Below are 55,967 nucleotides of genomic sequence, written 5' to 3' on the forward strand. Positions count from 1 at the left end.
TTTTGCCAGGTTTGCACTTGCCTCCTGAACATTGGCGCCGGTTTGGGCGAGCTGATATTTAGCTGCTGAATAATCTTCTTTAGATCTTCCCAGGTTTGTTTTGGCTGTCAGATAAGCGGCTTTAGCGGCGTCAAACTCTGATGCCGAAATCACTTTCTTGTTAAACAGCTCTACATTACGTTTATAAGTAGCCTCTGCGTTTACAAAGTTACCCTGGTTCTGCTGCAGCATCTGCTGAGCAGCTGCCACACTTGCTCTTTGCGAACTGTTAGTGGCGATAGCCCTGTCATAACCCGATTTCAGAACGTCCGGCCTTACTTTGATCAGAAGCTGTCCCTTCTTTACAACATCACCTTCTTTTACCAAAAGCTCAGTCACCTCGCCGGATACTTCAGAACTTAGCTTCACTTCTGTTTCGGGCTGAACTTTTCCGCTGGCGGTAACTGTTTCAATCACGTTTTTCTGGCTCGCCTTTTCTACCGTGACCTTTTCCGCTTTATCCCCGCCAATTAAACCGGTAAACTTTGCGACCGCAAGCAATACGATCAGGACGCCTACTATTATTAATATGGTTTTTAGTTTCATCTAATGTTTATTTTTTATATTGTGTATGTTGCCGTGTAGCTATAATGGTCTTTTAAAATTCAATCTGCCTGCCCAGGTAATAGTCGATTACTTTTGCTTTAAACAGCAGGTCATATTTGGCCCTGATCATATCTATCTCTGCCCTGTTTTTATTGGTTTGTGAAGTGCTGTAATCTAAAGAATTCACCAGTCCTACGTTATAACGCTGTTCAATTACAGAAAAAGATTCTTTGCGGGCAGCAAAAGTTTTTGAAGTCGATTCGAAAGTGCTTTGTGCAGCCTTTAGATCGGCAACAGCCTGGTAGATTACTTTGTTCAGGTTGTTTTTGGCCAGCTGTTCATCGGTCTGATTTTGCATGTAGGTTATTTTCGCCTTCCTTACCGCTGTCCTTGCCTGGAAACCATTAAATATCGGAATCTGCAGGCTAACACCTACATATTGACCAAAGTTGTCCTTGATCTGGTCTTTAAACTTGTAAGTTTCAGTAAGGGTTCGGAAATTAGCTGCCATTACTCTTTCTTTTGTAAATTCAGTTTCACCGATCGGACTTAAACCAGTTGGAATAATAACAGGAAGACCCAACTCGTTTAAAACCGCTATATCTCTTCCACTTGAATAATTGGTGTTCAGTCCAGCCCCAAATGATAAACTTGGATAATAATTGCCCTTCGCAATATCAACAGCCTTTTTGGAAGCCTCTGTACGCAACGCTGCAAGTTTGATATCAGGAAAAAGGCTCAGGGCACTGGAATAAACGTCTTCCGGATTATAGACACCCGCTGCATTGCTGAAACTGGATACATCAGGAGCCTGGACCACATACCTTGTGGAAGAAGGAATGTCCATCAGCTGTGCCAGTGTCAGATAGGAAATGGTTAATGCATTTTCAGCAGTGGTTACATCAAGTTCGGCAGTTGCCACCTGCGATTTAGACTCTGCCAGATCGGCCAGCGTTTTATTGCCCACATCCAGCAATTCCTGTTGCTGTTTTAACTGTTGCTGTGCAACAGCAAGCTGTTGTCTGGCAGCAACCAAAAAGTCTTTGTTATACAAAATCTGCATGTAAGAGGTGATGACCTGCAGGACAAGGTCATTCTTTACTTTTTCTGTATTCGTTTTACCGGCATCCAGGAGCAGCTTGTTCTGCCTGATCTGGTTCAGTTTCTGAAAACCCTGAAACACATCTATACTGGTTGAAACACCACCGTTAAATGAAGAAAATTGCTGGCTGCTGAACGATTGTGTTGACGGATCCAGACTCCGCCCAAAGTTGATGTTATAACTCCCATTACCATTTAGAGTGGGCAATAACGCAGCTCTGGCCTGTTTCAGGTCTTCGTCTGATAAGTTCTCACTGAGCTTGGACTGTTTAACCTGAAGGTTATTATTAAGGGTTTCTTCTATGGCCTGACGTATGGTGATCACCTCCTGGGCAGAAACGCTTTGCATAAGACCTGACACAAACAAAAAGGTAAATATTAAGGTAAGCCTGGATAATGTATTGTTAAGGGCAATTCTTTTCATAATTTAAATTTCACAATATTAACATAAACAACTTATTCATTTTGTAAATTTTCGGGTACAACAACCGTATTTTTTTATCTAAGTTTGAACATGTACCTGATAAAATCCCCGCTTCTGTTAAAATGGTATTATCCATCGCTTACCTGGCATAAAAACAGGAGTGATAAAGTCATCTATTTAACCTTTGACGATGGACCCATACCCGATGTTACAGACTTCGCATTAAAAACTTTAAAAGCCTTCGACGCAAAAGCTACCTTTTTCTGTATTGGAGATAACATTTATAAACATCCCGAAATTTTTGAAAATATAAAGAACGAAGGCCACAGCATCGGCAACCATACCTTCAATCATTTGAAAGGCTGGGCAACACCGGATGAAATATACCTAAAAAACTTTCAAAAGTGTCAGGAATTAACAAAAACGCATTTATTCCGCCCGCCTTACGGCAGGATTAAAAAGTCTCAGATCGCGAAACTCCGCAGCGCACATCCCGACACGCAGATTATTATGTGGGATGTTTTAAGCGGAGATTTTGACATCAGCCTTGATCCGCAAAAATGCTTTAAAAATGTGATAAAACATACCGGAAATGGCTCTATTGTCGTTTTTCACGACAGCATAAAGGCCTATGACCGTCTTAAATATGCATTACCCAAAGTATTACAGCATTTTACACAACAGGGTTATCATTTTGACTCTCTTTAAGTAGCTCTTTATCTAACCTCAGGCCAAAAACCTAAAACCACAAAACAAACTCTATTTCAAGCTGTTACAGCCGACAAGCTAAAACCAGGTGTTCATTTTCGTACAGCTGCGTCCAGTTATGAACGCCATTTCAAAATAACCAGCCGGATCAGACCGGCTTATCTGGTTAATTTAGAACCGGTATAAATAATATAATGATCTTCAGATGATGGCCCAGGCCTGTTTTTTTTTGTAAATTCGCTACAAATTATAAAATACTTACCCCTTTAACCTTTTTATCAATGGCTTTTGATATAGAAATGATCAAAAAGGTGTATGCAAACTTCGGCCCCCGAGTAGAGGCGGCACGTAAATTAGTAGGCAGACCCTTAACACTTTCAGAAAAAATACTTTACGCTCATCTTTGGGATGGCCAAGCAAGCACCGCTTATGTAAGAGGTACTGATTACGTAGATTTTGCTCCTGACCGTGTGGCCATGCAAGATGCCACTGCACAAATGGCCTTGTTACAATTCATGCAGGCCGGAAGGCCTAAGGTTGCCGTACCTTCCACAGTTCACTGTGATCACCTGATCACTGCAAAGAACGGCGCTGAAATAGATCTGCCGGCGGCAAATACAGAAAGCAAGGAAGTTTTCGATTTTTTAGCTTCAGTTTCAAATAAATATGGCATCGGTTTTTGGAAGCCGGGTGCGGGCATCATTCACCAGGTAGTGCTTGAAAATTATGCTTTTCCGGGCGGAATGATGATAGGTACTGATTCACACACTGTAAATGCGGGTGGTTTGGGTATGGTTGCTATCGGTGTTGGCGGTGCTGATGCCTGTGATGTAATGGCCGGATTGCCATGGGAGCTTAAATTTCCTAAGCTGATCGGGATCAAACTAACGGGAAAACTAAGCGGCTGGACTTCTCCTAAAGATGTGATCCTTAAAGTGGCTGGTATCTTAACCGTAAAGGGCGGTACTGGTGCCATTGTTGAATATTTTGGCGAGGGTGCACAGAACCTGAGTTGTACCGGCAAAGGAACCATTTGTAACATGGGTGCCGAAATCGGCGCTACTACTTCTACTTTTGGCTATGATGAGAGCATGGAGCGTTATTTACGTGCTACCAACAGGGCCGAAATAGCGGATGCTGCCAATGCAGTAAAAGAACACTTAACAGGTGATGCAGAAGTTTATGCTGAGCCGGAGAAATATTTTGACCAGCTGATCGAAATCGACCTTTCAGAACTGGAGCCTTACCTGAACGGTCCTTTCACACCGGATCTGGCTACACCTATTTCTAAAATGAAAGAAGTAGCTGCTGCTAATGGGTGGCCGTTGAAAGTAGAATGGGGTTTAATTGGCTCTTGCACCAACTCATCCTACGAGGATTTGTCAAGAGCGGCATCTATTGCTAAACAAGCTATTGACAAAGGCTTGACCACAAAGGCTGATTTCGGAATCAACCCGGGATCGGAACAAGTGCGCTACACTGCAAACCGTGATGGTTTACTGGGAACTTTTGAAGCGCTGAACGCCACCATCTTTACCAATGCCTGCGGGCCATGTATTGGCATGTGGGACAGGGTTGGCGCAGAAAAACAGGAAAAAAACACCATTGTACACTCGTTTAACAGGAATTTCGCTAAACGTGCCGACGGCAATCCAAATACGTTCGCCTTTGTAACTTCTCCTGAAATCGTAGCGGCAATTGCTATCGCGGGTGATTTGAGTTTTAATCCTTTAACTGATACCTTAACCAACAATAAAGGTGAACAAGTGAAGTTGGATCCGCCAAAAGGCGATGAGCTGCCGGCAAACGGTTATGCTGTAGAAGATGCCGGGTACCAGCAGCCGGCGGCTGATGGAAGTGGTGTAAACGTACTGGTTTCCCCTACTTCGCACAGGCTGCAATTGCTTGATCCGTTCACACCTTGGGAAGGCACTGACCTTAAAGGCCTGAAACTCCTGATCAAAGCAAAAGGTAAATGTACTACTGACCATATTTCTATGGCCGGACCATGGCTGAAATTCCGCGGACATCTGGACAACATTTCCAACAACATGCTGATTGGTGCTGTTAACTACTTCAACGAGAAAACTGATGACGTAAAAAACACGCTTACCGGCGAATATGGTCCTGTACCAGCTACTCAGCGTGCCTATAAAGCAGCAGGTTTGGGTTCGATAGTAGTAGGAGACGAAAACTACGGAGAAGGTTCAAGCCGTGAGCATGCCGCCATGGAGCCCCGTCACCTTGGAGTACGTGCCGTACTGGTTAAATCTTTTGCCCGTATTCACGAGACCAACCTGAAAAAACAAGGTATGCTTGGCCTTACCTTTGCCGATAAAGATGATTATGAGAAGATCCTGGAAGACGATGTTGTTGACATCCTGGGTTTAACTACATTCACGCCGAATGTTCCCTTAACACTGGTACTAAACCATGCTGATGGCACTAAGGAAGAGATCTCGGTAAACCACAGTTATAACGAGCAGCAGATCGAATGGTTCAAAGCGGGCGGTGCATTAAATATCATCCGCCGGGAGGCAGCAGCTAAGAACGCCTGACAGGTCTTTATACTGATATAAATTTTAAACTCCCGCAACACCTGCGGGAGTTTTTTTATGACTTCAGGAATTGCTGAAACCAATATCCTGAATCCTTTATGGTCCGCTGCTGCGTTTTAAAATCATTATAGACGAGGCCGAATCTGGCATTAAAACCTTCTGCCCATTCAAAATTATCCATAAGTGTCCAGGCCATATATCCACTGATGCTAAGTCCTTCCTGTTTTGCTTTTAACAGCGCAGCAAGGTAAAGCTGGAAATATTCAATGCGTTCGGTGTCCTGTACGCGGCCCCCGGTAAGTTTGTCATGATAGGCTGCTCCATTTTCTGTAATCATGAGATTTTTGATGTTTGGATAGGAAGAGAACTGTTTGATAATGTTATAAAAGCTATCGGCACTGATCTCCCAGCCCATGGCTGTATGTGGTTTCTTCCTGCTTTTTGCTTTTACCTCCCATGCCTGCAGAATGGGCACAAATGGATTGTATTTAACCGTTATGGGAAAATAATTCTGAAGGCCGATAAAATCAAAATCAAAGCTAAGCCGCCCGGTGTGCCGCCAGGTGGAGTGCTGAATGGTAAACTTTTCCATCACATCCCAGTTGGTCTCAGGATAGCCCATACCGAGGGCAGGCTCAATAAATAGCCGGTTCATCAAACAGTCAAATCTTTTGGCAGCCATCACATCTGCTTCGCTTTGTGTGTATGGAATTACTTCGGAGCAGGAGAAGCTGGTTCCGATATTGGCTCCCGAAACTTCTGACCTCAGAATCCTTCCTCCGTCTGCCTGGGCAATAGCGGCGTGATGAACTGCAGAAAAGAAATTGGTAAGCCCGGTTTGTCCGGGGGCATGTATACCCAGCATATAACCGAGTGAGGTAAAGCCAAAGGGCTCATTCAGCACGATCCAGTTTTTAACCTTATCGCCGTATGTTCTGGCACAAAGCGTTGTGAATTCATTGAAGGCATGATTGATGCTGTATGCGGTCCAGCCACCCTCCCGCTCCAGCGCTTCCGGCAGATCCCAATGGTATAAAGTAACGTAAGGAATAAGACCATTGGTCAGACATTCATCAATCACATCATGGTAAAACCGGATCCCTTCTTTATTTACAATGCCTTTCCCGGAAGGCAATACCCTGGACCAGGATATAGAAAACCGAAATACCTTAAAGCCAAGTGTTTTAACCAGCCTGATGTCTGATTGGTATTGGTGATAAAAATCGCATGCCGTCGCGGGATGATGTCCTTTTTTTATTTTTCCGGAACGTTTGGAGAAAGTGTCCCAGATGGAGGCTCCTCTGCCATACAAATCAGCTGCGCCCTCAATCTGGGTCGCAGCCACTGCTATTCCCCATAAAAAATCAGGACCAAAATCTGAAGCTTTAATCATATCCATTTATATTCACAGGCAATATGGCATTCCCGTATTAACTTAATGTTAAGCCGATCTGTTTGAGCAGCAGGGCCGCATTGAATGTTTTGCATGGCCCCTGTTTCAGCTTATAATCAAAGTTCATCTCTCCTTCGGAGATCTGTATGTCGAAATGATAATTCCTTATTTTCTGAGGGTAATCTGCTTCCATTTCGGAAAGCTGAAGGTCATGAGTGGCAAACAGGACCGGTGTTTTTTGTGCGATCAGCTTCTCGATAAACACCTTTGAACCGAGGTATTTATCCCTGCTGTTTGTCCCGCGCAGCATCTCGTCAATAAGCACGAAACAAGCAGGATTGCTAGCTGTCGCATCCAAAATCATCTTTAGACGATTCAATTCCGCTTTAAAGGTAGAAGTCTGGTCATTCAATGAATCCTTAATCCTCATGTAAGATATCAGGTTAAAAATAGATAGTGAAAGCCGCTTCGCGCAAACTGGCCCGCCAGAAAAAGCAAGAACCATATTCACACCCACGGTCCTCAGAAAGGTACTCTTTCCCGCCATATTGGATCCAGTTACAATGTCGGCGCTCGGTGCGGCTGCAACTGAAAAATCATTCAGCACGCGTACATGCCCGGGGATTAACGGATGGCCCATGGCTTCGGTGTTCAAATGGAACTCTTTCTTAATCTCAGCAAAAGTCCAGTCCGGCTGGTTATGGGCAAGGGTAGCAAATGAGATAATTTCCTCGAAATGACTGATCGTTTCCAACACCCTCAGCAAGCTGCCGGCAGACCGCTTATGCCAGCGATCCAATTGCATGGCGCAGCGGAAATCCCAGAGCAAAAACCCACGCAATATTGGCGCTAGAATCAAGTTCAACCCGGCGTCCAGCGCATCCACGATTTTAGAAAGCTGTTTGATTTCCGCACTCAGGGAGAGATCTCCCACTTCCGCACCAAATAAATTATTGATATAAGGGCTTTTCCATTTCACAGTTCTGGTCCACTTTACGGTGCCCGACAGGGCATTGAACATGTTCGCGCTTTTGCCAAAACCCTGATAAATACCCACAACTCCCTTTCGGTAAAAAAATACCATCGAAAGATTCAGCAGGAAATCTAAAGTAAACACTTGCCACCATACCCCGCCATTGACGATGGCAACCACCAATAAACCAATGGCAATCACAGGCGCGATTTGGGTATAAAGACGAAGTAGTTTACTTTGGATAAATGCCAGTTGTCCCGGCATTTGGTGTTCTACCTTATACTTCAGCATTTCCAATTGTTCCGGTTTATGATTTTGTAAGCCTGCCCTGAAGTGAAAGGTATCCTCAATGTGATCTCTAAATTCGGCAATAGCCGCCTGACGCTCCAGCAATTCTCCGGCCTGGCAGGGGCTGCTCAACCGCTCCGCTAAAAGTTTCATTCCGGTGATTGTATTAGACCGGTTAATCAAAGCGTACAGCGAGCCCGGACCATAGATGTCCAGATCTGAAGCATAGGGATGCGATTCTGAGGCGAAAGCGATACCGTTGTTATATTGCTGCTGACCAGTCAGCATGAGCTTCGCTTCATTTTTAAAAACAAACAGCAGCTTTTCTGCATAATTGAGTGCTTCCTGAACTATGCTTTGCCGCTTAACCAATCCCAGGAAAAAAAGGACAGGTCCCAACAGGAGCACGCCCATTACCCAGTGGTAACCCTCACTGATAATCAGCGCAACGATCAATATTTCCGCAATGAAAGCGCCCAGCCTTGACAGGGAAATGCGATTCAATTTGCTTTTAAGTTCTATTATAAGTGTTTCCTGAATCTGTATGTGATTTTGATAAGCCGCTAAAATACTTTCTCTTGTTTTAACCATTATATTTGATGCGATTGTTAAATTTAACTGCTCAGCCCGGAGCAATTCCTGTCAAAGGGAGCAGCGTGCGTAAAGATAGCAATCTAATGGCGGGTAAAAACTGTAATTGATGAAGATAACATTACTTGTAGTAGGCAAGACTGAAGACCGGTACTTGATTGAAGGGATAGATAAATATTTGGGCAGGCTCAAGCATTATATCGGATTCCAGATCACCGTTATTCCTGAGATCAAAAACACCAAAAACTTAAGCATGGCACAGCAGAAAAGCCGCGAAGGAGAATTGATCCTGAAGCATGTTGGCAACACCGACACGGTGATCCTGCTGGATGAGAAAGGCAAAAAATATACTTCGGTGCTGTTTGCCAATTTCCTGAACAAACAAATGATCGGAAGTGTTCAGCAGATGATATTTGTGATAGGCGGACCGTACGGATTTGACGAACCTATCTATAAAAGGGCAAATGGCAGTATATCTCTTTCAGACATGACCTTTTCCCACCAGATGGTACGGTTGTTTTTTGTAGAGCAGCTTTACAGGGCTTTTAGTATCTTAAAGGGGGAACCCTATCATCATGAGTGAATTTATGGAATTCTGTTCCAGCCATCATCATTATATAAAAAGGAGGCATTATGCAACTACCAAGTGATTTTAAAAGAAACTATAAGTTTAAAAGTGACAAGAAGAAAGACCGTTTGAGTTATATTATAGCTATTGTTATTTCTGCCATTGCCTTTATATTGTTGTGGTATTTTCTTTAAAAACTGTTATATTTCTGCATTAATAGTTTACATAAAGAAAAGCCATATTATGTCCATTTCATTGCCAGGCCGCAGGCAGGCACTAAAAACAATCGGCTTAACTGCCGGAGCTTCCCTATTGAAGGTCCCTGTTTCTAATGCTGCTGCTGAGAAGACCCCCGCGGCAAGCTTTAAATTCTCCTTAAACATGAGTACCATAAGGGGTCAAAAACTTGGCTTTATCAGAGAATTGCAAACGGCAGCAAAGGCAGGCTTCAGTTCAGTCGAGATCTGGATAGACACTTTTCAGACCTACCTGCAAAATGGCGGCTCAACGGCAGAGGCCAAAAAGATCATTGATGACCTTGGGATTACGGTTGAGAATGCCATTGGATTTGCCAAATGGATAGCCGATGATGAGCTCATCAGGAAAACCGCCCTCAAACAATTGCAGGGAGAAATGGAATTGCTGGCAAAGATCGGCTGCAAACGTATAGCTGCACCTCCGATGGGCGCTACTGCGCTGCCGCTGATTGATCTGAATGCCGTTACAGAACGCTACATTACCGTTCTGCAAATGGGCAGGCAGACCGGTGTTAAGCCGCTGGCGGAAATGTGGGGCGGTTCGGAAAACCTGAAAAAAATTAGCCATGTACTGTATATAACTACAGAAAGCGGGCACAAAGACGCGAGCGTGCTTTTAGATGCTTTTCACATTTTCAAAGGTGGTTCGGACCCGGAGAGCTTGTCTTTTGTGGGCAGGCACGCGATAGAAGTCTTTCATATTAACGATTATCCGTCGGATATAGCTCCCGCTAAAATATCAGAACCTGACAGGATCTATCCGGGAGATGGCATTGCCCCGCTCAAACAAATGTTGAAAATCCTGAAAAATCCGGATAAACCGGTAATATTGTCTCTCGAAGTATTTAACGAAAGCTATTATGCTCAGGACGCCCTGCTGGTTGCCAAAACCGGCCTGGCCAAAATGAAGGCTGTTGCTGCCGGGATATAAACGTATATAAAACAATAAATGCCATGACCAGAATGATATCCTTAAAATACCTCCTGGTATTTTTTTTAGTCTCCGCCTCGGCCCGCAGCTTTGCACAGTCTGCAGCGGCTGAAACGAAAATACAGGAAGCCATTAAAAAGTACGATGCTGTTGGCCTTTCGGTAGCGGTGGTGAAGAAAGGCAAGATTATTTATACGCATTCTTTTGGGCTGAAGGACATAGAAGGCAATACCCCGCTAAACGAAAACAGCTTGTTTAGAATAGCTTCCATTTCAAAATCATTTTCGGCCACGTCTGTAATGCAGCTTGTGGAAAAGGGGAAGCTCTCATTAGCTGATGACTTCAGCAAGCTTGTGGGCTTTAAAGTACGTAATCCTAAGTATCCCGAAACTGTGATCACCCTTAAAATGGTGATGTCGCACACATCAGGCATAAATGACAGCCAGGGATATTTTAACCTGGATGTGATCAACCCTGCTAAAAATCCGGATTGGACAAAATGCTATAACAGCTATGAGCCCGGCAAAGGTTATCAGTATTGCAACCTGAATTATAACATGATAGGTACGGTCATAGAAAACCTGGGAGGTGAACGGTTTGACCAGTATGTAAAACACCACATTCTTGACCCTCTGAAATTATATGGCGGATATTGTGTGGATTCCCTGGATAACAGCTTATTTACGACACTTTATGAATATGATACTGTTTCCAAAAAATTCACTGCTGCTCCAATGGCTTATGCGCCAAGAAGGGAAGAACTTAAAAATTATGTAATGGGTTACAGTACCCCGATACTATCGCCTACCGGGGGAATGAAGATTTCTGCCTCCGACCTGGCAAGGTACATGACCATGCACATGTATAAAGGGGAATACAATGGAGTAAGGGTCCTTTCAAAAAAGAGTGCTGTGACCATGCAAACCAAAATATCAGATGAGGAAGGGTATGGACTGGCCATACGCACTGTGGACAGCTTAATACCTGGTAAAATAATGAAAGGGCATACGGGCTCTGCTTATGGACTATTCAGTACCATGTTCTTTCAGCCGGATGAAAAATTCGGATTTGTGGTAATCACCAACGGATGCAGGGATACTTATACCAATGGCTTTAATGACTTGCTGGCCACTACAGTCAATATTCTTTATGACAACTTTATTAAATAAAAAAAGGGGTCTTAAACCCCTTTTTTACTTGTCATACTTGCCTTTTTAGCGGGCTGTGCCGTTTTAGCCGGAGCCTTTGCATTGGCAGGTTTTGGTGTAGCTTTCAGCTTTTTCTCCGGTTTCTCTTCTGTTTTTATTCCTTCTTGCTCTGATCCTGCCACAGCGGTTTCAGTAAACAACGGAAGATCTTTTAGCAGGTGGTACCAGCTTACGATCTTCTTCATGTCTGAAGTATATACTTTTTCACGGTCATGATCAGGGGCTACCTCTTCAAAGAACTTCTTTAAATCAGCTCCGTCTGATTTTGCATCAGGTACATCTCCCTTTACTGCGGCGATGTTTGTGAGTACATCCACCAGCTTAAGATCGTCTTCCTGACTGTAAACCGTAATGTCTTCTAAAGAAGCAAGTTTTGTGGTAGTAATGTTGGCCACAATTTTAACTTTTTGAGCATCAAGGCTCTCAAGTACGTATCCGCCTTTATTTTGACCTACCAACTTAAATAGGCCTGGTCTGCCAGATACCGCTACTATTCCTCTTAAATTCATATTAATCTTCTATTACTTCTATTCCTAAAACCCTGTCTCCTTGTCTGATATCGTCTACAATATCTACATTTTCTACGACTTTACCGAAACAGGTGTGATTTCTGTCCAGATGAGCAGTATTATCCCTGCTGTGGCAGATGAAAAATTGTGAGCCGCCTGTGTTTCTTCCGGCATGTGCCATAGAAAGCACACCGCGGTCATGATACTGGTTTTCCCCAGTCAGCTCACAATCAATTTTATAACCCGGACCGCCGGTACCTGCCAAATGTGCTTTTGCAGGATCCTTAGAATTCGGACATCCTCCCTGGATCATAAAATTAGGGATCACCCTGTGAAATGTAATGCCGTCATAAAATCCTTCAGCTGCCAGTTTTTTAAAATTAGCTACTGCTATTGGTGCATCCTGCTCGTAAAACTCGACAGTCATGTCACCTTTCTCTGTTTTAATTATTGCTTTGCTCATGGTATTTTTTTGTAAAAGGCCAAACTTAGTAAAACTGCGCTAGCATTCGTCAATATTTTTGAAAAAAAAACGTTTACTTAGTTATATTTACCACATAACGACACGACCTTGAAGAAAGTATTGCTCATCTGTTTATTGTTCACCATCACACTGACTGTCAAAGCTTCATCGATCCTGATCTATATGGACGAAGATCAGAAGAACCATTTGAAAGCTTATGGGATTGCTTACTGGAGTATCAATCAAACTGCTGATGTAAGCTGGTTGCTCAATTACAGAGGCGGGAGCTTTTTGATCGGCTACAATAAGACCATAGAAGATGAATGCAAAACCAGGGGTGTTTCTTACCAGGTGCTTGCGGACGGAAAAGTAACGGGTATCTTGAACGAGATCAGTGACCCGCAGGTGAATATGGAAATGGTAAAACTGGAAAAGGCACCGAAGATTGCGGTGTACTCCCCAAAAAGCAAACTTCCATGGGACGATGCGGTAACAATGGTACTCACTTATGCTGAAATCCCATATGATGTGATCTATGACGATGAGGTTTTGAAAGATAAACTGACGGGTTATGACTGGCTGCACCTTCATCATGAGGATTTTACAGGTCAGTACGGGCGGTTCTGGAGTTCATTCAGAAATGCGGCCTGGTACCGGGACGATGTAAAAAATCAGGAAGCGACCGCCAAAAAAAATGGATTTAAGAAAGTTTCGGAAATGAAACTTCAGGTGGCTAAAAGGATAAAGGAATTTTGCGTGGGTGGCGGCTTTCTCTTTGCCATGTGTTCGGGTACAGACAGCTTTGACATTGCCCTGAGTGCCGAAGGCGTAGACATCTGTGAAAGTATGTTTGATGGTGACGCCGCAGATCCCATGGCCCAGTCTAAAATTGACTTCAGCAAAACGCTTGCATTCAAAGATTTTAAACTGGACATCAATCCGGGCAACTATGAATTTTCGAATATTGATGTAACCCAGAACAGAACCCTGATCCAGTCCAGTGATTTTTTTACATTATTTGATTTTTCTGCCAAATGGGACCTCGTGCCTACAATGCTGACCCAAAACCACGATAAAGTGATAAAGGGGTTTATGGGTCAGACTACGGCTTTTAAAAAGAGCCTGGTAAAACCTAGTGTGACCGTACTGGGAGAAAATAAGGGCGCAGAAGAAGTGCGTTATCTGAATGGAGAAATCGGCAAAGGTCAGTTTACATTTTACGGAGGCCACGATCCTGAAGATTACCAGCACCAGGTTGGGGATCCGCCGACGGACCTGAACCTGCATCCAAATTCACCCGGTTACAGGCTGATATTAAATAATGTATTATTTGTGGCCGCCAAAAAGAAGCCTCAGAAGACCTAGATCTTTAATCGTAAAAATTCCAGCTGACTCCGAATTTCAGCAGCTGCCGGTCTTGCATTGGGTACCTGTCAACAGTATAATATCCTTTTGAGAAAAGGCCCTGGTTTACGTAGTCACATTTGACGAATATATTTGCCCTTCTTAAGCTGGCTTTGACCCAAACGTCGACAACGGGCTCGGTATTAAATGAATGGGTATTCTCTGCTAAAGGGATATAAAACTGCCCGGCTGCCGGAGAGTAAGCATATGCCTGGTAGGAAGTATTGTAGCGAAGATCGAATCCAATATTGGTCTTTAACACCTTAAAGAAGGTCTGATCAAGGTAAAAACTGTTGAAGGTATAAATCTCGGGCGTGCGGAGCTTACCCGGATTATCTGTTTTTTGATAGACTATGTAGCTGTCCAGATTGAACTTGCGATAGGTAAATTTCTTGCCCAGGGAAATTTTGAGCAGGTTGACGCTGCCGTCCAGTTGTGCTGGCAATATACCTTTGGCAATCTCGCCGTTCTCTGTAAAATACAGATAGTTGGTGATCAGGTAATATTCTGCCTTCGCATCGAGTTTTAGCGGTTCATTAAGATAGTTGAAAGAAAGGTTAATGGTCTTCGTTCGATCGAAACTATTCCCTTTTCCATCGCCGATCCAATTGTAATGGTTACCAAAATAACGGTTATAGATCTCTTCAGGGGATTTGTTTTGAAAGTATGAACCTAAAACAATACGCCCTACTGATTTGCTGAGCAGCACATTACTTTTGGCCTCGTAAAGAAAATCACCTGTATTCCTGCCCTGAAAGATCTGCTGAAGGTCCACATTCAGATCTATGCGGTTGCTAAACCTGTATCCGGCAGAACCGAGAAGAGTAACGTTCTGAAAGGTCGCGTTGTAATTGTAATATCTGCCCGTATCCCGGTAAAGCACGGACTGATTATATTTATAAAATTCATGCCTGATACCTGCATCCAGTTTCAGTTCGTTCTTGATGATGGTACTCGATTTGGCACGCAAAAAGAAACTGTATATAAATTCGTTTTGTATCCGGCGGTAGGAAGTGCTGTCATTGGTATATGCCGGATCTGATGCTCCTTGCGGAATTACAGAAAGGTCATCTGTCTCGTCTTTTTGAAAGTCGTAAGAATTGGCGTCATATTTCAATGTATAGGCAATTTTATTGGTAGGTAATATTTTTTGGGTGATCTCCTGTTCAGTACTGTCTATACGGCCTACGAAATAGGTTTGTTTGAGCATAAAGGAACTTTGACGATAGAGCCTTTTGGCACTGGTCAGCCTGATGGCTTCGGCCTGCCTGTCTGTCGCAATGGCGCTATTGTCCTCACTTTGATTACTTGATGAAAAAATTTCTTCATTATATATGGATCCATTTTCCTGGGCTTTTAGCGTATTAAAGACACCACTTGCCCATAAATTGTACCTTTTGCTCGGCGACTGGAACCAGGTAAACAGTGCCCCGTTCAGGTGATCACCACGCTGGCGCCGGTAAAAACCATTTGCCCCGATCCTGTTAAAATTGGCGCCTATATTCCAGTTGGGCTTGATGTTTTGGGAGTGGATAACTTTGAATACCTGCTCCACCTCTCCGGCGCTGACATAATAAAGACTGGTGAAGGGTGCCCGGGCCTGGTAATACCTGACATCTTCGTGTGTCATGGCATAAATATCGAGTGTATGAAAACCCGGGTCAAAACCAATGGTTTTTGATGGCTCAAAAAGTAGTGCCATTTGGGACAGACCGAGATTGCCTGTGCTGATCGTAGGCCTTTTGGGTTGTACCAGCACACTAAAGTTATGAAAACCAGTTAAGGTGGTATCCAATGCCAGCGTTTGAATGCTGTCCTTTGTAAGCCTCAGCGTGGTATACCTGATGAACCTGGAAGTAAAAATAATCGAATCTTTACCTTCTTCTTCCTGCTTTCGCAGTGAATCCAGTTCCTTATTTTCATTAACGGTAGTCTTTAAATCCTGAGCGAACAGTCTTCCGCTGCTAAGGATGGAAAGAAAGAAAAGGAATAGGACAATGTTTCTGCGCATTATAAGGTTGATATTAACTGGCTCAATATTTTTGTCATGTTTGGTTCTGCTGCACTTGCGGTCTCCAGTATTTCTTCGAGGCTTACCGGTTGAAGTATTTCGGGAAAACCTTCATCTGTAAGGACTGAAATTGCAAACACAGGTATACTCATGTGGTTGGCCACAATTACTTCCGGCACAGTACTCATTCCCACAGCATCGCCACCAATGATGCGCAGGTAATTGTATTCAGCTTTAGTTTCAAGATTTGGGCCTGTTACGGCAATGTAAACGCCTTTATGGCAATTAATGTTGTGATCTTTGGCAATATTTAACGCCGTTTCTATCAATTTTCTGCTATATGGCTGGCTCATGTCCGGAAATCTCGGCCCCATGTCCGAGTCATTACTCCCTCTCAACGGACTTTCGGGCTGCAGGTTGATGTGGTCACAAATGACCATGAGGTCTCCCTTTTTGAATTCAGGATTTAAAGATCCGGCAGCATTGGAGACAAAAAGATGTGCAATACCCAATGCTTTCATGGCCCTGATCGGGAAAGTGATCTGCTGCATGCTATAACCCTCGTAGTAATGCAACCTGCCCTGCATGGCCACTATTTTCTTTCCCTTAAGCTTGCCGAATATGAGCTTACCCGAATGGAATTCTAGTGTAGAGATCGGGAAATTCGGAATATTCGAATACATCAGGCTGTATTCTACTTCAATATCGCCGACAAGACCACCCAGCCCGGTACCCAGTACTATTCCTATCTCCGGCTGGAAATTATCTGTTTTTCGCTTTATATATTCAACGGTCTCGTGAAGTGCCTGAAACATAGTTTAAGATCTTTTGGTCAAAGGTAGCTTTATCTTCATGTTGCAAAGCTATTTTAACCGGTAAATAAAATACCGACAAATTTAAAAGTAATTCTTTTAATACGTTACTTCTCAAACGCTGTGCATCTTTTTCAGTGGTAATGATCAATTTATCCGCTGAAGGGTCTTGATTGAACGTACTGATTAGCCTTTTAATGTCCTGCGGTTTGAAATTGTAATGGTCCGAATAATCGTAATGACAGATTTTCTGACTATACTGCCCAAGGTAGGCTACCAGGGGCCGGGGGTTGGCAATGCCGGTGAGCAGGAAGATGGTTGTATCCGCAGAAATGTCCTGTAAAGGTTTTACCTCAGCTGACAGCAAATGAACAAGCTGACCATAGGCAAGTCCGGAAAAAAACAAGTTCTCTTTTGCCTCGTCGTTAAATTTGCGCCCGCATTGTAGCCTTTGTCCGGGAGCGGTTTCCAAAGGAGCCTTTGTTACCAGCAAAGCATTTGCTCTTTTATACCCGAAAAATGGTTCTCGTAAATTGCCAGCCGGCAAAAGAAACTGCCAGCTCAGCAGTTTTTGGAATTCGAAAAGCAGAATACTAAATCCGGGTTTTACAGCCCGGTGCTGAAAGGCATCATCGAGGATGACCAGGTCATGATCTGCTTTAAGCAGATCAATGCCCTTGACCCTGTCTTCACAAACCGCAACGGTAACCCTAGGAAATTTGGTATAAAACTGCATGGGTTCATCACCAATGGTCTCTGCAGTGGCGGTTTGGTCTGCAACAATAAACCCTTTGGTATTGCGGCCATAGCCTCTGCTGAGTATGGCAATGCGTTTATCATCCAGTAAGCTGACCAGGTATTCCGTTACCGGGGTTTTGCCCGAGCCGCCTACGACGAGGTTGCCGACACATATGACAGGAATTTCAAAGCGAACGGATTTGAATATGCCGGTGTCATATAGTATATTCCTCACCAGGACAACTATCCCATATAGGACTGAAAACGGAAGTAACAATAACCGCAGGTATTTTATCATGAGCAGGACTCAAAAATAACAATAAAATAATTACTTATCTTTGCCAAAACAATTATTCATAACATGCTTAAAGGATTTTTTAACGTACCTGTCCCGGTTAATGAGCCTATTTTGGCTTACGCTCCGGGGAGTAAAGAACGTGAACTTTTGAGGGCAGCGATAGCCGATGCCCGTTCCAAACAAATTGACATGCCAATGTTTATAGGCGGTAAGGAAGTGCATACCGACAATAAAGGTATTACTACTCCTCCGCATGATCATCAGCATGTGCTCGGTAAATACAGCAAGGGTAACAAAACCCATATATTACAGGCAATTGATGCAGCGTTAGCGGCCAAGACTGACTGGGAAAATCTTGCATGGGAACATCGGGCAGCGATATTTCTAAAAGCAGCGGATCTTATCGCGGGACCTTATCGCTATAAACTGAATGCGGCGACAATGCTTGGCCAGAGTAAAAATGCTTACCAGGCAGAGATTGACTCTGCATGTGAGCTGATCGATTTCCTGCGTTTCAACGTGAGCTATATGTGTGACATTTACAAGCAGCAGCCTCCCGTTTCACCAAAAGGTTCATGGAACCGCGTGGAACAGCGTCCGCTGGAAGGCTTTGTGTTTGCGCTTACACCTTTTAACTTTACCGCCATAGCAGGAAACCTGCCAACCTCTGCCGCAATGATGGGCAATGTGGTCGTATGGAAACCTGCAAATACACAGATCTTTGCTGCCAATGTACTGATGCAGATCTTTAAAGAAGCAGGTTTGCCGGATGGAGTGATTAACCTGGTCTATGTATCCGGTCCTGATGCCGGTGACGTGATCTTTAGTCACCCTGATTTTGCAGGAATCCATTTCACAGGCTCTACAGGAGTATTTCAGAACATCTGGAAAACCATTGGCAACAACATCCATAAGTTTAAAACCTATCCGCGTATAGTTGGTGAGACTGGCGGCAAGGACTTTATCCTGGTACATGGTTCAGCTGACGCGGAAGCATCCAGCACGGCTATCATTCGGGGCGCTTTTGAATACCAGGGACAGAAGTGTTCTGCTGCCTCACGCGTTTATATCGCAAAGAGCATATGGCCTAAGATAAAAGCGTTCATGCAACGCGACCTGGCTACCTTTAAAATGGGCGGAACTGAAGATTTCAGCAATTTTATCAATGCTGTTATTGATGAGAATTCTTTTGATAAACTGGCCAAATATATAGATGAAGCAAAAAAAGATGCTTCAGTGGAAATTATTGCTGGCGGAGGTTATGACAAATCTAAAGGATATTTTATCGAACCAACTGTTCTTGTCGTTAAAGACCCGATGTATACCACTATGTGCGAGGAACTTTTCGGCCCCGTTTTAACAGTTTATATCTACGATGATGCAGATTTTGATCAGGTATTGGATATTGTTGACTCAACTTCTATCTATGCCCTGACAGGTGCCTTTATTGCTCAGGACCGTTATGCCATTGAGAAAGCAACCCATCGTTTGAGAAATGCGGCCGGCAACTTTTACATCAATGATAAGTGTACGGGAGCGGTAGTAGGCCAGCAGCCATTTGGCGGGGCCAGAGGTTCTGGGACAAATGACAAAGCAGGTTCTATGATCAATCTTCTGCGCTGGGTTTCTCCACGTGCCATCAAAGAAACTTTTGATCCGCCTAAAGATTACAGGTATCCTTTTTTGGTGGAGGATTAAATACAAAAATGAGACAATAAAAAACTCCCGGCGATATCGCCGGGAGTTTTTTCATTTGGATACTATATTATTTTCCAGCCTGCATTTTAAACACCGGCGATACATCATCCGCGTTTGAGGCACTAACATTTAAGTCTTTAATCAAACCCGTAGACAAACTATAAACCCATGCATTCACGGAAAGTTCCTGCCCGGCTGCCCATGCATTTTGCACGATGGATGTACTCATGATATTTGCGGCCCCTTCTATTGCATTGAGCTCCACCAATCGGTCAGATTTCCTCTGGGGATCTTTAATGGTTGACATTTCACGTTCATGCATACGGTAAACATCTTTAATATTCCTCAGCCAGTTGTCAATCAGACCTACCTGTTTGTCTCCCAGGGCCGCATTTACACCACCGCAGCCATAATGACCGCAGACTATGATGTGTTTTACCTTGAGTACGTTCACTGAATAATCCAGTACGCTCAGCAGGTTCATATCAGTATGGGTAACCACATTGGCAATGTTTCGATGTACAAAGATATCACCAGGCATGGTATTGGTGATCTGGTTGGCCGGGACCCGGCTGTCTGAACATCCGATCCACAGTACTGGTGGTGTCTGACCGGCAGATAACCTCTTAAAGAAATCGGGATCTTCCTTCAGGGTATTTGCTACCCAGTCTTTATTTCCCTGCAATAATCCTTCGTATGTAATTTGATCTGTATGTTGTTTTTCTAATTTTGCGCACATAATAATTTAATTATTAATTTCTTCAATAGATTTACTGTTCAGCCTTGGCACAGTATACTGTTTTTTTATGTCTTCTAAGGTCACGATAATCCCTTTAGTATAAGCATTGTGCTTATAATTAAAGATAGTTTCCAGCACGTCCGGATCTATATACCGGGAGTTTGAGCCATCAATGATGACATTGGTTTCTTTAGGAATTTTGGTCAGTACGACCTGAATGGCGGCTTTGTTTAAGAAAGATACTTCTTCCGCCAGTTTGATCCTGATGTTCTTCTTATCACCATCTTCCTGTATCTTGTAAAAGAAAGGATTCCGCATGTTGGTGCGTAACAAGTAGAATATAGAAAACAGCATACCAACGGCGACGCCCTTCAAGAGATCGGTAAGCAGTACGGCAACAATGGTAATGACAAATGGAATGAACTGATCCCATCCTTTATGATACATGTGCTTAAATAAAGCGACGCGTGTAAGTTTATAACCTGTAACCAAGAGTATTGCAGCTAAACATGCCAAAGGTATCATATTTATCAGACCTGGGATAAATAATAAAGATAAAAGTAACCAGCACCCGTGGAAAATAGCTGACATTTTGGTTCTGCCGCCCGCATTTACGTTGGCTGAACTGCGCACTATAACAGAGGTCATGGGCATACCGCCGATCAGACCGCTCACAATATTACCTGTTCCCTGTGCCATCAGTTCGCGGTTAGTCGGCGAAACCCTTTTAATCGGATCTATTTTATCAACCGCTTCAATACTCAATAAGGTTTCTAAACTGGCCACTACGGCTATTGTCGCAGCAACAACCCAAACTTTACCATTACCTATTTGAGAAAAGTCGGGTGTCGTAAACAAGCCCATAAATTCTAACCAGCCATTGACAACGGGTATTTCTACCATATGTTTGGCTTCAAGGGCATATGGCGTATTCTGGAACAATAAACTCAGGGAAATTCCTAAAATCACTACCATCAATGGTGCCGGAATAACACTTAACTTCTTAAATTTTGGCCAAATGAGCAAAATCGCAATGGACAGGGCGCTGATGACAATCGCCGCCAGCCCGAAATGGTTTGCAGCATTGCTGATTGCAGAAAAAGTATTTCTGTCATCTCCCTGCAAAAAGCTCTCATCACCAAAAAAATCTGAATCGACGCCAAGTGCATGGGGCAGCTGTTTGAGGATCAGTGTAAGCCCGATAGCTGCAAGCATTCCCTCGATCACGCTGGAAGGAAAATAGTTGCCTATAGTACCTCCCTTTAACAATCCCAATAAAAGTTGTATGACTCCCGCCAGAACAACCGCCAATAAAAAAGTCTGGTAACCGCCCAGGGTACCTATTGCCCCCAGCACTATGGCAGTTAGTCCGGCTGCTGGTCCGCTGACACTCAGTTGAGACCCGCTAAAACTGGCTACCACTGTGCCGCCTATTACTCCGGTAATAATTCCGGCAAATAACGGGGCACCTGAGGCAAGGGCTATACCCAGACACAATGGCAAGGCCACTAAAAAAACGACGATACTGGCTGGCAGATCACGCTTTAAATTCTTTTTTAATATATATTTCTTCACTTCCAGTCTCGAAAAGACTGAGTTCCCACTTTGCATAAAACTATGTTTTAATGTTTTCAACTAATTCCTAAAATGCATACCTGTCCCATGCGGGTGGTTTATGCCTGATGAATTAGCAGCGGTTAGGAGGGGGTGTAGGTACGGAAGGGTGATAGGGATCGACGTACCGCTTAAAATGGTCTATAAAGCTGTTGCTCATCCCAACCTGGGTTAAGGTCGTTGTAAAGCAATAATCGTAATGGAAATCGACCTTGTAATCGCAAAGTTTTACCTTTGTCTTGCCGGCGTCGCCGTCAGCACTGTGCTCCAGCTCAATTTGCATGATCACAGAATTCATAATTTCCTTGTCGATGTGACTAAAAAATACAGGCGCACCGGAAATCATCATCTTTGCCAAAAAGACATTTAAGAAGATCATGACAATAAGTATGCGGTATTTCCTAAGGAACATTGTATTTCTATTTTTTGTCACACACTCCAAAAATAGCTCCAAAGCTTAGAAATTAGCAAATTCTCCTGTAATAAAAATGTAATTTAGTTGTTGCAGGATATTTTCTCCTGTTTAAATAAAGAGAACCTTTATGAGATAATGCGCCAATTACAGTAATTTTGCCGTAACAACTAAATATGAAAAAAACAGTACTAGCCGTTATATTTCTTTATCCGTTTCTACTATTGGCACAAAGTAATAATGCCCCTTCAACTTATGACACGCATGAGATTGCGATAACAGGGTACCTGCAAACCCAGTATCAAAGAGCTCAGTCAGAAGGCATTTTATCCTTCTCAGGCGGTGATTTTGGCAAAAACTCGAAAGACCGCTTTATGATCAGAAGAGGCAGATTAAAAATTGACAGAGCGGATAAATACTCAAGTATTGTATTTCAAATTGATGCGACCCAGAATGGGATCCAGCTAATGGATGCCTTCATCCAGTTCCATAGGCCGGATTCTAAAGTGCTGATATTTACTGCCGGCTTGTTTAACCGCCCTTTTGGACACGCCATAGTTTATTCGTCGGGATACCGTGATTTTCCGGAAAGGGCCAGGATATTTCAAACACTGATGCCCAGGGAACGTGATATTGGGGCGATGATCACTCTGCGGCCGGAAGGCAAGTTTAAATTCCTGACTGCAGAGGTAGGTGTAATCAATGGAAGTGGATATAACGCACGTGATTATGACTCAGGAAAGGACATTGTAGGCAACCTGGGGCTTAAATTTGACAGTCTGGCCAATAGAAAACTTCACATTGGATTTGGAGGCTCAATATATAAAGGATCAGTCCGCAGTGATACAGAAACCTATTTTTCTTATGAAGGAAACGGTTATATAAACCATACTGATTCTGCAAACATCGACTGGAATGCCAGGCGTGATTATTATGGTGCGAATCTGCAGTTGCAGTACGACAACAGTTTTGGAGCAACAACATTCAAAGCGGAGTATATTGAGGGAACACAGCCAGGAGTTGCAGCTTCCTCCTCGGTAAATGGTCCCGCAGCCAGCACCAGCTTCGCGGCGCAGCCTGCCACAGATCTGTACCTGAGAACTTTCCGGGGTTATTATCTCTGGCTGACCCAAAAGATTGCCAAAACAAAATTTACGGCAATAGCGGCATACGACGTGTATGATCCCAACAAAAAGATAAGCGGGGCGGAAATAGGGGTGGCTGACAATACTACGGCAGGTGACATCAAGTTCAGTACATTTGGTTACGGGTTTACCTATACGATCAACCCCCGGCTAAAACTAACTGTATATAATGAGCATGTGACTAATGACGCAACACAATTGCCAAAGTATACCGCCGATCTGAAAGATGATGTTTTCACAACCAGGCTTCAATACCGCTGGTAAATTATTTAAAGTTTTCAATAATGAGGAATAAAATAGAGCAGCTTCAGGACAAAATTAAAATGGCTCACGCCGGCGGCGGTGCTGAAAGGATTGCGGCCCAGCACAAAAAAGGCAAACTCACGGCACGCGAACGCATCCATTTTTTATTGGATGAGAATTCTTTCGAAGAGATCGGCATGATGGTGACCCACCGCAGTACAGACTTTGGGATGGAGCGTGAAAAATATCTGGGTGACGGTGTCGTGACGGGCTATGGAAATATCAACGGCCGTTTGGTTTATGTTTTTTCACAAGATTTCACCGTATTCGGAGGCTCTCTTTCCGAAACTCATGCAGAAAAGATTTGCCGGATCATGGAAATGGCCATGAAAAACGGGGCTCCTGTGGTCGGACTCAATGACAGTGGTGGTGCGAGGATTCAGGAGGGGGTTGTTTCACTGGGTGGTTATGCCGATATATTTTATAGAAATGTTCAGGCGTCAGGCGTTATTCCTCAATTGTCAGCAATAATGGGACCCTGTGCAGGCGGAGCAGTTTACTCACCTTCCATTACTGATTTCATCCTGATGGTGGAACATACCTCGTATATGTTTGTAACCGGACCAAACGTGGTTAAAACAGTGACGCACGAGGAAGTGAGTTCGGAGGACCTCGGGGGTGCGTCTGCACATGCAACGAAATCTGGCGTGACACATTTTGCCTGCGCAAATGAGATGGATGCCATAAACCATGTAAAAAAACTTTTGAGCTACATGCCTCAGAACTGCGAGGAAATACCATCTCCGCTTCCGTATACGGCATCTGATGAAACCAGGCCTGCATTGAATGTAATGATGCCGGAAAATGCCAATCAGCCTTATGATGTGAGAGAAGTGATTGCTGAAATTGCAGATGCTGATAGCTTCCTGGAAGTGCATAAGAATTTTGCAGAAAATATAGTAGTTGGTTTTGCCCGTCTAGCTGGCCGGAGCATTGGTATTGTTGCCAATCAGCCCGCCTATCTTGCTGGCGTACTTGACAATAATGCCTCGATAAAGTCTGCAAGATTCGTTCGTTTCTGTGACTGTTTTAATATACCGCTATTGGTTTTGGAAGATGTACCAGGATTTTTGCCGGGTACGGACCAGGAATGGAATGGCATCATCACAAATGGAGCTAAATTGCTATATGCCTTCTGTGAAGCAACAGTCCCACGCATTACTGTTATTACCCGTAAGGCCTATGGCGGCGCCTATGATGTAATGAATTCAAAACATATAGGAGCCGATCTGAATTATGCGTGGCCCACTGCTGAAATTGCGGTAATGGGCGCTAAAGGGGCCGCAGAGATTATTTTTAAAAAGGAAATTACCGCTGCCGAACATCCGCAGGAAAAATGGCTGGAGAAAGAAAAATTGTATTCTGACATATTTGCCAATCCTTACCGCGCAGCGGAAAGGGGTTTTGTAGATGAAGTGATCGAACCAGCCCAAACCAGGAATAAACTGATAAAAGCTTTCAAAATGCTGGAAAATAAAGCGGTTAGCCTTCCCAGGAAAAAACACGGAAATATCCCTTTATAATGAAATTAAGTCGTACGGATATTTTACTAATGGCTTTCTGCACAGGCCTCATCGTCGCGAACATTTACTACTGCCAGCCTCTGGTGATCCTTGTCGCCAGGGAATTCGGCCTGACGGAGAGCCATGCCGGTAAGATCAGCTATCTGACTCAGGCCGGTTATGCACTTGGTCTGTTTTTAATTGTCCCCCTGGGGGATATGTTTGAGCGCCGCAAACAAATCCTAATCATAACCTCCTTCGCTGTTGCAGCTTTATTGCTCGCTGCCCTTTCACAAACCTTTCTGTTGTTACAAATCGCCTGTGTATTGATTGGAGCAAGTTCCATTATCCCCCAGCTTATTTTACCAATGGCGGCGAACCTCAGCTCCGACGAAAAGCGGGGATCTACAATCGGGATCATTATGAGCGGTCTGCTGATCGGCATTCTGGCCTCAAGGAGTATAAGCGGCAGCGTAGGTTTTTTATGGGGTTGGCGAACCATGTATTTCATCGCTGCCGGCATTTGCTCACTGCTTTTGTTCTTGATGGCCAGGCGTTTTCCACAAAGTAAACCCACATTTAATGGTACTTATAAGGCACTCATGCTGTCTATGTGGTATTACATAAAAACACAGCCCGTTTTGCGCGAAGCTTCAATCATCAATTTCTTGGCCTTTGCCATTTTAAGTGCATTTTGGACAACGATGGTATTGTTCCTTGCCAACCCCCCTTTCAGTTTTCAAACCTTACAGATTGGGTTATTTGGTATTGCAGGTGCCGCAGGTGCACTTGCCGCCCCCCTGGTGGGGAAGCTGAGCAGTGGCATGAACCCGCGCCGAAATTTGCTTATAGGCCTGATTCTGCAATTGGTCAGCATTGCTGCATTTTATTTTACAGGAAGTCATTTATATCTTTTTGTCGCTGGCATTATTTTGATTGATATTGGTCAGCAGGCCATCCATGTAACTAACCAGACCCGGATTTACACCCTGGTACCGGAAGCACGGAACCGCCTGAATACCATATTTATGTCCGTTAGCTTTGTCGGTGCATCAATTGGCTCCGCATTGGGTTTATGGTTATGGGATAAAGGCCAATGGCCATTGTTTTGTCTTGGCATTGCTTTGGTTGTGATACTGAATATTTTTATATACAACTTTTATAGCAACAAAATTAAAGGTTAGCTATGCAGCAAGTGCAGATTGAACAGATCAGATTTGATTTAACCTGGCACATCAGGCATGAGGTGATGTATCCTGATTTGCCCTTTGACGCCATCAAACTGGATAATGATGTCAATGGCGTACATTTTGGATTATACACAAATGATCAGCTAACCGCGGTAGTGTCCTTATTTAACGTGGGCCCGGTTTACCAGTTCAGAAAGCTTGCAACCAGGGTTGGTGCACAGGGCAAAGGGTACGGCACGCTTTTGCTAAAACATATCATCAGCTATGTTAAGGATATAGGCGCCGAAAAATTATGGTGTAACGCCAGGGTTTCGGCCGCGGGTTTTTACAGCAAATTCGGTTTTAAAGAAACAGACCGGCAGTCGCGGAGCAATGGCATCGACTTTGTCATTATGGAGTTACAACTTAATAATTAACTTTAGGCTCAATTCCTGATTTATATATTTGCTTACAATAAAAACAGAATAATGGCTAAAAAGAAAGAAGACAAGCGGGATCATGTTGTTGTGGTCACTAAAAAATCACTCCGGTTTTTTGAAGAATATATCAATAATCCATCTCCAACCGGCTTCGAATATCCGGGCCAAAAGTTATGGCTGGATTATTTAAAACCTTATATCGATGAAAGCTTTATCGACAACTATGGCACAGCCGTAGGTGTAATTAATCCTAAAGCTGAATTTAAAGTTGTTATTGAAGCTCACGCCGATGAAATTTCATGGTTTGTAAATTATATTACTAATGACGGCCTTATTTATGTGATCCGTAATGGAGGTTCTGATCATCAGATAGCACCTTCTAAACGGGTGAATATTCACACTGACAAAGGAATGATAAAAGCTGTATTCGGATGGCCGGCCATACATACCCGCGGCGCCGGGGAAAAAGAAGAAGCCCCAGCACTAAAAAATATTTTCCTTGACTGTGGTTGCACCAGCAAAGAAGAGGTGGAGAATCTTGGTGTCCATGTAGGCTGCGTAATTACCTACGAAGACGAGTTTATGGTTTTGAACGATCGTTACTATGTGGGCAGGGCCTTAGACAACAGGGCCGGTGGTTTTATGATCGCAGAAGTGGCGCGCCTGCTTCAGGAAAACAAAAAGAAACTGCCTTTCGGCTTGTATATTGTTAACTCAGTGCAGGAAGAAATCGGGTTACGTGGTGCTGAAATGATTGCCGACAGGATTAAACCGCACGTGGCAATCATTACCGATGTTACACACGACACCACAACCCCGATGATCAATAAAATTACACAGGGTGACCTGGCCTGCGGTAAAGGTCCGGTTGTTTCTTACGCACCGGCAGTACAGACCAATCTGAACAAATTGCTGATCGAAACAGCAGAAAAGAACAAAATTCCTTTCCAGCGCCAGGCATCATCCCGGTCAACAGGAACAGATACGGATGCTTTCGCCTACTCAAATGGCGGGGTTCCTTCTGCATTGATTTCCTTGCCCCTGCGCTATATGCACACGACTGTTGAAATGATCCACAAGGAAGATGTAGACAATGTGATCAGTCTAATCTATCATTCCCTGTTAAACATTAAAAAAGATCACGATTTCAGGTATTCTAAATAATCACCTATATTTTACCATATTGGTGACAAAAAATGTTTTCTTATGAGCGATCAATCAGCAAAATTTATAGAAAAAATTAAAGACTCTTATCAACTGACAGATCCTCATATTTATTTGGGTGCAGGTATTTTAGATGGCAAGGTATTGGCCGAAGCTGAAGTAAACCTGTCGCTCCATATGATGAACAGGCACGGTTTGGTGGCCGGTGCAACAGGTACCGGAAAAACCCGTACCCTGCAGTTACTTGCTGAACAATTGTCTGATGCTGGTGTTCCCGTATTTATGCTGGACGTAAAGGGTGATTTGTCCGGATTAAACCAGGCCGGTCCAGTCAATCCTAAAATTGAGGATAGGGCCAGCCAATTAAACAAACTCTTTACCCCAGCCGGCTTTCCGGTTGAACTCTATTCTCTGTCGGGTAAGCTTGGGGCACAAATGCGTGCTACCGTTTTGGAATTCGGACCTATCCTGCTGGCAAAGATTCTCGACCTGAACGACACACAAGCTGGAGTGCTGGCAGTTATCTTTAAATATGCAGATGACAATAAGATGCCGGTCATCGACCTTAACGACCTTAAAAAATTGGTCTCTTATCTGGCCGAAGAAGAAGGTGCCGAAGAGATCAAAAGCACATACGGAAAAATATCAACTGCTACTTCAGGTACCATTCTAAGAAAAATTGTTGCCATTGAACAGCAAGGTTTAGGTGCCATGTTTGGTGAGCGTTCATTTGACATTGAAGATCTTTTTGTGAAAGTTGACGGCAAAGGCATGATCAGCTTGCTAAATATCTCAGATGTTCAGAATCAGCCTGTTTTATACTCTACTTATCTGCTAAGTCTGCTCGCAGAAATATTTTACAGCATGCCGGAGGCCGGCGACCTGGACAAGCCTAAGCTGGTGTTCTTTTTTGACGAAGCACATCTGCTTTTCAGAAATTCTTCAAAGGCATTCTTAGAGCAAATTGAAACCATTATCCGGTTAATCCGCTCTAAAGGAATTGGTGTATTCTTTTGTACACAGGCGCCAACGGATGTGCCGGAGAGTGTCTTATCTCAGTTGGGCAACCGAATACAACATGCTTTAAGGGTATTTACGCCAAATGATGTCGATGCCATGAAAAAAACAGTGAATACCTATCCAAGGTCTGATTTTTATAAGATCGACCAGATCCTGACTTCACTGGGCACCGGACAGGCCTTAATCACAGTTTTGAACGAAAAAGGCATTCCAACAGAAGTTGCAGCAACTATGCTTACCCCGCCGAGAGCCATTATGGGGTCGCTAACGACAGCAGATTATAACGCCCTTGTCCAATCGAGTGCCATAGCCACAAAATATCAGGAAACCATTGATCCCGAAAGTGCTTACGAAATACTCACGAAACGAGTTAATGATAGATTGTCAGAACAGGAAGAACAAAATCAGGCTGAAGTGATAGAAGCACCCACCAAAGGCGAAAAAAGCCTCATCGAAAAGGTAATGGGCGCTACAATTACAAGGCAGATCGGCAAAGAAATCGTACGTGGCTTATTTGGCATGCTTACAGGTAAAAAACCCAGAAACAGCGGAGGTAAAGGTATATTTGGATTTTAAATAAAAACTATCTTTACCTAAATCAAAAAATGTATTTTAGCTCCATAAAATATTTACTGTTTACATTGATTATTAATCTATTCATTATTTTTATTGGATGAAACCTACCTTACTAATATTAGCTGCCGGTATGGCAAGCCGCTACGGCAGTATGAAACAAATTGATGGCTTCGGCCCCAACGGCGAGACCATTATTGATTATTCTATTTATGACGCTATAAAAGCTGGCTTTGGCAAAGTGGTCTTCATCATTAAAGAAGAATTTGTAGACAATTTTAAGGCCATATTTGAACCTAAGCTGAGTGGTAAAATTGAAACCGACTATGTATTCCAAAACTTCGACTTAAAGCAATTTGGTATCGAAGAAGAAATCTATCGCGAAAAACCATGGGGAACTGCCCACGCAATCCTTTCTGCAAGAAAAGTAATCAAAGAACCATTTTGTGTAATCAACGCCGATGATTATTATGGTTTTGATGCATTCAAGAAAATGGTCGATTTCTTAAATGCAGAGGCTTCCGACAGCAATTATTCTATAATCGGCTATCAAATCGGAAAAACGTTATCCGACTTTGGTTCTGTTTCCCGCGGTGTCTGCAAAACAAATGAGGCTGGATATTTAGAAGAGATCACTGAACGCACCCAGGTTTATAAAAAAGGTGATGCTATTGTTTACGAGGAAAATGGGGTTGAGTATCCTTTAGATTTCGAAACGCCTGTTTCTATGAATTTCTGGGGCTTTACTCCCGCTGTCTTTAAACTGACTGAAGATCTGTTCAGGATCTTTGCATTGGAAAATAAGGGAAAGCCAAAAGCTGAATTTTTTATCCCGCTGATAGGCGAAAATCTTGTTAAAACAGATACTGCATCTTTTAAAGTAATTCCTACAGCCAATCAATGGTTTGGAGTAACTTACAAAGAAGATAAACCTTTTGTTCAGGACAGCATAGATCAGCTTGTAAAAGACGGCACGTATCCGGAAAATCTTTGGAATTAAAGTTCTAAAACGATTGATAAAAAGAAGGCCCCGGGTAATATACCCGGGGCCTTCTTTTTATCAATTTAAGGACGACTATTTTTTGTCGTCTTTTACTTCTTCAAAGTCTACGTCGGTAACATTATCACCACCATCATTTGCTTGTCCGCCATTGGCAGCCGCTCCTTCTGGTTGTCCGGCTCCGGCTTCCTGACCAGCTTTATACATTTCTTCAGAAGCAGCATTCCATGCATTTTGCAATTCTTCCTGAGCTGCGTCAATATCTGCAAAATTTCTTGCAGCATGTGCATCCTTAAGTTTCTTCAAACCTGCTTCTATAGGTGCTTTTTTATCTTCAGTGATTTTCTCGCCAAATTCTTTAAGCTGTTTCTCTGTTGAGAAGATTAAAGCATCAGCACTGTTGATCTTTTCAGCTTCTTCCTTAGCTGCTTTATCTGACTCAGCATTTTTCTCTGCCTCTTCTTTCATTCTTTTGATCTCTTCATCAGTCAAACCAGACGAAGCTTCGATACGAATTTTTTGCTCTTTACCAGTAGCTTTATCTTTAGCACTTACGTGCAAGATACCATTTGCATCAATATCAAAGGCTACTTCTACCTGAGGAACACCTCTAGGAGCCGGTGGAATTCCATCAAGGATAAAACGTCCAATCGTGCGATTCTGAGCCGCCATAGGACGCTCACCTTGTAATATGTGAATCTCAACCGAAGGCTGATTATCAGCAGCTGTAGAGAAAGTCTCTGCTTTTTTAGAAGGGATTGTCGTATTTGCTTCAATTAACTTAGTCATTACACCACCCATAGTTTCAATACCTAAAGAAAGAGGGGTAACATCCAGTAACAATACATCTTTTACTTCGCCAGTCAATACGCCACCTTGAATTGCAGCACCAATAGCAACTACCTCATCCGGGTTTACTCCTTTAGAAGGCTCTTTACCAAAAAATGCTTTAACTGCTTCCTGAATTGCAGGTATACGGGTTGAACCACCGACAAGAATGATTTCATCAATATCACTGGTTTTCAAACCTGCGTTTTTCAAGGCCGATTTACAAGGATCAATTGTACGCTTAATTAAATCAGCGGCCAATTGCTCAAATTTAGCACGGCTCAATGTTCTAACCAGGTGTTTCGGTCCGGTCGCATCAGCAGTAATATAAGGCAAATTGATCTCTGTTGAAGTTGTGCTTGACAATTCAATTTTAGCTTTCTCAGCAGCCTCTTTTAAACGCTGTAATGCCATTGGATCCTGATGCAGGTCCATGCCATTTTCGCTTTTAAACTCCACTGCCAGCCATTCAATAATGATATGGTCAAAATCATCTCCACCTAAATGGGTATCACCATCGGTTGATTTTACCTCAAACACGCCATCCCCTAATTCTAATACCGAAACATCATGTGTACCACCGCCGCAGTCAAACACAACGATTTTCATGTCCTTGTGAGCTTTGTCAAGGCCATAAGCCAAAGCAGCTGCTGTTGGTTCGTTAATGATCCGTTTAACGGTTAAACCAGCAATCTCGCCAGCTTCTTTTGTTGCCTGACGCTGAGCGTCATTAAAATATGCAGGAACGGTAATTACCGCTTCTGTTACTTCATGCCCCAAAAAGTCTTCAGCAGTTTTCTTCATCTTCTGCAAGATCATTGCCGATATCTCCTGAGGAGTGTATTTCCGGTCATCAATTTCTACACGCGGTGTGTTATTATCACCTTTAACTACCTTGTAAGGCACACGTGACGCTTCTTTAGAGACTTCAGCAAAGCTGCTTCCCATAAAGCGTTTAATTGAAGATATTGTTTTTGTTGGATTAGTGATCGCCTGGCGTTTTGCCGGCTCACCAACTTTACGCTCACCATTTTCTGCAAAAGCAACAATGGATGGCGTAGTACGCTTACCCTCACTGTTGGCTATAACTACAGGTTCGTTACCTTCCATTACGGCTACGCAAGAGTTTGTTGTTCCTAAGTCTATACCAATAATTTTTGACATGCTATTTATCTCTATTTATGTTATGAAATCCTTTTATTGATATCTGTTTAACAAGCAATGTGCCAATTGAGTTTTGGCAGAAAATCACACCCGGTAATAATAATTAAAGAAATTTATGGCGGAAAGCTGTTACAAAAATGTGACAGTATGACAGAGACAACGTTTACACCAGCTGTTCCTGTTCCAAAAGCCTTTCCAAATGATGATAGCCGATGCCGAAATATGCTTTCGTTTCCGCAATCCTCTGTTTTATTTCCAGTTTTTTAGTCTCCCGGATTTTATTGCTTTCCTGATTAATTGGTTTAATGCCTACAACCAGGACATTTTTGGGAGTGTGCGCATCAGATATAAACTCGAAAACCTTTGTCTTATAGCCGAAATACTCCAGTATCAGTGCTCTAATTCCGTCAGTTACCATTTCCGCCTGCCGCTCCATAAATATTCCATATTTCGTCAGCACAGACATTTCATTTTTAATCTTGTTCCTTTCCATTTCGCGCCTGATTTGTTTATGGCAACATGGGGCCACTACAATTAACTTGGCAGCGGCTTTAATGCCTTTAAATATGGCATCATCTGTAGCTGTATCACAAGCATGAAGGGCAATTAGTAAATCAATATTCGAAACATCATAATTTTCTATAGTTCCCTGAACAAAATCCAGTTGCTTGAATCCCGATTGCTTGGCAATAGCATTACACAAGCCGACCAAGTCTTCCTTATACTCAACTCCGGTAACTTTAACTTGTTCAGCCAAAACCTGATAGAGATAATCATAAAGTGCAAAAGTAAGATACCCCTTACCCGACCCCATGTCCACCACCTGTTTGATACTTCCTGCCGGAAATTCTTTAATCAAGCTATTTAAAATTTCGATGTATTGATTAATCTGCCTGTATTTATCCTGAGCATTCTTAAAAACGTTTCCTTCGGAATCAGTTAGTTTCAGCTCAACTAAATAGGGCTTTCCAACTGGTTGAATCAATCGTTTCTTTTCCTTATTGTGTGACAAATTTGGCTTAAGTACTTTACTCAGCATTTGCTCCCGCACAGAGACCAGCTGCTTTTTACCATGTTCCAGAATAACCTCTTTTTCTGTAGTAAATAGTGTTGCCACTTTGAAATCATTACTTGTAAAATGACCAATCAGGTTGATCCCCTCATCTATCGAAAGATTCTTAATAATATCACGTGTCTTGTAACGATAAGTAAACGACAGCATATCTGTTCTTTTGATCTTTACTTTCCTAACATAAATGTTCTTTAATTCCTTCTCATTTCCCTGATAATTACCAAGGGAAATTTTAACAAATACATTAGAGGAAATACTTTCAGCCAGCTGATCTTTGAACTGCTGTAAATGGAGTTGATTGGACATAAATTTGATTACCTTACAAAGATACCCATTTAGAAAAGGAATAGTAAATTAGCTTTATGGAATCCCTTTTTTTTGTTGCCATCCTACCGCCTCCGGAAATTAGTGCTGACATTGATGAAATCAGAAAACAGTGTTCGGTAGACTATCAGATATACAGTGCACTTAAACCTCCCGTTCATATTACCTTAATCCCCCCTTTCAAGCTAAGTGTAGCCCTGGAGAATAAGTTAGTAACAAGTCTTCAACATTGCCGAAACTTCAGGTCATTTGGACAGGAATTACATGACTACGATGGCTTTCCTCCTAAGGTCATATTTATCAGGGCCAATAAAAGCCCTGGGATTATAGCATTACACAAAACCATAACGACTAAAATCAGGCCTTATTTAAAAGAAAGCCCGGGGTCAATCAATCCGCACGTCACGATTGCTTACAGAGATGTTGAGGAACATGTTTATGAGAAGATCATGCAAGCCTATAGTAAAAAGCATTTCCGGGTTAACTTCGACGTAAATAAATTTGCCTTGTTAAAGCATGATGGCAAGAAATGGAACCTGTTCAAAGAATTCAAATCCAGACCGCAGGAAGAACAATATACAATGGATCTTTAAAAAAGAGAAAACCCCAACCGATCCGGTCAGGGTTTTCTTTATGACAATCAGGGAATATATTATTCGCCTTTATCTTCTTTGGTTTCCTCAACAGCAGGTGTCTCAGGTGCAGCTTCTTCGTTTGCCGGAGTTTCTTCAGCAATCTCTTCTGCTTTTACTTCAGCCGCTTTTTCTTCTTTAGCTGCAGGAGCGTCAGATTTCTTAGCTTTGCTTCTACCTCTACGAGTAGTTTTCTTTTCAGCAGATGCAGCTTCGCTACCATAAACTTCATTATAGTCTACAAGTTCGATTAGTGCCATCTCCGCATTATCACCTAAACGATTGTTCAATTTGATAATTCTGGTGTAACCACCCGGACGATTTGCAACCTTAGCAGCAATATCACGGAACAATTCAGTTACAGTTTCTTTATCCTGTAAGTAACCAAATACAATACGGCGAGAATGCGTCGTATCAGTTTTTGATTTTGTGATAATTGGCTCAACATAAGTACGCAACGCTTTAGCTTTAGCTAAAGTTGTCGAAATTCTTTTATGTTTAATTAATGACGAAGCCATATTAGCCAGCATCGCTTTACGATGTGAATCTGTTCTCCCTAAGTGATTTATCTTTTTACCGTGTCTCATTTTTAAATTTATTCAGTATATACCGTCTCTTTGAGATTAATCTGAGGGAATTATATACTATTAACAATATGTTATTTTACTTATGTGTTACTCCTCGTCTAATTTAAACTTAGAAAGGTTCATTCCGAAAGACAGGCTTTTAGATTTAACAAGTTCCTGAATCTCAGTTAATGATTTTTTTCCGAAATTCCTGAACTTTAACATATCTGCTACATCATAAGATACAAGATCTGCTAAGGTACGGATATCCGCAGCTTTCAGACAGTTCAATGCACGCACCGAAAGATCAAGATCAACCAATTCTGTTTTTAGAATCTTACGCATGTGCAGAATCTCCTCATCAACTTCTTTAGTTTCTTCCTTAGCCTGAGACTCCAATACAAGGTTCTCATCGGAAAACAGCATGAAGTGCTGAATCAAAATTTTGGCTGCCTCTTTTAATGCTTCCTCAGGATGAATAGAACCATCTGTAGAAATATCCAGAATTAATTTTTCATAATCTGTTTTTTGCTCAACACGATAATTCTCAATTGTGTATTTCACATTTTTCATAGGAGTAAAGATCGAATCAATCGCAATAACTCCAACAACAGCATCATTTATTTTATTCTCTTCTGCAGGAACATAACCGCGTCCTTTATTTATAGTCAATTCTACCTCCAAAGTAACAGATTTCTCCATGTTACAGATAACAAAATCAGGATTAAGAACCTCAAAATTGTTAGAGAACTTGGTGATGTCCCCGGCAACAAACTGTTCCTGGCCATTTACCACGATAAAAACCTTCTCAGAATCACCTGAATCACCAACTTTTTTAAAACGTACTTGTTTCAAATTAAGAATGATTTCAGTTAGATCTTCAACCACCCCCTTAATCGTAGAAAACTCATGAGATACCCCTGAAAAACGAATACTTGTAATGGCATAACCCTCTAAAGAAGAAAGTAATATTCTTCTAAGGGCATTACCAATTGTTACACCGAAACCGGGCTCTAAAGGACGAAATTCAAATATACCATCGAAATCTGTTGATTTCTGCATGATTACCTTATCGGGTTTCTGAAATGCTAAAATTGCCATTTATAATGTTTTTAGATCGTTATTAAAATTATGTAACGTAAGAAAGTTAACTGCCCATAGGCAGTTAACTAAAAATATTACTTAGAGTATAACTCTACTATAAGGTTTTCTTTGATATTTTCTGGTATCTCATCACGATTTGGATAAGCCAAAAACTTACCAGTCAATTCATTTGCATTCCAATCTAACCAATTGAATTTATTGATTATCCTTCCAGCTACAGAATTTGTGATGGCTTCCAGAGTTTTCGATTTCTCGCGAACTGCAACGACATCTCCAGCCTTCAATTGATACGAAGGAATATTTACTACTTCACCGTTAACTGTTACGTGTTTATGGCTAACTAACTGACGGGCAGCTGAACGTGTTGTAGCAATACCTAACCTGTAAACTGTGTTGTCCAGACGCGCTTCCAATAACTGCAATAAGTTATCTCCGGTGATACCTTCACGTGAAGATGCTCTGGTAAACAAGTTACGAAACTGACGTTCTAACACACCATAAGTATATTTAACTTTCTGTTTCTCCATTAGCTGTACTGCGTACTCGGATTGCTTTCCTCTTCTTTTCGAAGCACCATGCTGTCCGGGAGGATAGTTTTTTCTATCCAGTACTTTATCAGGACCAAAAATTGGTTCCCTGAATTTACGCGCGATTTTGGACTTCGGTCCTGTATATCTTGCCATTGTTTTTTGTTTTAAAGTATCATGCAACCTAAAGCTGCAGACTCTTAGCTTTAAAAATTAATAAATTAAACTCTTCTCTTCTTAGGAGGGCGGCAACCATTGTGTGGAAGCGGGGTAATATCCTTGATTGACGTTACTTCAAGACCTGAAACCTGCAATGTTCTAATTGCTGACTCACGACCTGAACCAGGGCCTTTAACAAAAACCTCTACTTTACGCAGACCTAAGTCAAATGCTACTTTACCGCAATCAGATGCAGCTTGTCCTGCGGCATATGGAGTGTTCTTTTTAGAACCTTTGAATCCCATTTTACCTGCTGAAGACCATGAAATAGTTTGACCGTTGTTATTTGTCAAAGTAACAATGATATTGTTAAAAGTAGCATTGATGTGTGCCTGACCTACAGACTCTATAACAACAACACGCTTTTTGGTAACTTTTTTACTTTTAGCCATAATTATTATTCAGTACTAATTTTATTTAGTAGCTTTTTTCTTGTTCGCAACTGTTTTTCTCTTGCCTTTACGTGTACGAGAATTGTTTTTAGTACGCTGACCACGTACAGGCAAACCTTTCCTGTGACGCAGACCGCGGTAACAACCAATGTCCATCAAGCGTTTAATGTTCAATTGAACTTCTGAACGCAAAGCACCTTCCACTTTTACGCCGTCGTTGATAATGGTACGGATTGCTGATAATTCATCATCCGACCAGTCTTGTACCTTTTTGCTGAAATCGATACCTGCTTCAGTCAATATACGCTGTGCAGTTGATCTACCTATTCCGAAGATATAAGTTAATCCAATTTCGCCTCTTTTGTTTCTTGGTAAATCAATACCTGATATCCTTGCCATATTTGTACTAAATGTTTGATTATTTGATTAAACGACAGATTGAGTAACCTGTACATTCAATCCAATCATACTTCAATAATTTCTTAACCTTGACGTTGCTTAAATTTTGGGTTTTTCTTGTTAATAACGTAAAGTTTACCTTTACGACGAATAACCTTGCAATCAGCGCTACGTTTTTTAATTGATGACCTAACTTTCATTTTATTTATATCTATAAGTAATCCTGCCTTTTGACAAATCGTAAGGCGACATCTCTAATTTTACTTTGTCTCCCGGTAAAATTTTGATGTAGTGCATCCTCATTTTTCCCGAAATATGAGCGATAATCTCATGTCCATTCTCAAGTTCTACCCGAAACATGGCGTTTGATAACGCTTCCTTTATTACACCGTCTTGTTCAATTGAGGCTTGTTTAGCCATATAATATTGATTTTTACTTAATTAGCTGCTGTTAAACAGGGACGCAAAATTAAATAAAAAATTTTAATTATTTACTTTTTTTTTATTAAAACTTCTTCTATAAGCGAAAACGTGGATAAAACATCAGCCTTTCCCTTTCTCACCGCCACTGTGTGTTCAAAGTGAGCCGACGGTCTGTTATCTTTGGTTGTGACAGTCCAGCCGTCTGACCAAAATTTCACCCCGGCAGTACCCGCATTGATCATAGGCTCTATGGCAATCACCATCCCTTCCTCCAGTTTAATCCCGCTCCCTCTCTTTCCATAATTTGGAACCTCTGGCTTCTCGTGCAGCTTTATGCCGACACCATGCCCTACAAGCTCCTTAACTACACCAAATCCGTTGCTCTCCGCCAGGTTTTGAACAGCAAAGCCCACATCACCTATCCTGGATCCTACTACCGCTTTTTCCACAGCCAGCTTAAGGCATTCCTTGGTTACTTCTATCAGTTTTTGTTTTTCATCACTAATTTCTCCGATAGAAAAGGTATAAGCAGAGTCACCATAGTAGTTATTTTTGATTACACCACAGTCTACAGAAATTAAATCCCCTTCCTGAATTACATAGTCACTTGGAAAACCATGTACTACCTGTTCATTAGGCGATATGCACAACGAATACGGAAAGCCATTATAATTCAAAAATGCGGGGATGGCCCCATGATCCCTCATAAAAGTCTCAGCATGCTGATTTAGCTTCTTCGTGGTAACTCCTGCCTCTATGATCTTAGCTACCTCAGCTAAGGTCTTTGAAACCAACAGAGAACTTTCTCTTATCAACTCTATCTCTTCAGGAGATTTGTAATAGATTTTAGACATCCTGAATTACTAAATCACCGCATCGCTACCACTCGGTGCAGGAATCCCTGTCCTTCCGGTAACTCTGCCAGTCTTCATCAATCCATCATAATGACGCATCAATAAATAACTTTCAATCTGCTGTAAAGTGTCCAGAACCACGCCTACCAAAATCAAAAGAGAAGTACCTCCATAAAAATGAGCAAATTCAGACTTAATGCCAAACTTCACAGCAATTGAAGGAAGTATCGCTATTATCGCAAGAAAAATAGCTCCTGGGAAAGTAATCTTTGAAATCACATCATCGATAAATGAAGAGGTAGATATACCCGGTTTAATCCCAGGAATAAAACCACCATTCTTCTTCATATCATCCGACATTTGTGTAGGATTTACGGTTATCGCTGTATAAAAGAATGTAAAAGCGATAATGAGAAATGCAAAGGTTAAGCTGTAGGCCAATGAAGTGTAATCACTGAATTGAATTAACCAGGTATTCTGCAGAGAGGTAAAAAACCCCGTTATAGTAGCTGGTATAAACATCAAAGCTTGCGCAAAAATGATTGGCATTACACCTGCAGCATTTACTTTCAACGGGATATATTGTCTTACTCCTCCGAATTGTCTGCTTCCTACTATTCTTTTTGCGTATTGAACAGGAACCTTACGTACTCCCTGAACAATCATTATGGTGAACATCACAACAGCGAATAGCGCGACAATCTCTACCACAAGCGCTATTAAGCCTCCATCACCTACAAATCTTGAGCTGATCTCCTGCTGCAACGCAATTGGCAAACGCGCAATGATACCAACCATGATGATAAGCGACGTACCATTACCTATGCCTTTATCGGTAATCTTTTCCCCTAACCACATTACAAACAACGTACCTGCAGACAAAACAAAAGTAGAAAGCACAAAAAATAACGTATGATCAATTATAATTGCCTCTGGAGGAACCTGTGTTTTAACATACCCAACCGCTTGGACAGCAGTAATGGCGACCGTTAAATAACGTGTAATCTGATTGAGTTTCTTTCTGCCGCTTTCGCCCTCTTTTTGCATCTTTTGAAATGAAGGGACAGCAATACCCAATAGCTGAACTACAATTGAGGCAGAAATATAAGGCATAACGCCTAAAGCCAGGATAGATACCCGGGAAAATGATCCCCCGGCAAACATATCCAACAAGCCCAAGAGGCCTGACTTGGTATTATCGCCTAAAAGATTTGCATCAACCCCAGGTAAAACTACATGGGAAACAAACCTATATATCAAAAGAATCATGAGCGTATATAAAATACGCTCTTTCAATTCCTGGATTTTCCAAATATTACTTAGAGTAGTAAACAGCTTCTTCATTAATTACAATTTTTCGATTGAGCCTCCAACAGCCTCAATAGCTTTTTGTGCGGTTGCAGAAAAAGCATGTGCTTTAACTTCCAATTTAGATTTAACTTCACCACGACCTAAAATCTTTACAAGGTCATTCTTAGATGCCAAACCATGCTCACGCAAAGTAGCAAAATCTATGCTTGTCAATTCAAATCTCTCCGCCAGGTCTTGCAAAACGTCCAAATTCACGCCCACATACTCAACTCTGTTGATTGGCTTGAAACCTACTTTAGGAACACGGCGCTGCAATGGCATTTGACCACCTTCGAATCCAATTTTTGTAGAGTGACCAGAACGTGATCCAGCACCCTTATGGCCGCGTGTTGAAGTACCGCCACGGCCTGAACCAGTACCACGACCAATTCTTTTACTATTTTTAGTAGAACCTTCTGCAGGTTTTAAATTACTTAAGTTCATGTTTGAAACTTATTGTGTTGCCCTTCGCTTTCACTAATCAGGGTCAACGGTTAAACAAATATACAAAGGTTGCAAATGTAGCTATATAACTCATATTTGCAACCTTTAATAAAATTATATGCTCTCGATAGCAATTAAGTGATTCACTTTTCTCACCATTCCTATAATGGCAGCTGTCGCTTCAACTTCTACGCTCTGGTTCATTTTATTTAAACCTAAAGCCTGCATCGTTCTTTTTTGGCGTTCGCTTCTATCGATAATGCTTTTTATCTGGGTTATTTTAATCTTCGCCATAATATTATCCGTTAAAAACTTTATTTAAATCTACACCACGGTGCTGAGCTACAGTATATGCATCACGCATTTTAGTCAATGCATCAACAGTTGCTTTAACCACGTTGTGAGGATTTGATGAACCTTTTGATTTTGCAAGTACGTTATGAACGCCAGCGCTCTCAAGTACAGCACGCATTGCACCACCCGCGATAACACCAGTACCGACTGCTGCAGGTTTAATTAAAACAAAACCGCCGGAGAACTTACCGATCTGCTCATGTGGAACAGTTCCATTTAACAGAGGAACTTTAACCAGATTCTTTTTAGCATCATCAATGCCTTTAGCAATTGCTTCTGTTACCTCTTTCGCTTTACCCAATCCATAACCTACAATGCCGTTTTCATCTCCAACAACTACGATTGCTGAGAAGCTGAAAGTACGACCACCTTTGGTTACTTTGGCTACACGTTGTATGCTAACTAACCGATCTTTCAATTCGATTTCGCTAGTCTTAACTCTTTTTATATTGATAGTTGACATTCTTATCCTATTTTCAGATTAAAATACTAAACCAGCTTCACGGGCACCTTCTGCCAGCGATTTAACACGTCCATGGTATAAGTAGCCATTTCTATCGAAAACAACTTCTTTAACACCAGCTGCTATTGCTTTTTCGGCAACCAATTTACCTACAGCTACTGATTGCTCAGATTTATTTCCCGAACCGGAAAAGTCCTTTGATAAAGATGAAGCTGATGCAATTGTACTACCGGTTACGTCGTTAATGATTTGAGCATAAATTCCTTTATTGCTTCTATAAACCGATAAACGTGGACGGCTTTCAGAACCTGTTAATCTTTTTCTGATTCCTTTTTTTATACGATCTCTACGAGATAATTTTTTCCCTGCCATGATGATTATTTTTTAGAAGCTGATTTACCTGCTTTTCTTCTTAACACTTCTCCTACAAACTTGATACCTTTACCTTTGTATGGCTCCGGAGCACGCAGCGAACGGATTTTCGCAGCTACCTGACCAATCAATTGCTTGTCAATACTCTCCAGGATGATCTTAGGAGTCTGACCTTTTTCTGAGGTAGTTGTAACCTTAATTTCTTCAGGCAACTGGAATACATAATGGTGAGAATATCCCAGAACAAGGTCCAGAGTATTTCCCTGATTAGTTGCGCGGTAACCCACACCCACTAATTCTTGTTGTAGTTTATAACCTTCTGTTACACCAATAACCATATTATTTAACAAAGAACGATACAAACCATGTAACGCTTTGTGTCTTTTCTGTTCTGATGGACGTGATATTGTTAATACTCCGTCTTCCTGACTTACAGTGATATCTGAATCTACTGCTTGAGTTAGCTCACCTTTAGGACCTTTTACAGTTACAACGTTATCTTTAGAAACGGTAACGGTAACACCTGAAGGGATATTAATTGGGGCTTTTCCTATTCTTGACATTTTGCTATCCTCCTTTAATTAATAAACGTGACACAAAACTTCGCCACCAATATTTAGTTTCGCAGCTTCTTTATCAGTCATAACACCTTTTGATGTAGACAAGATTGCGATACCTAAACCATTCAATACTCTTGGCATATTCTCAACGCCTGCATATTGTCTTAAACCTGGCTTACTAATACGTGTTAAAGTACGTATTGCAGGGATCTTAGTTATAGCATTATATTTCAATGCGATTTTAATCGTGCCCTGAGTTGTAGTATCCTCAAATTTGTAGTTAGCGATGTAACCTTTATCAAAAAGTACTTTTGTAATTTCCTTTTTAAGGTTCGATGCTGGAATCTCAACAATTCTGTGATTTGCCTTGATGGCATTTCTTACTCTTGTAAGGTAATCCGCTATTGGATCTGTATTCATTTTATATATAATTGTGATAGTGGTTTCCTTCCCGACCTATTCGGGACGACCTGCCATCGGTTAATTTTTATTTTTCAGTTAAAGGGCTGCGCTCTATAACCGTTAAGCTGTATTACCAGCTTGCTTTTCTGACTCCAGGTATTTTACCTGCCAAAGCCATGTCGCGAAAAGTTACCCTTGATATTCCAAAAGTACGCATATAACCACGAGGACGACCTGTTAACTTGCAACGGTTGTGCAGACGCACAGCTGAAGAGTTTTTTGGTAATTTATCTAATCCTTCATAATCACCGGCAGCTTTAAGTTCTGCGCGTTTATCTGCATATTTAGCTACCAATTTTTGGCGCTTAACTTCGCGAGCTTTTACTCCTTCTTTTGCCATTATTGATTTGTATTTTGATTTTTAAATGGTAATCCAAATTGTTTTAAAAGTTCCAATGCTTCAACATCAGTAGCAGCAGAAGTCACAAAGGTGATATCCATACCTAAAATCTTACTGATTTTGTCGATGTTGATCTCAGGGAAAATGATTTGCTCAGTAACACCTAAAGTGTAATTGCCTTTTCCATCAAACCCTTTGTCATTGATACCTTTGAAATCGCGGATACGAGGCAAAGCTACGGAAATTAAACGATCTAAAAATTCGTACATGTTGTTGTCACGTAAAGTTACACGTACACCAACCGGCATACCCTTACGTAATTTAAAATTAGATATATCCTTTTTAGATTTTGCCGGAACTGCCTGCTGTCCTGAAATCGTGCTCATTTCGATAATAGAGCTATCTATGATCTTTTTGTCAGTCACAGAAAAACGACCAACACCCTGGTTGATTGAAATTTTCTCCAGCTTGGGAACCTGCATTACACTTTTATAGTTGAACTTATCTTTAAGTGCAGTAACTATTTCCTCTTTATACTTGTTCTTTAATCTTGGTACGTAAGCCATTATTTGATCTCCTCTCCTGATTTTTTACTAACCCTAACTAATTTCCCATCAGCATTAAGCTTTCTGCCAACGCGTGTAATTTCTCCTGATTTAGGATCAATCAATGCTACGTTAGAAATATGAAGAGCAGCTTCTTTTTTAATGATACCTCCGTTAGGAGTAGCAGCATTTGGTTTTGTATGTTTTGATACAAGGTTAACACCTTCTACGAGTATTCTGCTTTTAGTGATCAGTACTGAAAGTACTTTTCCCTGTTGGCCTTTTGAATCGCCGGCTATAACCTTTACTAAATCTCCTTTACGGATTTTTATTTTTGGTGTAGTCACTTTATTTTTCATTTTATAATACCTCCGGTGCTAATGATACAATTTTCATGAATTGTTTTTCACGCAGTTCTCTTGCTACCGGGCCAAAAATACGTGTACCACGCGGCTCATCTTGTGCATTTAATAATACGGCTGCATTGTCGTCGAAACGGATATAAGAACCATCTTTACGTCTGATCTCTTTCTTAGTTCTTACGACAACTGCTTTAGAAACTGTTCCTTTCTTGATGTTACCTGAAGGCAATGCACTTTTAACGGTAACAACGATCTTGTCACCAATAGAAGCATATCTTTTCCCGGTACCACCAAGTACACGGATAACCAATACTTCTTTTGCGCCGCTATTGTCGGCTACGTTTAATCTTGATTCCTGTTGTACCATGTTATTTAGCCCTTTCTAAAATTTGCACTAATCTCCAGTTCTTGTTTTTACTCAGCGGACGAGTCTCCATGATCAGTACTGTATCACCAATACCGCAATCGTTTTTCTCGTCATGAGCCATAAATTTGGTAGTTTTCTTAACAAACTTACCATAGATCGGGTGTTTCACTTTACGTTCTACCGCTACAACAACAGATTTATCCATCTTGTTGCTCACTACCAACCCGGTTCTTGTTTTTCTTAATTGTCTTTCCATTTCGACTCTAAAGTTATTTAGTTTCAGTAGCTGACTCCGCTTTACGCTTAGTCACTTCAGTATTTAATCGGGCTATATCTTTTCTTACCTTGCTAATGCGGGAAGGATTTTCTATGGCCGAAATTGTATGCGCGAATTTCAACTTTACTAAGTTTTCTCTTTCTTCTGCAATCCTGGCTACTAGTTCTTCTTGTGAAAGCCCTTTGATTTCTGAGTTCTTCATTTTATTAATTTTTATGTTGTGGGTCTAGCGGTTATAATAACAAGTTACTTACAACATTCAACCCAAAACTCTTATTATGCCTCTACGTAATCTCTACGTACTACAAATTTTGTCTGGATCGGTAATTTTTGAGCTGCAAGTCTCATCGCTTCTTTAGCAATTTCTAAAGGAACTCCTTCTGCTTCAAAAATAATACGTCCGGGTCTAACTACGGCTACCCAATATTCAGGAGCACCCTTACCTTTACCCATACGTACTTCAGCTGGTTTCTTAGTTACCGGTTTGTCCGGGAATATTCTAATCCATACCTGGCCTTCACGTTTCATGAAACGAGTTACCGCAATACGGGCTGCCTCTATCTGACGACTGGTGATCCAGGTCGACTCTAAAGATTTAATCCCGAAAGACCCGAATGACAATTCAGCACCACGAGTTGCTAAACCTTTCATTCTGCCCTTTTGCATCTTTCTGAACTTCGTTCTTTTTGGCTGTAACATTTTATTTTAATATTATCGTTAAACGATCTGTTAACTATTATTTACGAGGACCTCTGTTTTGAGTATTTCCACCTCTATTATTTCCGCCTGCACCAGGTCCGCCTTGACCAGGACCTCTTCCGCCACGATTACCACCACCGCGGTTATCGTTTCTTCTGTCTCCACCGCCACGGTTATCTCTGTCTCTGCCACCGGCAAATGCACCACCTTCTGGTCTGCCACCTTTGCCCGGAGCATTGCTCACAGCGCCGATGTTTGGAGAAAGATCACGCTTACCGTAAACCTCACCTTTACAGATCCATACTTTAACACCTATTTTACCATAAGTAGTCAGTGCTTCTGCTAATGCATAGTCAATGTCAGCACGGAAAGTATGCAAAGGAATTCTTCCTTCTTTATACTGTTCGCTACGAGCCATCTCAGCACCGCCCAAACGACCAGAGGTCATAATCTTGATGCCTTCAGCGCCCATACGCATGGTTGATGCAATGGTAGATTTCATTGCCCTACGGAATGAGATCCTCGCCTCTAATTGTTTTGCTACACCTTCTGCTACTAATTGTGCATCAAGCTCAGGACGTTTAATCTCAAAGATGTTGATCTGAATTTCCTTTTTAGTCAATTTCTTCAACTCTTCTTTGATCTTGTCAACTTCCTGACCTGCTTTACCGATCACAATACCCGGACGAGCTGTGTGGATTGTCACTGTGATACGTTTCAACGTACGCTCAATTACCACTTTAGCTACTCCGCCTTTTGCGATACGGGCAGAAAGGTATTTTCTTATTTTTTCGTCCTCAACTAATTTATCAGCATAGTTGTTGCCACCGAACCAGTTAGAATCCCAACCTTTGATGATTCCTAACCTGTTACCTATTGGATGTGCTTTTTGTCCCATTTCTGTTAATTAGTTTGAGTTTCAACGTTTTTACTATCTACTACCAAAGTTACATGGTTTGAACGTTTACGTATTCTGTAACCGCGTCCTTGAGGTGCTGGTCTTAATCTTTTCAATTGACGACCACCGCCTACCATTATCGTTTTCACGTATAACTGGTTTTCTTCAGGGCGAGAACCTTCATTTTTAGTCTCCCAGTTTTTGATAGCCGACAATAATAGTTTCTCAACTCTTATTGCTGCATCTTTATTGGTAAACTTTAAAATATGTAAAGCTTTCTCAACACGCTCACCTCTGATAAGATCTACAACCAAACGCATCTTGCGCGGTGAGGTTGGACAATTGTTTAATTTCGCTACTGCTTCCATCTCTTAATTATTTTTTCTTTTCAGAGTGACCCCTAAATGTTCTGGTTGGGGCAAACTCTCCCAGCTTGTGACCAACCATGTTTTCTGTTACGTATACCGGTATAAATTTATTACCGTTATGCACTGCAAATGTATGACCCACAAAATCTGGTGAGATCATTGATCTGCGAGACCAAGTTTTAATGACAGACTTTTTGCCTGAATCATTCATAGAGACTACTTTTTTCTCTACGTTATGGTCAATATAAGGTCCTTTTTTTATCGAACGAGCCATTATTTCTTCCTTTTCTCTATGATGAAACGATTTGAGTATTTCTTAAGTGTACGGGTTTTGAAGCCTTTAGCATACATACCGTTCCTTGACCGGGGCTGACCTCCTGATGAGCGACCCTCACCACCACCCATTGGGTGATCTACCGGGTTCATCGCTACCGGACGAGTCCTTGGACGACGACCTAACCAACGGTTACGGCCAGCTTTACCTAATACCTCATTTGCATGATCTGAATTGGAAACCGCGCCAATTGTTGCTAAACAGGTTACCAAGATCAATCTTGTTTCGCCTGAAGGCATTTTCAATGTTGCATATTTACCATCACGGGCAGCTAATTGTGCATAAGCACCCGCACTGCGCGCCAACTGTGCACCACGACCCGGATGAATTTCCACATTGTGTACAATAGATCCCAAAGGAATATTGGCCAGTTTCAAAGTATTTCCTACTTCAGGAGTTGCAGTATCACCCGATACCACCTTTTGCCCTACTTGCAGCCCTTCAGGCGCAATAATATAACGCTTCTCACCATCTGCATAATTTAATAATGCGATACGTGCTGTACGGTTAGGATCGTATTCAACAGTAGCTACTGTTGCAGGAATATCAAACTTATCACGTTTAAAATCAATTAAACGGTAAGATTTTTTGTGACCACCACCCATGTAGCGCATAGTCATCTTTCCTGTATTGTTACGTCCTCCCGATTTCTTAGAAGATACAACCAATGATTTTTCGGGCTTGGTTGCTGTAATCTCCGTAAAACTGGCACCTACTCTAAAGCGGGTTCCCGGAGTGACTGGTTTAAATTTTCTTAAGCCCATAGTTTATAATTATTCAATTCTTATTAAATATTAGCGTAATAATCTATTGTCTCACCTGCTTTAAGTGTTACGATAGCTTTTTTATATTTCGGGCTACGTCCAGTAACCAATCCACCTTTAGTATTTCTAGACTTAACTTTACCGTCTACAACCATGGTGTTGATGGCCAAAACATTTACGCCATACATTTTCTCGATAACCTGCTTAATCTGCAGTTTATTCGCTTTATGATCTACTTTAAAAGTAAAGCGGTTAGACTTTTCTGTTAATGCAGAAGCTTTTTCTGTTAATATTGGTTTTTTTAAAAGTTCCATATTACTTGGCAAATGCCTCCTCCAAAGTTTTAAGAGAATCAGTGGTCAGCAAAAGCTTGCCACAATTCAATACATCATAAGTATTCAATTGATCTGCAGTAATTACTTTCGCTTTCTGTATGTTTCTGCTTGATAAATAGATATTGTTATTTTGTGAAGGTAAAACCAACAATGTCTTTTCGCCAGCTAAGTTCAAAGCGCTAACTAAATTAATGTAGTTCTTAGTTTTAATAGAGTCAAAATTGAAATCTTCCAAAACCACAACATTTGAATCCTGTGCTTTATAAGACAATGCAGACTTACGAGCCAGCACTTTCAATTTTTTATTCAATTTGAAACTATAGTCACGTGGCTGAGGACCAAACACACGACCACCACCATTAAACAATGGAGATTTAATACTTCCGGCGCGAGCACCACCAGTACCTTTTTGTTTGTATAATTTACGGGTTGAACCGGCAATCTCATTACGTTGCTTAGACTTGTGCGTTCCCTGACGCTGATTGGCCAGGTACTGCTTAACATCTAAATAAATTGCGTGATCAACAGGCGTTATACCGAATACCGACTCAGGAAGTTGCACTTTGGCACCTGTCTCTTTTCCTGAAATGTTTAATACTTTAACTTCCATCTGCTTACTTATCTAAGATTACGTAAGAACCCTTAGCTCCCGGTACGGAACCACTAACTACAACCAGATTTTGATCAGCATAAACTTTCAAAACCTGTAAGTTTTGAATCTTTACCCTGTCTCCACCCATTCTTCCCGCCATACGCATACCTTTAAATACACGTGAAGGATAAGAAGCAGCACCCAATGATCCTGGTGCACGCATCCTGTTGTGCTGTCCGTGAGTTTGACCACCAACACCAGCAAAACCATGACGTTTTACAACACCCTGGAATCCTTTACCTTTTGACGTACCAACCACATCCACAAAATCTCCTTCATTAAAGATGTTCACCGTAACAGTATCACCTAAATTTAAAGACTCTTCAAAAGGGTCAAATTCAACCAATTTACGTTTTGGGGTTGTATTTGCTTTCGCAAAGTGACCTTTCAAAGGTTGTGTTGTGTTCTTCTCTTTAGCTTCGTCGAAACCCAACTGAACTGAAACGTAACCGTCTTTCTCTGCGGTCTTAACCTGTGTAACTACACAAGGCCCAGCTTTGATCACCGTGCATGGAATATTTTTTCCATCGGCGTCAAAAATGCTGGTCATTCCTACTTTTTTTCCAATAATACCTGACATTTTCTATTTTAATTTAACACCCATCGAAGCAGTAGGGCTTCGTTCAAGGTGGATATACACTCCCGTTAAGGGACGGCAAAAATAGGAAAGAAATCTTAATTTTCAAATAGTTAGCTCATTATTTTTTCAAATAAATGCAAAAAAAATATTTCAGAGGGATCAGATACCATTAAAGCAAGTTTTATCCGGTCAACCTATTGCTCAGACTAACCAAAATCACGATCAAAACCAGCAATCCTATTAAAACATAGAGATAATCACGTTCTATAAGGAAACCGAAAATTGAAAAAACCACTCTTAATATTGGTGTGAAAATCAGCAGCAAAACCCCAAACTGGATTATTGCTTCGCTATCAAACCGGCCTAAGCCCAGAAAAATAGCTGCGATGGAAGAAAACTTAGCCTTATGGGCATCAAAAGTACCGTAATTAATGATTCCTGAATGATTAAATAACAAGTAAATGACCCCTCCGACCAACACCACACTCATCGAAGCAACTACCCCAACCCGCAGCAGGGTTCCGAGAATGATCTCAATATCTTTGTCGCCCGGAAAATTTTTATCCTTCTTCATCATAGTCTTCCCATATAACCATTATAGATCATTTGTAACGCCAGGAAAGTAACCACCGCCGCAAACACCACTTTAAGTCTCTCCGCTTTAACACGCATCAGAATTTTAGATCCAATTGTTGCGCCAAGCAATACACCAACAGCCACCGGCATTGCGATCCCAGGATCAATCTGTCCCCGGTGCAGGTAAACTACCGCGCTCGCCGCAGCAGTAACCCCCATCATAAAATTACTGGTTGTAGTAGACACCTTGAAAGGTATTCTCATGATGTTATCCATTGCGATCACTTTCAGTGCACCTGAACCTATCCCCAGCAAGCCTGAGACTATGCCAGCTATGAACATCATAAAAAAACCCCCTGCAACATTATGAACAGCATACTTTTTAATGCCGGTTCCAGTCGGATAAGATCCGTTCAGCTTAAAAAAAATAGCCAGCCTGCCGGATGTATCGTTATCAGAACGATCTATCTTTTTCCTTATCATCATTGCTGAAGAGAACAACAATATAGAACCAAAGATAATGGCGATATAATTAGGATCAATAAACACAGTGATTACTGCTCCGATAACGGCACTAACAGTGGTCGCAATCTCCAGGAACATTCCAATGCGCACGTTCGTGATTCCTTCCCTGACATAAGCGGCAGCTGAACCCGAGGACGTTGCAATTACCGAAATAATAGAAGCTCCAATAGCATAATGTATATCCACTCCCAATACAAGAGTAAGTAATGGAATAATAATTACCCCTCCGCCAAGTCCGGTCAAAGACCCAATCAGGCCAGCCAGAAGCGCTCCGGCCAGGACTATAAGTGTAAATAGCAATACAGACATTCCCCGCAAATATACTATCTCCCACTAACACACAATAAAATTAAAATATGATTGTTAAATTAGACAAGAACAAATTCCTATATGAAAAAAACTCTATTCATTTTTATCGCTGCATTTATCAGTATCACCTCCAGTGCGCAATTGCGAAAAGACAGCGTCAAGATTGATCCAACTTTAAATGGACAATACCAACTCTTACTTAGTAAATCCAGAACACTGGACGGCTATAAATTGGTTAATCCGGACAGACTTTCCTTATTTTGGAAGAATGTCAGAGACACGCTTAATACTACCCACAAGCAACTTATAAACACTAAAAAAGAAGCCACAAATTATCAAAATGAAATCTCCGGACTCAATAAGCAAGTTACCGGTGCGGAAACTTCCCTGGCCTCTTCAAACGCCAGGCTAAACGAAATCAGTTTTCTGGGCATAGGCTTTACCAAATCCAATTACAACATTTTTGTCTGGGGGCTCATTTCCGCGCTCGCCGTTGCACTGACGGTTGTAATTTTAAGATCCGCCAAGAATGTTCATGAAGCAAAGTATAGAAGTACACTTTATGAAGAGATCAACCAGGAATATCAAAATTATAAAGTCAAGGCCAATGAAAAGGAAAAAAAGCTGGCAAGAGAATTACAGGACGAAAGAAATAAGCTTGATGAAATCAGAAGCAACAGCAGGTAATATTAAAAATATCCCATAAACAAAAGTACCTTCAGGAAATCCTGAAGGCACTTTTGTTTAACTGTTAAAAGTATAATTAAACTTTAATCTCTACTTCAACACCGCTAGGCAATTCAAGTTTCATCAAAGCATCAACTGTCTTAGAGTTAGAGCTATAAATGTCCAGTAAACGTTTGTACGCACATAATTGAAACTGTTCACGCGCTTTCTTGTTCACGTGTGGTGAACGCAAAACCGTGAAGATTTTCTTTTCTGTAGGCAACGGAATTGGTCCGCTTACCACTGCACCCGTAGGCTTAACAGTTTTTACGATTTTCTCAGCAGATTTATCTACCAGATTATAATCGTAAGATTTTAATTTGATTCTGATTCTTTGGCTCATATTCTTATTTAATTAAGGCGCCGGTTAGAGCTATTAATAACCGGCTGCCGATTTATTTTTTAGTCTGCTGACTTGACTCTGCCTTTTGATTTAGCAATTACTTCATCCTGAACATTCTTCGGAGCCGGATCATAGTGATCAAATTCCATAGTAGAAGTTGCACGGCCGGAAGTGATGGTACGCAATTGTGTTACGTATCCAAACATCTCTGAAAGTGGCACAGTTGCCTTAATTACCTGAGAACCGTTACGTGTATCCATACCCAAAAGCTGACCACGACGACGGTTCATATCACCAATGACATCACCCATATTTTCTTCAGGAGTAAGGATCTCGATTTTCATGATAGGCTCCATCAATACCGGGTTACATTTAGGCAATGCTTCACGATAAGCCATTTTAGCAGCAAGTTCGAAAGACAAAGCATCTGAATCGACTGCGTGGAATGAACCATCAATTAAACGGACCTTCATATCAGGAAGCGGATAACCAGCCAATACGCCATTAGCCATAGATGCTGCAAATCCTTTCTCTACAGAAGGGATAAACTCACGTGGGATAGACCCGCCTGTGATTTCATTCACAAACTGTAATCCGCCTTTTTCCCAGTCCGCATCAATCGGCGAGATCACAACCTGAATGTCTGCGAATTTACCACGGCCACCAGATTGTTTTTTATAAGTCTCACGGTGCTGAACAGTACCATTGATTGCTTCTTTATAAGCAACCTGTGGTGCTCCCTGATTTACCTCAACTTTAAACTCACGTTTCAAACGGTCGATCAGGATATCCAGGTGAAGCTCACCCATACCAGAGATTACGGTCTGACCAGTTTCCTCGTCAGTTTGCACTCTGAATGTAGGATCCTCTTCAGCCAGTTTAGATAATCCCATACCTAATTTATCAATATCAGCTTGAGTTTTAGGCTCAATTGCCAAACCGATAACAGGCTCAGGGAAGTTCATTGATTCCAGAATGATTGGATTTTTCTCTTCACAAAGCGTATCACCCGTTTTGATATCTTTAAAGCCTACAACAGCAGCAATATCACCGGCACCCACATTAGGGATTGGATTTTGCTTGTTTGCGTGCATTTGAAAGATCCGTGAAATACGTTCTTTGTTTTCAGAACGTGCATTATAAATGTATGAACCAGCTTCCAGGTTACCTGAATAAACGCGGATAAAGCAAAGACGGCCAACGAAAGGATCCGTTGCAATTTTAAAAGCCAAAGCTGCAAAAGGTTCTTTTTCACTTGGCTTACGTACTACTTCAGCTCCTGTTTCCGGATTAATTCCCGTCACACCTTCTGAATCCATAGGTGAAGGCAATAACTCCATCACATAATCAAGCATGGTCTGTACACCTTTGTTTTTGAAAGATGAACCACAAACCATAGGAACAATTTTGGCATCCAGTACTGCTTTACGCAAAGCATCCAAAACCTCACGCTCAGTGATTGTTTCCGGAGCTTCGAAGAATTTCTCCATCAAAGACTCATCATACTCTGCTACAGATTCCAATAACTTTTCTCTCCACTCAGCAACCTCATCCAGCATATCTTCAGGAATTGGCACTTCAGTAAAGGTCATACCTTTATCTTGCTCATTCCAAACGATACCACGGTTATTGATCAAATCAACCACACCTGTAAAGCTATCTTCTGCGCCGATCGGCAATTGCAAAGGCACAGCGTTGCTGCCCAGCATGCTTTTAACCTGCCCAACCACTTTTAAGAAATCTGCACCTGAACGGTCCATTTTATTCACAAAGCCGATACGGGGAACACTATAATTGTTAGCCAGACGCCAGTTGGTTTCAGATTGAGGCTCAACACCATCAACCGCAGAAAACAAGAACACCAAACCATCCAATACACGTAACGAGCGGTTTACCTCTACAGTAAAATCCACGTGTCCCGGTGTGTCAATAATGTTGATGTGATAATTGTCACCTCTGTATTTCCAGTTTACTGTGGTTGCGGCAGAAGTAATGGTAATACCACGCTCCTGCTCTTGTGCCATCCAGTCCATTGTTGCTGCACCTTCGTGCACTTCACCAATTTTATGACTAACACCAGCATAATAAAGGATACGCTCTGTTGTTGTGGTTTTACCCGCATCAATGTGAGCTGCGATCCCGATATTTCTTGTGTATTTTAAATCTCTTGACATTATATAATTTCAATTAAAAACGGAAATGAGAGAACGCCTTGTTAGCTTCTGCCATTTTATGCGTATCTTCTTTTTTCTTAACTGCTGCACCTTCACCTTTAGCTGCTGAAACAATTTCACCTGCTAATTTTTCTTTCATGGTTTTTTCACCACGTTTACGAGCGTAAGAAATTAACCATTTCATACCAAGGGCAATTTTACGGTCAGGTCTTACCTCAGTAGGTACCTGAAAGTTAGCACCACCTACACGGCGTGACTTCACCTCTACTGCAGGCATTACATTGGCTAAAGCGCGTTTCCATATTTCCAGGCCATTTTCGCCTGCTTTTTTCTCCGCCAGTTCAACTGCATCATAAAAAATATCATATGCGATAGATTTTTTTCCATCGTACATCATATTGTTCACAAATCTTGTCACCTGAACATCGTTAAATTTAGGATCAGGAAGGATAATTCTCTTTTTTGGTTTTGACTTTCTCATTTTTCTTTCCTCCTAATTATTTCTTTTTACCTTTTGTTGGTGCCGCAGCAACTTGTCCTGGCTTAGGACGCTTAGTGCCATATTTTGAACGGCGCTGATTACGACCAGCAACTCCTGAAGTATCTAATGCTCCACGGATGATGTGATAACGAACACCTGGCAAATCTTTAACACGACCACCACGGATCAATACAATAGAGTGCTCCTGAAGGTTGTGACCTTCTCCAGGAATGTAGGCATTAACCTCTTTACCATTGGTTAAACGTACACGCGCTACTTTACGCATTGCTGAGTTTGGTTTTTTAGGGGTAGTGGTATATACACGTGTACATACACCTCTTCGCTGTGGACAGCTGTCCAACGCCGGAGACTTACTCTTGAACTCCAGTGCTACTCTACCTTTTCTAACTAATTGTTGAATGGTTGGCATTGCTCTTTTTTTGTTTTTCTATTTATGTTTAAAAACTTTACCCCTCAATAAGGGACTGCAAAGGTAAGACAATACATTTTATAAATCAAGGGGTTAACAGAAAATAAATAGACAGTTAATGAAAAGTATTTAAATACAGCTTTTCTACTTTTTTCCTCGCCCAGTCTGTCTTACGCAGAAATTTCAAACTCGAATTCATTGTCGGATTGTTATTAAAACAAGCGATCTTTACCAGCACACCCAGTTCTTCCCATCCATAATGCCATACCAGCTGCTTAAGGATAAATTCCAGTGTTAGTCCGTGTAAAGGATTGTTTTTTTGAGCCTCTGCTGCCATCCCGCAAAAATAACATAAATTTGCCCTGTGTTAAAACTATAAATAAATGATTTACAAGTTAGGAGATTTTGTGCGCTTTGTCGATGAAAATTTAGAAGGATATATTACCAGGATCATAGATAAAGATACCATTGGCGTTACCGATGCAAATGATTTTGAGATCCCGGTCCTCGCTTCAAAGGTCACTCTGGTCCATGGCGATCTTCCAGGTGAAGACGACAGTATTGGCCAACCATTACTGATCACATCCGACGCCCCCTTTGTCAGGGAAGGCGTATATATTGGTATAGTTGCAGATCAGCATAGTAATTCAGTAGTCCACTTTCATCTCATTAACGAAACCTCATTTCAGTTACTGAGCAGCCTGACCACGGAAAAAGGAGGTATTTTTAAAGGTGAATTCTCCGGTATTACTGCACCTCACAGCACCAAAAAAA

General features: G+C 41.7%; 67 protein-coding genes (1 of these 67 running past the window's edge). 17 read left to right on the forward strand and 50 right to left on the reverse strand.

Annotated features, from left to right (window positions below; all coding sequences use genetic code 11):
* Positions 1-585 (reverse strand): efflux RND transporter periplasmic adaptor subunit (locus VK541_RS14950; protein ID WP_324371120.1); only part of this gene is annotated, 585 nt, incomplete at its 3' end.
* Between the two features lie 52 nt (positions 586-637).
* Positions 638-2,110, reverse strand: coding sequence for a TolC family protein (locus VK541_RS14955; RefSeq protein WP_324371121.1), 1,473 nt, complete (start codon positions 2,108-2,110; stop codon positions 638-640).
* Positions 2,111-2,200: 90 nt separating this feature from the next.
* Between VK541_RS14955 and VK541_RS14960 the strand changes: the two genes are divergently transcribed.
* Positions 2,201-2,818: a polysaccharide deacetylase family protein gene (locus VK541_RS14960; protein ID WP_324371122.1), complete on the forward strand. Its 618-nt coding sequence runs from the start codon at positions 2,201-2,203 to the stop codon at positions 2,816-2,818.
* A 281-nt stretch (positions 2,819-3,099) separates the two neighbouring features.
* The gene (locus VK541_RS14965; protein WP_324371123.1) at positions 3,100-5,376 is read left to right on the forward strand and encodes an aconitate hydratase; all 2,277 of its coding nucleotides are present in this window, start codon (positions 3,100-3,102) and stop codon (positions 5,374-5,376) included.
* 55 nt (positions 5,377-5,431) lie between these two features.
* Here the strand turns inward: VK541_RS14965 and VK541_RS14970 are convergent, their stop codons facing one another.
* Both VK541_RS14970 and VK541_RS14975 read right to left on the reverse strand, forming a co-directional pair.
* Positions 5,432-6,769 (reverse strand): GH1 family beta-glucosidase, encoded by a 1,338-nt coding sequence (locus VK541_RS14970; RefSeq protein WP_324371124.1) that lies wholly within the window; start codon positions 6,767-6,769, stop codon positions 5,432-5,434.
* Between the two features lie 37 nt (positions 6,770-6,806).
* Entirely contained in the window at positions 6,807-8,621 is a 1,815-nt protein-coding gene (locus VK541_RS14975) for a MutS-related protein (RefSeq protein WP_324371125.1), read from the reverse strand.
* 109 nt (positions 8,622-8,730) lie between these two features.
* On the opposite strand from VK541_RS14975, the gene rlmH reads away from it, so the two are divergent.
* The 3 genes from rlmH to VK541_RS14990 all read left to right on the forward strand — a co-directional run bounded on the left by rlmH (position 8,731) and on the right by VK541_RS14990 (position 11,546).
* Entirely contained in the window at positions 8,731-9,204 is a 474-nt protein-coding gene (gene rlmH / locus VK541_RS14980; RefSeq protein ID WP_324371126.1) for a 23S rRNA (pseudouridine(1915)-N(3))-methyltransferase RlmH, read from the forward strand.
* A gap of 228 nt (positions 9,205-9,432) precedes the next feature.
* Positions 9,433-10,377, forward strand: coding sequence for a sugar phosphate isomerase/epimerase family protein (locus tag VK541_RS14985; protein ID WP_324371127.1), 945 nt, complete (start codon positions 9,433-9,435; stop codon positions 10,375-10,377).
* Between the two features lie 23 nt (positions 10,378-10,400).
* A complete protein-coding gene (locus tag VK541_RS14990) occupies positions 10,401-11,546 on the forward strand; it encodes a serine hydrolase domain-containing protein (protein ID WP_324371128.1) in 1,146 nt (381 codons plus the stop codon).
* Positions 11,547-11,557: 11 nt separating this feature from the next.
* Here VK541_RS14990 and VK541_RS14995 read toward each other — a convergent pair whose 3' ends face one another.
* Both VK541_RS14995 and VK541_RS15000 read right to left on the reverse strand, forming a co-directional pair.
* Complete coding sequence (locus tag VK541_RS14995; RefSeq protein WP_324371129.1) at positions 11,558-12,094, reverse strand: DUF5606 domain-containing protein; 537 nt, start codon at positions 12,092-12,094, stop codon at positions 11,558-11,560.
* A 1-nt stretch (position 12,095) separates the two neighbouring features.
* On the reverse strand, positions 12,096-12,557 hold the full coding sequence (locus tag VK541_RS15000; RefSeq protein ID WP_324371130.1) for a peptidylprolyl isomerase: 462 nt from the start codon (positions 12,555-12,557) through the stop codon (positions 12,096-12,098).
* A gap of 183 nt (positions 12,558-12,740) precedes the next feature.
* On the opposite strand from VK541_RS15000, the gene VK541_RS15005 reads away from it, so the two are divergent.
* Positions 12,741-13,922, forward strand: coding sequence for an asparagine synthetase B (locus VK541_RS15005; RefSeq protein ID WP_324371181.1), 1,182 nt, complete (start codon positions 12,741-12,743; stop codon positions 13,920-13,922).
* A gap of 4 nt (positions 13,923-13,926) precedes the next feature.
* Here the strand turns inward: VK541_RS15005 and VK541_RS15010 are convergent, their stop codons facing one another.
* From VK541_RS15010 to lpxK, 3 genes are read right to left on the reverse strand one after another with little or no spacing between them, the layout of a single operon-like run.
* Positions 13,927-15,972 carry a putative porin gene (locus VK541_RS15010; RefSeq protein WP_324371131.1) on the reverse strand — a complete coding sequence of 682 codons (2,046 nt, stop codon included), beginning with the start codon at positions 15,970-15,972 and terminating at the stop codon, positions 13,927-13,929.
* Positions 15,972-16,787, reverse strand: a complete 816-nt coding sequence (locus tag VK541_RS15015; RefSeq protein WP_324371132.1) for a purine-nucleoside phosphorylase — start codon at positions 16,785-16,787, stop codon at positions 15,972-15,974. Before VK541_RS15015 ends, VK541_RS15010 begins: the two co-directional genes overlap by 1 nt.
* Entirely contained in the window at positions 16,759-17,820 is a 1,062-nt protein-coding gene (gene lpxK, locus VK541_RS15020; RefSeq protein WP_324371133.1) for a tetraacyldisaccharide 4'-kinase, read from the reverse strand. The genes VK541_RS15015 and lpxK overlap by 29 nt, the downstream gene beginning before the upstream one ends.
* 63 nt (positions 17,821-17,883) lie before the next feature.
* Between lpxK and pruA the strand changes: the two genes are divergently transcribed.
* Positions 17,884-19,518 carry an L-glutamate gamma-semialdehyde dehydrogenase gene (gene pruA, locus VK541_RS15025; protein WP_324371134.1) on the forward strand — a complete coding sequence of 545 codons (1,635 nt, stop codon included), beginning with the start codon at positions 17,884-17,886 and terminating at the stop codon, positions 19,516-19,518.
* A 67-nt stretch (positions 19,519-19,585) separates the two neighbouring features.
* Here the strand turns inward: pruA and VK541_RS15030 are convergent, their stop codons facing one another.
* From VK541_RS15030 to VK541_RS15040, 3 genes are all read right to left on the reverse strand, one after another.
* Positions 19,586-20,257: a carbonic anhydrase gene (locus tag VK541_RS15030; protein ID WP_324371135.1), complete on the reverse strand. Its 672-nt coding sequence runs from the start codon at positions 20,255-20,257 to the stop codon at positions 19,586-19,588.
* A gap of 6 nt (positions 20,258-20,263) precedes the next feature.
* A complete protein-coding gene (locus tag VK541_RS15035) occupies positions 20,264-21,868 on the reverse strand; it encodes a SulP family inorganic anion transporter (protein ID WP_324371136.1) in 1,605 nt (534 codons plus the stop codon).
* Between the two features lie 76 nt (positions 21,869-21,944).
* The gene (locus VK541_RS15040) at positions 21,945-22,283 is read right to left on the reverse strand and encodes a hypothetical protein (protein WP_324371137.1); all 339 of its coding nucleotides are present in this window, start codon (positions 22,281-22,283) and stop codon (positions 21,945-21,947) included.
* Positions 22,284-22,459: 176 nt separating this feature from the next.
* Here VK541_RS15040 and VK541_RS15045 point away from each other — a divergent pair, with 176 nt between their 5' ends.
* From VK541_RS15045 to VK541_RS15075, 7 genes are all read left to right on the forward strand, one after another.
* Positions 22,460-23,692: a porin gene (locus tag VK541_RS15045; RefSeq protein ID WP_324371138.1), complete on the forward strand. Its 1,233-nt coding sequence runs from the start codon at positions 22,460-22,462 to the stop codon at positions 23,690-23,692.
* Positions 23,693-23,712: 20 nt separating this feature from the next.
* Positions 23,713-25,254 (forward strand): acyl-CoA carboxylase subunit beta, encoded by a 1,542-nt coding sequence (locus VK541_RS15050; protein ID WP_324371139.1) that lies wholly within the window; start codon positions 23,713-23,715, stop codon positions 25,252-25,254.
* Positions 25,254-26,417, forward strand: coding sequence for an MFS transporter (locus VK541_RS15055; RefSeq protein ID WP_324371140.1), 1,164 nt, complete (start codon positions 25,254-25,256; stop codon positions 26,415-26,417). The genes VK541_RS15050 and VK541_RS15055 overlap by 1 nt, the downstream gene beginning before the upstream one ends.
* A 2-nt stretch (positions 26,418-26,419) precedes the next feature.
* The gene (locus tag VK541_RS15060; RefSeq protein ID WP_324371141.1) at positions 26,420-26,839 is read left to right on the forward strand and encodes a GNAT family N-acetyltransferase; all 420 of its coding nucleotides are present in this window, start codon (positions 26,420-26,422) and stop codon (positions 26,837-26,839) included.
* Between the two features lie 51 nt (positions 26,840-26,890).
* Positions 26,891-28,006: a M42 family metallopeptidase gene (locus VK541_RS15065; RefSeq protein WP_324371142.1), complete on the forward strand. Its 1,116-nt coding sequence runs from the start codon at positions 26,891-26,893 to the stop codon at positions 28,004-28,006.
* A gap of 42 nt (positions 28,007-28,048) precedes the next feature.
* The gene (locus tag VK541_RS15070) at positions 28,049-29,602 is read left to right on the forward strand and encodes a helicase HerA-like domain-containing protein (protein WP_324371143.1); all 1,554 of its coding nucleotides are present in this window, start codon (positions 28,049-28,051) and stop codon (positions 29,600-29,602) included.
* Positions 29,603-29,699: 97 nt separating this feature from the next.
* Positions 29,700-30,599 carry a nucleotidyltransferase family protein gene (locus VK541_RS15075; RefSeq protein WP_324371144.1) on the forward strand — a complete coding sequence of 300 codons (900 nt, stop codon included), beginning with the start codon at positions 29,700-29,702 and terminating at the stop codon, positions 30,597-30,599.
* A gap of 75 nt (positions 30,600-30,674) precedes the next feature.
* Here VK541_RS15075 and dnaK read toward each other — a convergent pair whose 3' ends face one another.
* A complete protein-coding gene (gene dnaK, locus VK541_RS15080; RefSeq protein ID WP_324371145.1) occupies positions 30,675-32,591 on the reverse strand; it encodes a molecular chaperone DnaK in 1,917 nt (638 codons plus the stop codon).
* A 163-nt stretch (positions 32,592-32,754) separates the two neighbouring features.
* Positions 32,755-33,969 (reverse strand): SAM-dependent methyltransferase, encoded by a 1,215-nt coding sequence (locus VK541_RS15085; protein WP_324371146.1) that lies wholly within the window; start codon positions 33,967-33,969, stop codon positions 32,755-32,757.
* Between the two features lie 56 nt (positions 33,970-34,025).
* Here VK541_RS15085 and VK541_RS15090 point away from each other — a divergent pair, with 56 nt between their 5' ends.
* Positions 34,026-34,580, forward strand: a complete 555-nt coding sequence (locus tag VK541_RS15090; RefSeq protein ID WP_324371147.1) for a 2'-5' RNA ligase family protein — start codon at positions 34,026-34,028, stop codon at positions 34,578-34,580.
* Positions 34,581-34,639: 59 nt separating this feature from the next.
* On the opposite strand, the gene rplQ is transcribed toward VK541_RS15090, so the two are convergent.
* The 31 genes from rplQ to VK541_RS15245 all read right to left on the reverse strand — a co-directional run bounded on the left by rplQ (position 34,640) and on the right by VK541_RS15245 (position 51,039).
* Positions 34,640-35,206 (reverse strand): 50S ribosomal protein L17, encoded by a 567-nt coding sequence (gene rplQ, locus VK541_RS15095; protein WP_324371148.1) that lies wholly within the window; start codon positions 35,204-35,206, stop codon positions 34,640-34,642.
* An 87-nt stretch (positions 35,207-35,293) separates the two neighbouring features.
* Positions 35,294-36,286 (reverse strand): DNA-directed RNA polymerase subunit alpha, encoded by a 993-nt coding sequence (locus VK541_RS15100; protein ID WP_285059018.1) that lies wholly within the window; start codon positions 36,284-36,286, stop codon positions 35,294-35,296.
* Positions 36,287-36,363: 77 nt separating this feature from the next.
* Complete coding sequence (gene rpsD, locus VK541_RS15105) at positions 36,364-36,972, reverse strand: 30S ribosomal protein S4 (RefSeq protein WP_285059020.1); 609 nt, start codon at positions 36,970-36,972, stop codon at positions 36,364-36,366.
* Between the two features lie 65 nt (positions 36,973-37,037).
* A complete protein-coding gene (gene rpsK, locus VK541_RS15110) occupies positions 37,038-37,427 on the reverse strand; it encodes a 30S ribosomal protein S11 (RefSeq protein WP_324371149.1) in 390 nt (129 codons plus the stop codon).
* Between the two features lie 21 nt (positions 37,428-37,448).
* A complete protein-coding gene (rpsM, locus tag VK541_RS15115) occupies positions 37,449-37,826 on the reverse strand; it encodes a 30S ribosomal protein S13 (RefSeq protein WP_285059022.1) in 378 nt (125 codons plus the stop codon).
* 83 nt (positions 37,827-37,909) lie between these two features.
* Positions 37,910-38,026: a type B 50S ribosomal protein L36 gene (gene ykgO / locus VK541_RS15120; RefSeq protein ID WP_008244551.1), complete on the reverse strand. Its 117-nt coding sequence runs from the start codon at positions 38,024-38,026 to the stop codon at positions 37,910-37,912.
* Position 38,027: 1 nt separating this feature from the next.
* Positions 38,028-38,246 carry a translation initiation factor IF-1 gene (infA, locus tag VK541_RS15125; protein ID WP_048907428.1) on the reverse strand — a complete coding sequence of 73 codons (219 nt, stop codon included), beginning with the start codon at positions 38,244-38,246 and terminating at the stop codon, positions 38,028-38,030.
* 71 nt (positions 38,247-38,317) lie between these two features.
* Positions 38,318-39,103 carry a type I methionyl aminopeptidase gene (gene map / locus VK541_RS15130; protein ID WP_324371150.1) on the reverse strand — a complete coding sequence of 262 codons (786 nt, stop codon included), beginning with the start codon at positions 39,101-39,103 and terminating at the stop codon, positions 38,318-38,320.
* A 9-nt stretch (positions 39,104-39,112) separates the two neighbouring features.
* Positions 39,113-40,447 (reverse strand): preprotein translocase subunit SecY, encoded by a 1,335-nt coding sequence (secY, locus tag VK541_RS15135; protein WP_324371151.1) that lies wholly within the window; start codon positions 40,445-40,447, stop codon positions 39,113-39,115.
* Between the two features lie 3 nt (positions 40,448-40,450).
* Positions 40,451-40,897, reverse strand: coding sequence for a 50S ribosomal protein L15 (gene rplO, locus VK541_RS15140; protein WP_324371152.1), 447 nt, complete (start codon positions 40,895-40,897; stop codon positions 40,451-40,453).
* Between the two features lie 114 nt (positions 40,898-41,011).
* A complete protein-coding gene (rpmD, locus tag VK541_RS15145) occupies positions 41,012-41,191 on the reverse strand; it encodes a 50S ribosomal protein L30 (protein ID WP_324371153.1) in 180 nt (59 codons plus the stop codon).
* Positions 41,192-41,195: 4 nt separating this feature from the next.
* On the reverse strand, positions 41,196-41,699 hold the full coding sequence (gene rpsE / locus VK541_RS15150; protein ID WP_233260824.1) for a 30S ribosomal protein S5: 504 nt from the start codon (positions 41,697-41,699) through the stop codon (positions 41,196-41,198).
* A gap of 33 nt (positions 41,700-41,732) precedes the next feature.
* Complete coding sequence (gene rplR, locus VK541_RS15155; RefSeq protein ID WP_422662174.1) at positions 41,733-42,095, reverse strand: 50S ribosomal protein L18; 363 nt, start codon at positions 42,093-42,095, stop codon at positions 41,733-41,735.
* Entirely contained in the window at positions 42,092-42,649 is a 558-nt protein-coding gene (gene rplF / locus VK541_RS15160; RefSeq protein WP_324371155.1) for a 50S ribosomal protein L6, read from the reverse strand. Before rplF ends, rplR begins: the two co-directional genes overlap by 4 nt.
* Positions 42,650-42,667: 18 nt before the next feature.
* Positions 42,668-43,066: a 30S ribosomal protein S8 gene (gene rpsH / locus VK541_RS15165; RefSeq protein WP_324371156.1), complete on the reverse strand. Its 399-nt coding sequence runs from the start codon at positions 43,064-43,066 to the stop codon at positions 42,668-42,670.
* Between the two features lie 112 nt (positions 43,067-43,178).
* Positions 43,179-43,448, reverse strand: a complete 270-nt coding sequence (gene rpsN, locus VK541_RS15170; protein WP_285059039.1) for a 30S ribosomal protein S14 — start codon at positions 43,446-43,448, stop codon at positions 43,179-43,181.
* Positions 43,448-44,014 carry a 50S ribosomal protein L5 gene (rplE, locus tag VK541_RS15175; RefSeq protein ID WP_324371157.1) on the reverse strand — a complete coding sequence of 189 codons (567 nt, stop codon included), beginning with the start codon at positions 44,012-44,014 and terminating at the stop codon, positions 43,448-43,450. Before rplE ends, rpsN begins: the two co-directional genes overlap by 1 nt.
* Positions 44,014-44,352, reverse strand: coding sequence for a 50S ribosomal protein L24 (gene rplX / locus VK541_RS15180; RefSeq protein ID WP_349254762.1), 339 nt, complete (start codon positions 44,350-44,352; stop codon positions 44,014-44,016). Before rplX ends, rplE begins: the two co-directional genes overlap by 1 nt.
* 1 nt (position 44,353) lies before the next feature.
* Complete coding sequence (rplN, locus tag VK541_RS15185; protein WP_008244575.1) at positions 44,354-44,722, reverse strand: 50S ribosomal protein L14; 369 nt, start codon at positions 44,720-44,722, stop codon at positions 44,354-44,356.
* Position 44,723: 1 nt separating this feature from the next.
* Positions 44,724-44,978: a 30S ribosomal protein S17 gene (rpsQ, locus tag VK541_RS15190; RefSeq protein ID WP_133556531.1), complete on the reverse strand. Its 255-nt coding sequence runs from the start codon at positions 44,976-44,978 to the stop codon at positions 44,724-44,726.
* Positions 44,979-44,991: 13 nt separating this feature from the next.
* Entirely contained in the window at positions 44,992-45,201 is a 210-nt protein-coding gene (gene rpmC, locus VK541_RS15195; protein WP_324371158.1) for a 50S ribosomal protein L29, read from the reverse strand.
* A gap of 74 nt (positions 45,202-45,275) precedes the next feature.
* Positions 45,276-45,698, reverse strand: a complete 423-nt coding sequence (gene rplP / locus VK541_RS15200; protein ID WP_008244578.1) for a 50S ribosomal protein L16 — start codon at positions 45,696-45,698, stop codon at positions 45,276-45,278.
* Between the two features lie 37 nt (positions 45,699-45,735).
* Positions 45,736-46,596, reverse strand: coding sequence for a 30S ribosomal protein S3 (rpsC, locus tag VK541_RS15205; protein ID WP_324371159.1), 861 nt, complete (start codon positions 46,594-46,596; stop codon positions 45,736-45,738).
* Positions 46,597-46,601: 5 nt separating this feature from the next.
* On the reverse strand, positions 46,602-46,964 hold the full coding sequence (rplV, locus tag VK541_RS15210) for a 50S ribosomal protein L22 (RefSeq protein WP_055130479.1): 363 nt from the start codon (positions 46,962-46,964) through the stop codon (positions 46,602-46,604).
* Positions 46,965-46,971: 7 nt separating this feature from the next.
* Positions 46,972-47,238 (reverse strand): 30S ribosomal protein S19, encoded by a 267-nt coding sequence (gene rpsS / locus VK541_RS15215; protein ID WP_008244581.1) that lies wholly within the window; start codon positions 47,236-47,238, stop codon positions 46,972-46,974.
* Entirely contained in the window at positions 47,238-48,062 is an 825-nt protein-coding gene (rplB, locus tag VK541_RS15220) for a 50S ribosomal protein L2 (RefSeq protein WP_324371160.1), read from the reverse strand. The genes rpsS and rplB overlap by 1 nt, the downstream gene beginning before the upstream one ends.
* Positions 48,063-48,085: 23 nt before the next feature.
* On the reverse strand, positions 48,086-48,376 hold the full coding sequence (rplW, locus tag VK541_RS15225; RefSeq protein ID WP_324371161.1) for a 50S ribosomal protein L23: 291 nt from the start codon (positions 48,374-48,376) through the stop codon (positions 48,086-48,088).
* A gap of 1 nt (position 48,377) precedes the next feature.
* A complete protein-coding gene (gene rplD, locus VK541_RS15230) occupies positions 48,378-49,007 on the reverse strand; it encodes a 50S ribosomal protein L4 (protein ID WP_324371162.1) in 630 nt (209 codons plus the stop codon).
* A 4-nt stretch (positions 49,008-49,011) separates the two neighbouring features.
* Positions 49,012-49,629 carry a 50S ribosomal protein L3 gene (gene rplC, locus VK541_RS15235; protein ID WP_324371163.1) on the reverse strand — a complete coding sequence of 206 codons (618 nt, stop codon included), beginning with the start codon at positions 49,627-49,629 and terminating at the stop codon, positions 49,012-49,014.
* A gap of 181 nt (positions 49,630-49,810) precedes the next feature.
* Positions 49,811-50,206: a DUF1634 domain-containing protein gene (locus VK541_RS15240; RefSeq protein WP_324371164.1), complete on the reverse strand. Its 396-nt coding sequence runs from the start codon at positions 50,204-50,206 to the stop codon at positions 49,811-49,813.
* Positions 50,203-51,039 (reverse strand): sulfite exporter TauE/SafE family protein, encoded by an 837-nt coding sequence (locus tag VK541_RS15245; RefSeq protein WP_324371165.1) that lies wholly within the window; start codon positions 51,037-51,039, stop codon positions 50,203-50,205. Before VK541_RS15245 ends, VK541_RS15240 begins: the two co-directional genes overlap by 4 nt.
* An 81-nt stretch (positions 51,040-51,120) precedes the next feature.
* Between VK541_RS15245 and VK541_RS15250 the strand changes: the two genes are divergently transcribed.
* Complete coding sequence (locus VK541_RS15250; RefSeq protein ID WP_324371166.1) at positions 51,121-51,726, forward strand: hypothetical protein; 606 nt, start codon at positions 51,121-51,123, stop codon at positions 51,724-51,726.
* 76 nt (positions 51,727-51,802) lie between these two features.
* On the opposite strand, the gene rpsJ is transcribed toward VK541_RS15250, so the two are convergent.
* The 5 genes from rpsJ to VK541_RS15275 form a co-directional block, all read right to left on the reverse strand.
* Positions 51,803-52,108 (reverse strand): 30S ribosomal protein S10, encoded by a 306-nt coding sequence (gene rpsJ / locus VK541_RS15255; protein WP_008244591.1) that lies wholly within the window; start codon positions 52,106-52,108, stop codon positions 51,803-51,805.
* A 59-nt stretch (positions 52,109-52,167) separates the two neighbouring features.
* The gene (fusA, locus tag VK541_RS15260; RefSeq protein WP_324371167.1) at positions 52,168-54,282 is read right to left on the reverse strand and encodes an elongation factor G; all 2,115 of its coding nucleotides are present in this window, start codon (positions 54,280-54,282) and stop codon (positions 52,168-52,170) included.
* 13 nt (positions 54,283-54,295) lie between these two features.
* Entirely contained in the window at positions 54,296-54,763 is a 468-nt protein-coding gene (gene rpsG / locus VK541_RS15265; protein ID WP_285059076.1) for a 30S ribosomal protein S7, read from the reverse strand.
* A gap of 16 nt (positions 54,764-54,779) precedes the next feature.
* Entirely contained in the window at positions 54,780-55,193 is a 414-nt protein-coding gene (rpsL, locus tag VK541_RS15270) for a 30S ribosomal protein S12 (RefSeq protein ID WP_008244597.1), read from the reverse strand.
* Positions 55,194-55,308: 115 nt separating this feature from the next.
* Positions 55,309-55,530 (reverse strand): VF530 family protein, encoded by a 222-nt coding sequence (locus tag VK541_RS15275; protein WP_324371168.1) that lies wholly within the window; start codon positions 55,528-55,530, stop codon positions 55,309-55,311.
* Positions 55,531-55,576: 46 nt separating this feature from the next.
* On the opposite strand from VK541_RS15275, the gene VK541_RS15280 reads away from it, so the two are divergent.
* Positions 55,577-55,967 carry the 5' portion of a hypothetical protein gene (locus VK541_RS15280; protein WP_324371169.1) on the forward strand. 245 nt of this gene lie beyond the right edge of the window, so only the first 391 of its 636 coding nucleotides appear in the window; it begins with the start codon at positions 55,577-55,579; its stop codon lies off the right edge, out of view.

The sequence above is a fragment of the Pedobacter sp. genome (genome assembly GCF_035317785.1).
GTDB lineage: Bacteria > Bacteroidota > Bacteroidia > Sphingobacteriales > Sphingobacteriaceae > Pedobacter.

Bases quoted from the DNA above. Each gene is read 5' to 3' on its own strand.
- VK541_RS14955 (WP_324371121.1), bottom strand. From the start codon at position 2,110: ATGAAAAGAATTGCCCTTAACAATACATTATCCAGGCTTACCTTAATA.
- VK541_RS14960 (WP_324371122.1), top strand. From the start codon at position 2,201: ATGTACCTGATAAAATCCCCGCTTCTGTTAAAATGGTATTATCCATCG.
- VK541_RS14965 (WP_324371123.1), top strand. From the start codon at position 3,100: ATGGCTTTTGATATAGAAATGATCAAAAAGGTGTATGCAAACTTCGGC.
- VK541_RS14970 (WP_324371124.1), bottom strand. From the start codon at position 6,769: ATGATTAAAGCTTCAGATTTTGGTCCTGATTTTTTATGGGGAATAGCA.
- VK541_RS14975 (WP_324371125.1), bottom strand. From the start codon at position 8,621: ATGGTTAAAACAAGAGAAAGTATTTTAGCGGCTTATCAAAATCACATA.
- rlmH (WP_324371126.1), top strand. From the start codon at position 8,731: ATGAAGATAACATTACTTGTAGTAGGCAAGACTGAAGACCGGTACTTG.
- VK541_RS14985 (WP_324371127.1), top strand. From the start codon at position 9,433: ATGTCCATTTCATTGCCAGGCCGCAGGCAGGCACTAAAAACAATCGGC.
- VK541_RS14990 (WP_324371128.1), top strand. From the start codon at position 10,401: ATGACCAGAATGATATCCTTAAAATACCTCCTGGTATTTTTTTTAGTC.
- VK541_RS14995 (WP_324371129.1), bottom strand. From the start codon at position 12,094: ATGAATTTAAGAGGAATAGTAGCGGTATCTGGCAGACCAGGCCTATTT.
- VK541_RS15000 (WP_324371130.1), bottom strand. From the start codon at position 12,557: ATGAGCAAAGCAATAATTAAAACAGAGAAAGGTGACATGACTGTCGAG.
- VK541_RS15005 (WP_324371181.1), top strand. From the start codon at position 12,741: ATGGACGAAGATCAGAAGAACCATTTGAAAGCTTATGGGATTGCTTAC.
- VK541_RS15010 (WP_324371131.1), bottom strand. From the start codon at position 15,972: ATGCGCAGAAACATTGTCCTATTCCTTTTCTTTCTTTCCATCCTTAGC.
- VK541_RS15015 (WP_324371132.1), bottom strand. From the start codon at position 16,787: ATGTTTCAGGCACTTCACGAGACCGTTGAATATATAAAGCGAAAAACA.
- lpxK (WP_324371133.1), bottom strand. From the start codon at position 17,820: ATGATAAAATACCTGCGGTTATTGTTACTTCCGTTTTCAGTCCTATAT.
- pruA (WP_324371134.1), top strand. From the start codon at position 17,884: ATGCTTAAAGGATTTTTTAACGTACCTGTCCCGGTTAATGAGCCTATT.
- VK541_RS15030 (WP_324371135.1), bottom strand. From the start codon at position 20,257: ATGTGCGCAAAATTAGAAAAACAACATACAGATCAAATTACATACGAA.
- VK541_RS15035 (WP_324371136.1), bottom strand. From the start codon at position 21,868: ATGCAAAGTGGGAACTCAGTCTTTTCGAGACTGGAAGTGAAGAAATAT.
- VK541_RS15040 (WP_324371137.1), bottom strand. From the start codon at position 22,283: ATGTTCCTTAGGAAATACCGCATACTTATTGTCATGATCTTCTTAAAT.
- VK541_RS15045 (WP_324371138.1), top strand. From the start codon at position 22,460: ATGAAAAAAACAGTACTAGCCGTTATATTTCTTTATCCGTTTCTACTA.
- VK541_RS15050 (WP_324371139.1), top strand. From the start codon at position 23,713: ATGAGGAATAAAATAGAGCAGCTTCAGGACAAAATTAAAATGGCTCAC.
- VK541_RS15055 (WP_324371140.1), top strand. From the start codon at position 25,254: ATGAAATTAAGTCGTACGGATATTTTACTAATGGCTTTCTGCACAGGC.
- VK541_RS15060 (WP_324371141.1), top strand. From the start codon at position 26,420: ATGCAGCAAGTGCAGATTGAACAGATCAGATTTGATTTAACCTGGCAC.
- VK541_RS15065 (WP_324371142.1), top strand. From the start codon at position 26,891: ATGGCTAAAAAGAAAGAAGACAAGCGGGATCATGTTGTTGTGGTCACT.
- VK541_RS15070 (WP_324371143.1), top strand. From the start codon at position 28,049: ATGAGCGATCAATCAGCAAAATTTATAGAAAAAATTAAAGACTCTTAT.
- VK541_RS15075 (WP_324371144.1), top strand. From the start codon at position 29,700: ATGAAACCTACCTTACTAATATTAGCTGCCGGTATGGCAAGCCGCTAC.
- dnaK (WP_324371145.1), bottom strand. From the start codon at position 32,591: ATGTCAAAAATTATTGGTATAGACTTAGGAACAACAAACTCTTGCGTA.
- VK541_RS15085 (WP_324371146.1), bottom strand. From the start codon at position 33,969: ATGTCCAATCAACTCCATTTACAGCAGTTCAAAGATCAGCTGGCTGAA.
- VK541_RS15090 (WP_324371147.1), top strand. From the start codon at position 34,026: ATGGAATCCCTTTTTTTTGTTGCCATCCTACCGCCTCCGGAAATTAGT.
- rplQ (WP_324371148.1), bottom strand. From the start codon at position 35,206: ATGAGACACGGTAAAAAGATAAATCACTTAGGGAGAACAGATTCACAT.
- VK541_RS15100 (WP_285059018.1), bottom strand. From the start codon at position 36,286: ATGGCAATTTTAGCATTTCAGAAACCCGATAAGGTAATCATGCAGAAA.
- rpsD (WP_285059020.1), bottom strand. From the start codon at position 36,972: ATGGCAAGATATACAGGACCGAAGTCCAAAATCGCGCGTAAATTCAGG.
- rpsK (WP_324371149.1), bottom strand. From the start codon at position 37,427: ATGGCTAAAAGTAAAAAAGTTACCAAAAAGCGTGTTGTTGTTATAGAG.
- rpsM (WP_285059022.1), bottom strand. From the start codon at position 37,826: ATGGCAAGGATATCAGGTATTGATTTACCAAGAAACAAAAGAGGCGAA.
- ykgO (WP_008244551.1), bottom strand. From the start codon at position 38,026: ATGAAAGTTAGGTCATCAATTAAAAAACGTAGCGCTGATTGCAAGGTT.
- infA (WP_048907428.1), bottom strand. From the start codon at position 38,246: ATGGCTAAACAAGCCTCAATTGAACAAGACGGTGTAATAAAGGAAGCG.
- map (WP_324371150.1), bottom strand. From the start codon at position 39,103: ATGTCTAAAATCTATTACAAATCTCCTGAAGAGATAGAGTTGATAAGA.
- secY (WP_324371151.1), bottom strand. From the start codon at position 40,447: ATGAAGAAGCTGTTTACTACTCTAAGTAATATTTGGAAAATCCAGGAA.
- rplO (WP_324371152.1), bottom strand. From the start codon at position 40,897: ATGAACTTAAGTAATTTAAAACCTGCAGAAGGTTCTACTAAAAATAGT.
- rpmD (WP_324371153.1), bottom strand. From the start codon at position 41,191: ATGGCGAAGATTAAAATAACCCAGATAAAAAGCATTATCGATAGAAGC.
- rplF (WP_324371155.1), bottom strand. From the start codon at position 42,649: ATGTCAAGAATAGGAAAAGCCCCAATTAATATCCCTTCAGGTGTTACC.
- rpsH (WP_324371156.1), bottom strand. From the start codon at position 43,066: ATGAATACAGATCCAATAGCGGATTACCTTACAAGAGTAAGAAATGCC.
- rpsN (WP_285059039.1), bottom strand. From the start codon at position 43,448: ATGGCAAAAGAAGGAGTAAAAGCTCGCGAAGTTAAGCGCCAAAAATTG.
- rplE (WP_324371157.1), bottom strand. From the start codon at position 44,014: ATGGCTTACGTACCAAGATTAAAGAACAAGTATAAAGAGGAAATAGTT.
- rplX (WP_349254762.1), bottom strand. From the start codon at position 44,352: ATGAAAAATAAAGTGACTACACCAAAAATAAAAATCCGTAAAGGAGAT.
- rplN (WP_008244575.1), bottom strand. From the start codon at position 44,722: ATGGTACAACAGGAATCAAGATTAAACGTAGCCGACAATAGCGGCGCA.
- rpsQ (WP_133556531.1), bottom strand. From the start codon at position 44,978: ATGGAAAGACAATTAAGAAAAACAAGAACCGGGTTGGTAGTGAGCAAC.
- rpmC (WP_324371158.1), bottom strand. From the start codon at position 45,201: ATGAAGAACTCAGAAATCAAAGGGCTTTCACAAGAAGAACTAGTAGCC.
- rplP (WP_008244578.1), bottom strand. From the start codon at position 45,698: ATGTTACAGCCAAAAAGAACGAAGTTCAGAAAGATGCAAAAGGGCAGA.
- rpsC (WP_324371159.1), bottom strand. From the start codon at position 46,596: ATGGGACAAAAAGCACATCCAATAGGTAACAGGTTAGGAATCATCAAA.
- rplV (WP_055130479.1), bottom strand. From the start codon at position 46,964: ATGGAAGCAGTAGCGAAATTAAACAATTGTCCAACCTCACCGCGCAAG.
- rpsS (WP_008244581.1), bottom strand. From the start codon at position 47,238: ATGGCTCGTTCGATAAAAAAAGGACCTTATATTGACCATAACGTAGAG.
- rplB (WP_324371160.1), bottom strand. From the start codon at position 48,062: ATGGGCTTAAGAAAATTTAAACCAGTCACTCCGGGAACCCGCTTTAGA.
- rplW (WP_324371161.1), bottom strand. From the start codon at position 48,376: ATGGAACTTTTAAAAAAACCAATATTAACAGAAAAAGCTTCTGCATTA.
- rplD (WP_324371162.1), bottom strand. From the start codon at position 49,007: ATGGAAGTTAAAGTATTAAACATTTCAGGAAAAGAGACAGGTGCCAAA.
- rplC (WP_324371163.1), bottom strand. From the start codon at position 49,629: ATGTCAGGTATTATTGGAAAAAAAGTAGGAATGACCAGCATTTTTGAC.
- VK541_RS15240 (WP_324371164.1), bottom strand. From the start codon at position 50,206: ATGATGAAGAAGGATAAAAATTTTCCGGGCGACAAAGATATTGAGATC.
- VK541_RS15245 (WP_324371165.1), bottom strand. From the start codon at position 51,039: ATGTCTGTATTGCTATTTACACTTATAGTCCTGGCCGGAGCGCTTCTG.
- VK541_RS15250 (WP_324371166.1), top strand. From the start codon at position 51,121: ATGAAAAAAACTCTATTCATTTTTATCGCTGCATTTATCAGTATCACC.
- rpsJ (WP_008244591.1), bottom strand. From the start codon at position 52,108: ATGAGCCAAAGAATCAGAATCAAATTAAAATCTTACGATTATAATCTG.
- fusA (WP_324371167.1), bottom strand. From the start codon at position 54,282: ATGTCAAGAGATTTAAAATACACAAGAAATATCGGGATCGCAGCTCAC.
- rpsG (WP_285059076.1), bottom strand. From the start codon at position 54,763: ATGAGAAAGTCAAAACCAAAAAAGAGAATTATCCTTCCTGATCCTAAA.
- rpsL (WP_008244597.1), bottom strand. From the start codon at position 55,193: ATGCCAACCATTCAACAATTAGTTAGAAAAGGTAGAGTAGCACTGGAG.
- VK541_RS15275 (WP_324371168.1), bottom strand. From the start codon at position 55,530: ATGGCAGCAGAGGCTCAAAAAAACAATCCTTTACACGGACTAACACTG.